The organism is Pseudomonas sp. MF08831, from assembly GCF_059862645.1.
The window spans coordinates 1-56,055 of sequence record NZ_JCBCUX010000002.1 but is presented as its reverse complement, the minus strand read 5'-3'; the positions used below and the strand labels follow the sequence as shown (position 1 = coordinate 56,055).

Sequence of the window (56,055 nt, the reverse complement as noted above, 5' to 3'; positions counted from 1 at the left end):
AGAAACTCGCCGCGCAAAACCTCAAGGTGCGCCTGGTGCGTGAGCGCCGCGACTACTACTGGAACTACTCGGAAAGCGACGGCTGGAGTTACCACTTCAACGAGAAATTCCTCAACCTCGACGAGCAGACCCTGAATATCAAGGCTGGCGACACCGCCAAGGTCAGCTTCCAGGTCGAGTGGGGCCCGTACCGTGTCGAGGTCGAAGACCCGCAAACCGGGCTGGTCAGCAGCCTGCGTTTCTGGGCCGGTTACCAGGCCCAGGACAACACCGAAGGCGGTGCCGTGCGCCCCGACCAAGTCAAATTGGCGTTGGATAAACCGGCGTATGGCGATGGCGATACCGCCAATGTCACCGTCACGCCACCGGCAGCCGGTAAAGGCTACCTGCTGGTGGAATCCAGTGAAGGGCCGCTGTGGTGGCAGGAAATCGATGTGCCGGCCGAAGGCAAAAGCTTCGCCGTGAAGCTCGACCCCAAATGGTCGCGCCATGACCTGTACGTCAGCGCGCTGGTGATTCGTCCGGGTGAGCGCAAAGCCAATATCACGCCTAAACGGGCCGTGGGTTTGCTGCACCTGCCACTGGATCGCACCCAGCGCAAACTCGGCCTGACCCTCACCGCGCCGGAAAAAATGCGCCCCAAACAACCGCTGACGGTGAAGATCGCCGCCAGGAACGCTGACGGCAGCGTGCCCAAGCAGGTGCATGTGCTGCTGGCGGCCGTGGACGTGGGCATCCTCAATATCACCGAATACCCGACACCGGACCCATACTCCAGCCTGTTTGGTCGCAAGGCCTATGGCGTGGACCAGTTCGATATCTACGGCCAGTTGATCGAGGCCGGCCAGGGCCGTTTGGCCAGCCTGGCCTTCGGCGGTGATGCGGCGCTGGCCAAGGGCGGCAAACGCCCGGACACCAGCGTGACCATTGTGGCGTTGCAGAGCGCGCCCGTGACGTTGAATGAACAGGGCGAGGGCGAAGTCAGCGTCAATATCCCCGACTTCAATGGCCAATTGCGCCTGATGGCCCAAGCCTGGAGCGATGACCGTTATGGCATGGCCGAAGGCAAGACGGTGATTGCCGCGCCGCTGATTGCCGAGCTGTCGGCGCCGCGCTTTCTCGCCGGTGGTGACCAGACCACGTTAGCGCTGGACCTGTCCAACCTGTCGGGCACAGCGCAGAAACTCGATGTGCAATTGAGCACTGAAGGGCAACTGGAGCTGGTCAACAGCGGCGCGCAGTCCGTTGAACTCAAGCAAGGCCAGCGCACCACCTTGCGCATCCCGGTCAAAGCCTGGGGCGGGTTAGGGCAGGGCAAGGTCAAGGTCACCGTAAATGGCCTCGACCTGCCGGGCGAAAACCTGCCGCCGTTCAGCCGTGAGTGGACCCTGGGTGTGCGCCCGGCCTACCCGGCGCTGCTCAAGCATTACCGCGCAGTGCTCAAGGATCAGCCGTGGAGCTTGCCGGTCGGCAGCCTGGACCTGTTCGATGCCTCGGGGCGCGAAGCGCTGTTGAGCCTGTCGAGCCGGCCGCCGCTGAACCTCGGCGCGCAGATCAGTGCACTCAAGGCTTACCCTTATGGCTGCCTCGAGCAGACCGCCAGCGGCCTGTATCCGTCGCTGTATGCCGACGCCGCCCTGCTCAAGCGCCTGGGCGTCAAGGGCGAGTCGGACAGCGAACGCAAACGCAAGATCGAGCTCGGCATCGAGCGCCTGCTGGGCATGCAGCGCTACAACGGCAGCTTTGGTTTGTGGGGCGCCGACGGCGAAGAGGAGTATTGGCTGACTGCTTATGTCACCGACTTCCTGCTGCGCGCCCGCGACCAGGGCTTTGCCGTGCCGCCTGAAGCACTGAAGAAAGCCAGCGAACGCCTGCTGCGCTACGTGCAGGAACGTAACCTGATCGAAGTGGATTACAGCGACAACGCCGACCACACCCGCTTTGCCGTGCAGGCCTATGCCGGCATGGTGCTGGCGCGCAGTCAGCAAGCGCCATTGGGCGCGTTGCGCAGTATCTTTGAGCGCCGCAGCGAGGCGCGCTCCGGGTTGCCGTTGGTGCAGTTGTCCATTGCCCTGCAAAAAATGGGCGATCAGCCACGTGCCGATCAAGCCTTGCTTGCCGGCCTGGCGGCGCAACGCAATGCCAACGAGTGGCTGGCCGACTACGGCAGCCCGCTGCGTGATCAGGCGATGATCCTGGCATTGCTTGAAGAAAACGACTTGGCCAAGGGCAAGCGCGAGGAGCGTTTGTTTACGCTCTCGGACCAGTTGGCCGCCAGCCCTTATCTCTCGACCCAGGAGCGTAATTCACTGTTCCTGGCCGGGCGCCTCGGGTTTTCCCAGCCGGAGTCGAACTGGCAGGTGTCGCTGACCGGCAGTGGCGGTGTGCAAACGTTGAACAACCAACAATCGACGCTGGCGTTGGATGGCAAGCAGCTGTCCAGCGACCTGACCCTGAGCAATCAGGGCGAGGCGCCGGTTTACCAGCAACTGACGATCTCGGGTTACCCCCAAGTGCCACCGGCACCGGGCGGCGACAACCTGAATATCCGCCGCGAATACCTGGGCATGAATGGCCAGCCGTTGAACCTGCATAACGTCAACAGCGGTGACCTGGTGCTGGTGCATGTGGCGGTCAGCGCCAAGCAGCGTGTACCGGACGCGTTGGTGGTTGATCTGTTGCCGGCTGGCCTGGAGCTGGAGAACCAGAACCTGGCACAAAGTGCAGCCAGCCTGGAAAACGCCAGCAGCCAGGTGAAAGAGTGGCGCGAGTCGATGCAGAACGCGTCGCTCAAGCACCAGGAGTTCCGCGATGACCGCTATGTGGCGGCGATGAACCTGGAGGGTTATGGCGCCACCACGCACTTGTTGTACCTGGCGCGTGCGGTGACGCCGGGGACTTATCGCGTGCCGCCGCCGCAGGTGGAGTCGATGTATCGGCCGAACTGGCAGGCAGTGGGGGAGACGCCGGCGGATCTGGTGATCAAGGGGCGCTGATACCTGGCGGTAGGCACTGGGTTTAAATGTGAGAGCTGGCTTGCCTGCGATGGCGGCGGGTCAGCCAGCACATTTTGGTGGCTGATAGATCGCTATCGCAGGCAAGCCAGCTCCTACAGGGGAGTGGGGGGTTGTGAGGTTAGTGGACGACCCAGCTGAGTAGCCAGAGGCCGAGCATTAGCCAGATGACGCCCAGGATGATCGAGGCGCGCATGAAGGCGCGAACGGCCGAATACAGGAAGAGCAGGCCGATGATCAGGGTGATGATGCTGATGATCGAGGTGTCCATGCCCAGTGCGCGGGACATGCCATCGACGAAGTCGCCACCGGCATGGGTGAGCATATTGAACAGCCCACTGAAGAATTCGACGATGTAGTGGATGATCAGGCCAATCGTGTTACCCAACCATCCGAAAAAGTCTGCTTGCATAGGTGTGTCTCGATGAATAAGTGGACGAAATTGCCAGCACTGGGCCTTTGGTCGCGAAGGGTCGCGGCTAGTTCCGTGAAGCATAGAGGTTTGCGGGGTTGAATTTGCGATTTGTTGTGGGCGGGGTGGGGCCGTTGTGAGTGAGGTGACTGATAGACCGTCATCGCAGGCAGGCCAGCTCCCACATTTACTGCGCGTGGGCGTGGGTTTGGTGTTGTTGGTGATTGCGCTGTTGTGGCTGGCGGATCGTATGTGGCCGCTGCCTTTGCCCAAGGATGATTTGGCGCGCGTGGTGCTGGCCGAGGATGGCACGCCGTTGTGGCGCTTTGCCGACGCCAATGGCGTGTGGCGGTATCCGGTGCAGACCCGTGAGGTGTCGCCGTACTACCTGGACGCGCTGCTCACCTACGAAGATCGCTGGTTTTACGAGCACCCCGGCGTGAACCCGCTGGCGCTGCTGCGGGCGACGTGGCAGAACCTGACCGGCGCGCGCGTGGTGTCGGGCGGCAGCACCTTGTCGATGCAGGTGGCGAGGTTGCTCGACCCGCATTCGCGCACTTTCCACGGCAAGCTGCGTCAGCTGTGGCGCACTGCGCAGTTGGAATGGCATTTGTCCAAGGACGAGATCCTTAATCTGTACCTGAACCGCGCGCCCTTTGGCGGGACGTTGCAGGGCGTGGCGGCGGCCAGTTGGGCGTATTTGGGCAAGTCCCCGGCGCAGTTGACCCATGCCGAAGCCGCGTTGCTCGCCGTATTGCCCCAGGCGCCGAGCCGTCTGCGCCCGGATCGCCACCCGCAACGTGCCCAGCAGGCCCGCGACAAAGTGCTGCGCCGCCTTGCCGAATTCCAGGTGTGGCCGCAGTCGGCCGTTGATGAAGCCCTGCAAGAGCCGCTGCTGCTCGCCCCTCGGCTCGAACCCAGCCTTGCGCCGTTGCTGGCCCGCCGCCTCAACCGTCCGGACAGCCCGCCGCTGATCCGTACCACCCTGGACGCCACGCTGCAACGCCGCCTCGAAGACCTGCTGCTGGGCTGGCGCGCGCGGCTGCCGGAACACACCTCCGCCGCCATCCTGGTGGTGGAGGAAGAAACCATGGCCGTGCGCGCCTACCTCGGCTCGGTGGATATCAATGACGCCAAGCGCTTTGGTCATGTCGACATGATCAGCGCACTGCGCTCGCCCGGCTCGACCTTGAAACCCTTTCTGTATGGCATGGCGCTGGACGAGGGGTTGATCCACTCCGAGTCGCTGCTGCAGGACGTGCCCCGGCGTTATGGCGATTACCGGCCAGGCAACTTCTCCATGGGTTTCAGCGGCGCAGTGCCGGCGAGTACCGCGCTGTCCAGTTCATTGAATTTGCCGGCGGTGCAGTTGCTGGAGGCCTACGGGCCGAAACGGTTTGCTGCGCAGATGCGCATCGGCGGCGTGCCGCTGGCATTGCCGGCGTTGGCCGAGCCGAACCTGGCGCTGATTCTGGGCGGGGCGGGCAGCCGTCTGGAGGACTTGGTCAGCGGTTACAGCGCCTTTGCCCGCGACGGCAGGAGTGCTGCTATCCGATTACAGCCGGACGATACGCTTAAAGAACGCCCTTTACTGTCGCCAGGGTCCGCCTGGATTGTGCGGCGCATCCTCAGCGGCCAGGCGCGGCCCGACCGTGACCCGCGTGCCGAGCTGATGCAGCGCCCGGTGCTGGCCTGGAAAACCGGCACCAGCTATGGCTTTCGCGATGCCTGGGCGCTGGGTGTGGGGCCGCGCTACCTGATCGGCGTGTGGATTGGCCGGCCCGACGGCACGCCCGTACCGGGGCAGTTCGGGCTGGCGTCGGCGGCGCCGTTGATGTTGCAGGTGCATGATGTGCTGACCAACCGCGACAGCCAGCGCGGGATCAGCGCGCCCGTCAGGCCGGTGCCTGCCAATGTTGGCGTGGCCGCGATCTGTTGGCCGCTGGGCCAGCCCATGAGCCGCAGCGACCCCAATTGCCGCCGTCAGCGCTTTGCCTGGACGCTGGACAACACCACGCCGCCGACCTTGCAGGCCTTGGATCAGCCGTTGAGCGTGGGATTGATGGAAAGCGTGTGGGTCAATGCCAAAGGCTTGCGGGTGGACGCGCATTGCCCTGGCGCAGTGGCCAAAAATATCGCCTTGTGGCCGGCACCGCTGGAGCCCTGGCTGCCCAGGGCGGAGCGCCGCGAGGCGCGCATCCCGGCTGCCGACCCCGATTGCCCGCCGCCAGCGCTGGCCGCCTCGTCGCCGCTGTCCATCGTCGGCGTACGCGAAGGCGACCAACTGCGCCTGCCCGCCGCCAGCCAGCAGGCCCTGCACTTGAAAATCTCTGCCCTGGGCGGCAGTGGCCGGCGCTGGTGGTTCCTCAACGGCGCGCCGCTGGGCGACAGCGCCAATCAGGACAGCATCAACGCCAGCTTCGAACAGCTGGGCCGCTACCAGCTCAGCGTCCTCGACGAAGCCGGCCAAACCGCCCGCCTCGAATTCAGCGTCGTCGATTAGCCACCCGCCCACCCCAGCCCACCCACTCCATTGTGGCGAGCGGGCTTGCCCCGCGTTGGGCTGCGCAGCAGCCCCAGAAGACTCATGTCTCGCGTCGTCAGATTTCAGGGCCGCTTCGCGCCCCAACGCGGGGCAAGCCCGCTCGCCACAACAAGCCCGCAAACACCTATCAAATGCAGGCGCAGCCTTATCCGCGATAGCGCTCCCAGCAACCCCGCCCAAGTTTGATCTACACCCGATTCAATGCAGGCGCAGCCTTACCCGCGATGGCGCCCTCAGCAACCCCTCCCAAGTTTGATCTGCACCCGATTCAAATGTGGGAGCGGGCTTGCCCGCGATGGCGCCCTCAGCCCCCCCCCAAGTTTGATCTACACCCGATTCAACTGTGGGAGCTGGCTTGCCTGCGATGGCGCCCTCAAACACACCACCGGGATTCACTTGCCTTCATCCCTGATCCCCCCGAAGCTATACACCTTCAGGAGCCCCCGCATGAACCTCGAACACCTCACCGAACGCCTGCACCGCATCCGCGATAACAACGACTGGAAGCAGTTCCACAGCCCGAAAAACCTGGCCATGGCCGCCAGTGTGGAAATGGCCGAGCTGGTGGAAATCTTCCAATGGCTGAGCGAAGACCAATCGCGCCAGCTACCCGCCGACAAACTGGCCCACGCCGGGCAGGAAGTCGGCGATATCGTGTTGTACCTGCTGTTGCTGTGCAGCGAGTTGGGCCTGGACATGAACGAGGTGGTGCGCGCCAAGCTGGCCGACAGCGAACGGCGGTTTGCCCATGAGTGATCGTCATTTCGACCAGCTGGCCACGCGCTTTGCCGAGAAAATCTACGGCGGTGCCAAAGGCGCAATTCGCCTGGCGGTGCTCCAGGCCGACCTGATCGAAGCGCTGCCGGACCGTCCATTGCGGGTGTTGGATATCGGCGCAGGCCTGGGGCATATGTCGCTGTGGCTGGCCGAGCGCGGCCACCAAGTGACCCTGGCCGAGCCCGCCGAGCCGATGCTCGAAGGCGCGCGCCAACGCTTCGCCGACGCCGGCCAGAGCGCAACCTTTATCCATGCGCCCTGGCAAGAACTGCTCGGCCAACTCACCCAGCCCTACGATTTGGTGCTATGCCACGCTGTGTTGGAATGGCTGGCCGAACCCCATGCGATCCTGCCGGTGCTGCACCAGCTCACCGTGCCGGGCGGCTGGCTGTCGCTGGCGTTCTACAACCGCGATGCGCTGATTTACCGCAACCTGCTCAAAGGTCACTTTCGCAAAATGCGCAAGAACGACATGGCCGGCGAGAAGCAGAGCCTCACCCCGCAGCAGCCGCTCGACCCGCGGGAGTTGGCGGCGCAACTCGAGGGGCTTTGGCAGGTCGAAAGCCAAAGTGGCGTGCGGGTGTTCCACGACTACATGCCGGTGGAATTCCAGGCCCGCGCCGATGTGCAGGATTTGTTGGAGATGGAACTCGCTCACCGTCGTCACCCAAGCTTTGCCGGACTTGGGCGTTATTTGCACTGGATTTGCCGTCCGGTTTAAGCGGCCCAGTCTGCGGAGGTCGAAATGCGTCGTCTCTGTTTGATCCTGTTGTCGGTGGGCTTGAGCGCCTGCTCCAGCCCCAATCCCTACGTGGCCGCTTCCGCGCCGATGCCCCCGGCACCGGCCCAGGCGGCCAACACCTTTGATGCCAGCGCCTACCCGGCGCCGGTGCGCGACTATGGCGCCTACCGCAGCTGGGGCTGGCTCAACGGCCAACTGCCGGCGGGCACAGCCTGGGCCGACTCGGCGCAGATTGCCGAGGCGGTCAGTGGCGCGCTCGACCAGCGAGGCCTGCGACCCTTGCATGACAACCGTGCGCCCGACCTGCTGGTGAGCGCCGATGTGCGTCTGGAAAAACGGCTGCGCCAGGTCCAGGACGACTATGGCTACGGCTACGGCGGCTATAACCGCTATGGCAATGGCTACGGCATGTACAACACCGTGCCGGTGGTGCGCACGTATGAAGTGACGGTCGCCGTGGCGCGCATCAGCCTGTTCGATGCCCGCACACGCCAGCCGGTGTGGAGCACCAGCGCCGAAACCGCCAGCCAGGGCAGCCTGAGCCAACGGGCCGATGCCTTGCGCGAAGCGATGCAGAAGGCAATGAGCGCCTATCCACCCAGTTAGCAGCTATTCTCATCTCAGGCTGAATTGTCTTTTGGAGATAAACCATGTTTCGTCGCATTGCTGCACTTGCTGTTGTCGTGTTGCTGGGCGGTTGCCAGTCCAACCAGGTCAACCACGACTTTGACGCCAGCCGCGACTTCGGCGCCTACCGCAACTGGGCCTGGAAAGACCCGGCGCTGCAATATCGCCCGGATGATCCGCGGATCAAGAGCGACCTCACCGAGCAGCGCATCCGCCAGGCCGTGGGCGAACAACTTGACCAACGCGGCCTGCGTCCCGCCGCAGCCGGCACCAAGGCTGACCTGAACGTGCAGGCTTACTTGATCGTCGAAGACCGCCAGCAACAAGTCACCACCAACTACGGCGGCGCGTGGGGTGGTCCATGGAATGGCTATTGGGGCGCGCCGATGTACAACGAAACGCGCAACATCACCTACAAAGTCGCAACCATCCAGATCGACTTGCTGGACGGCAAGGACGGCAAGCTGGTGTGGCGCGGCAGTGACGAGCAGATGATGGCCAGCAGCCCAAATCCACAGGACCGCAACAACGCCATCCGCACCACCGTCAGCAAAATCCTCTCCAACTACCCGCCGCACTAAACCTTTCCCCAATTCCCTGTGGGAGGGGGCTTGCCCCCGATAGCGCAGTGTCAGTCAATAATGCTGTGACCGACCCACCGCCATCGCGGGCAAGCCCGCTCCCACATTGGATCTCCTGCAGCCTTGAGTCAGCGCATCCCTCAGCCCTTGTCTACACTCAAAGACACCCCAGGAGAGTAAGCGCTCGGCGACTCGCCGGCACAGGAGTGCTCGATGTCTCCCCGATTTCATTGCAAGCAGCGCGGCGCCATTGGCTTGATGGCCGCCGGCGTATTGGCGGTGGTGTTGGCGTTTACCTTGCTGGTGATCGACAGCGGCCGTTTGTACCTGGAAAAGCGCAAGTTGCAAGGCGTGGCGGACACGGCAGCGCTGGAAGCTGTCAGCCGCAATGGCACCTGCCTGGCAGGGTTGAGTGCGGCGGCCTACGCCGGGCAAAGCGTGGCGCGCAATTATTTCGTGGTGGGCAACGGCAACACCCTGGTGACCAGCTGTGGCTCCGTCACCACTGGCGCCTCGGGCCAGCGCACGTTCAGCGCAAACCCCGCGCTGTCGTCAGCCATTCAGGTAGTGGCCAGCAAAACCGTCACGACCAGCGTGGCCGGCGGCGTGTGGGCGCTGTTTTCCGGCAACCCGGTCAGCCTCAACACGGTCCTGTCAGCCACGGCGGTGGCGGCCAAGCCCACGCCATCCTTGGCCCAACTGACCATCAACAGCACGTTGGCCAGCGTCAACACCGCCAGCGCAAGCCTGTTGAACCCCTTGTTCAGCGGCTTGCTCGGCGGCAACCTCAACCTGACACTCGCCGGCTGGAATGGCTTGCTCAATACCAATATCAGCCTGCTCAGTTACCTCGACCAACTGGCGATCAACCTGGGCGTGACCGCAGGTAACTACACCCAACTGCTCAACACCAATGTCACCGCCTCGCAGTTGATCCAGGCCGCAATCACGGTGCTCACCGCCAACGGCGCGACGGCGGATGTACTGACGGCCCTGGGCAGCTTGAAAATCGCCGCCATCAACCAGGCCCCGCTGACCCTCGGGCAGATCCTGCAGTTGCAGACGGGCACTACCGCCGCCGCGCTGAATGCCAACCTGCAGGTGTTCCAGCTGATTCAGGGCGTGGTGCAGCTGTCCAACAGCCAGAGTGCGGCTGCCGCGACCTTACCCGTCAGCCTGCTGGGGCTGGCCAATATCACCACGCAGGTCAAAGTGATCGAGCCGCCGCAACTCTCGGCGATTGGCGACCCGGCGTTGGCCGCGGCCAACCCCCAGGGGCCGAATGCGATTTATGTGCGCACTGCCCAGGTGCGCACCGAGGTGACGGTCAGCCTGCCGGTGCTGAGTAGTTTGTCGGGGCTCACCACGGCTGTGAATAACCTGGTGGGGCCGCTGACGCCGGTGATCAACAGCCTGTTGAGCCTGAACCTGGTGAGCACGATCAACTCGGCGCTGTGTTTGCTGGGGGCCGGCTGCCAACAACTGGACCTGCTGGCGTTGCCGGGCAACCTGCCGCTCAATATCGTGCTGGATGCCGGCGGCGCCAGCAGCTATGTCACCGCCTACAGTTGCCCGACGGGCAGCGCTGGCACCAAGAGCCTGACGGCCTACACCACCACCTCGCTGGCGTCGCTGAATGTGGGCGCTGTCACCAATGCGTTTTCCAGCACCTTGCCGATGACCGTGGCGCCTTTGGCGCTGATCGATATCGGCACCAAGACCTGCCATGAAATCCTCGGAATCGGCACTTGCGGTACGCGTGTACCGTTCGCCGGCGGTGGCGTCGCGATCAAGGTGCTAAGCCCGATTGCGGCGAGCAATCAGACCCTGGTGTTCTCCAGTACTGCGCCGTTCGCCACGCCACCTAACGTGGGCCTCACCCCGACCTATCAGGCTGCCGCGCCGGCAACCAATGTGGTCAGCAGCCTGTCGACCACGCTTAATGGCGTAGGCATTACGGCGTACCAGCCGGTCGGCAGTAACCCGTTGGGCGCGCTGGCGGCAAGCGTCGTGTCGCTGCTCGGCGGCGTCAGCGCCATCGTCACCCCGGTGGTGGACAGCCTGCTGGGGCCGCTGCTCAACCCGATCCTCAACAACCTGTTGAACATGTTGGGCATCAGCCTGACGAATGTGAACGTGGGCGCCAACCTGACCTGCGGCCAGACCGGCGAGGCCTACCTGGTGATCTAAACGTCGGTGGCCCTGGGCAGTTCCACACAAAACCGCGCGCCGTGTTCGCCATTGCTGACGCTGAGGCGTCCGCCCATGTTTTCAACGATGCCGTAGCTCACCGACAGGCCCAACCCGGTGCCCACGCCAATCGGCTTGGTGGTGAAGAACGGTTCGAAGATCCGCTCGAGCAAGCGCGGGTCAATGCCCCCGCCGTTGTCCTCGACCCAGATGCGCACGTGGCGGCTATCGTGTTCGGTGTGCACGGCAATCCACGGGCGCAGCTCAGGGTTTTTTTCGCGCTGGCCCAGCAGGGCATCGCGGGCGTTGACCATCAGGTTGATCAGCACCTGTTCAAGCTGGTCGACGTAACCTTTGACCTGCACGGGAACGTCCGCCTGGGTCAGGCGAACTTCCACGCCTTTGCCGCGCAGGCCTTCGCTGAGCAGCGACAGGGTGCCCTCAACTGCCTGGGCCGGGTCGAACGGTTGCTGCTCGACCTCCGAGCGGCGGCCAAACACGCGCATATGGTCCACCACCCGGGCTGCGCGTTGAACCTGGGCGTCGATGCGCTGGAGTTTTTCGGTGAGGTAATCGACCTGCACGTCGCCATTGCCCAGGCGCTTGAGCACATTGACGACGGCCATGCGCATCACGTTCAGCGGCTGGTTGATCTCATGGGCCAGGCCGGTTGCCATTTCGCCGAGGGTGGCCATTTTTGCGCTTTGCGTCAGTTGCTGCTGCGAGCGACGCACTTCGGTGTTGTCGCGGCCCACGGCCTGCACCTCGACCAGGGCACCGTGCTCATCGAACACGCCGCGGTCCGACCAGACCCACCAGGCGTGTTCGCGCCCGGGCAGTTGCAGGCTGATTTCGGCGGTGCTGACTGGAAACTCCGGGGTCAACTGCCCGATACGCTGCACAAACGCCTCGCGCTGTTCGGCTGAGAGCCAGTTGCCCAGGTTCAGCCCGCGCAACTGTGCGGGCCGGCATTCGAGGTAGTTGGCCAATGGCGTGTTGCCGAAGGTCAGGGTCAGGTCCGGGCGGTAGCGGCAGATCATCGCCGGGGAGTCTTCCACCAGAATTCGGTAACGCTCCTCGCTGTCCTTGACCTGTTGCGCGGCCAAGGTCGCGTCGGTGACGTCCAGCCACAGGCCAATTGCTTCCACCGGCAGGCCCAGGTCGTCGCGCAGCAATTTGGCTTCGTCGAGCAGCCAGTGGTAATCGCCGTGTGTGTCCTGCACACGGTAACGACTGCGCACGCTGCCTTCGCGCAGCAGTTGGCGCGTGCGCTGAAAGTACAGGTCGCGGTCGTCGGGATGCACCCATTGCACCAGGCTGTCGTGGCTGCACTCGGCCAGGGTGCGGCCCAGCAACGGCAGCAGGCTGTCACTGAAAAACACCGGCAGCAGAGCGCCGTTCACGTAGCGCTGCACGTAGATCACCGCCGGTGAGCTGGCAATCAGGTTATCCAGGCGAGCATGGGCGGCATCGGCTTGCACCTGCTGGTTCTTGATGTCGCTGATGTCGAGCATGAACCCGACCCAGCGGCGTTGCTCACCCACGCCCAGCACTTGGCCCTGCACGCGATACCAGGTGGGCGGTTGGGCGCTGTCGCCACGGTTGAGGCGTACGCTGGCGAGCAACGGCTTGCCCAGGGTCTGCAGGTCGCGCAGGCGGCTGTGCAGTTCCTCCCGGTCGGCGGGGTGGATGAACGCCAGCCAGGTGTCGAGGGCTTGCCGGGTTTGGGCTTGCTCTGAGCCGATATTGCGCATCAATTGCGGCGCGAGTTGGATTTCTGAACTGGCCGGCAGCAACTCGAACCAGCCGGTGCCCAGCAGGCCTTGCAGGGCTTCCAGGCGCTCCAATTGTTGGTGGTGGCGTTGCTCGCGCAGGCGGCCGAGCAACGGCGCGGCGAGGGCGGCGGCGAGGTTCAGCCAATCGCGGTCGCGCATGTGCGGCTGGCCGTTGTACGCGCCGCACATTAACCACGCGGCCACGCCCTGGCCATCGCGATACGGCACCAGAAACCCGTCGGCATTGCTGAATACGCTGTGCAACCGCGGGTGTTCTCCGCGTCCATAAGGTGCCTGCAAACTCAGCGGGGCAGTGCCGTTGAGGCTGTCCAGGCAGGTGCCGAGGCGCTGCCCGTCGTGCCAGAACAGGGGCGCATCGTGGTTGGCGTACTGGCTGTAGATCACCCAGTCCTGGTCCTCTTGATCGAGCAGCGCGAGGGCCACGCACGGGATGCGCCAACGTTGCGCCACGCTGGCCAGCTGTTCGTTGAACACGTCGGGCAGCCGGCTGAGGCTGCACACACTCAGGTGTTCACTCACAAGGCTGGCCAATTGCTGATTCTGTTCGCGCTGCTCTGCCAGGTGCCGGCCATTGAGCAAATCGCCGATGTCCACGGCATGCAGCAGCCAGCCGTTATCCTGGGCTTCAATCGTGCCTCGCGTTTGCAGGACTTGCCCGGCGACGCCGCGAAAATCCAGGTCGAGGCTGTGGCGCTGCCAATCGGCAGGAACGCCTTCTACCACCCTCGCGCTGTGGGCACACAACAGGTCCAGGAGGGGCGGTGAACCTGTGTACTGCGCCAGATGTGGACGCAGTGCACCGCTGATTTCGAGCACGCGGCCGTGCGCGTCCAACCACAGGTGCAGCCCGGCGGCATGCGGCGCAGGCGTGTCCAGGGCCAGCGCGCTGCTTCGGCCGAGCAGGCGCCCGAAGAATTTGTCCCCCGAGGTCAAAACTGCAGGCTCGAGGTGGCCTGCAGCGTCGTCGGCAGCTGCGGTACCGTGCCGATGCCGGGCAGGACAATAAACGGCATTACCGCCTGCAGGTTGGCTGTGGGGTAGTTGATCTTCACTAACAACAAGCCGCTGTTGAAGGTGGTGGTAACTTGCGTGGCGGCGTCGAATTTGTAGGCGGGCGGGATCCACAGCAAACGGTTGGCGACTGCGGTTTTGGCGGTGTTTTGCACGGCGGCGGCGTAGCCCTGCATGTTGGGGTCCAGCGCCACGCTCAGCCGCACGGCTTCTGCCGTCGCCTGGTTGAACGACTGCAACAACAGCAGCGGCAGGCTATAGCTGACCATGCCGTAGAACACGGCAAAAAAAATCACGAACACAGCAATGAATTCGATTGCTGCCGCGCCTTTTTGCTTATCCGGGAGGCTTGTTTTCATCACCGCGTCTACCCTGACGGCTACTACTTGATATCAGCATAGAATCAATCGGCAAAAAGGGATGTTTTTTACGTGATCCATGGCGCAGTGGTGATGGTGTGGTTGGTGCTGTGTGCAGCGCAGGATGTTCGGCAGCGGTTACTCGCCAATCGTCTGACGCTGGGCGTTGCCTTGTTGGCGATGATCTATCTGTTCTGGACGGGTACCACGTGGCTGGGGGCGTCGACCGGGCAGGGGCTGTTGGCGTTTTTTCTGGCGCTGCTGCTGACCTTGCCTGGCTACGCCGTCGGTCGTCTGGGCGCGGGGGACGTAAAGCTGCTTGCAGCATTGGCGTTGGTGTCGGATGCGAAGTACTTGCTGTGGTCGTTTGTAGGGGCGGCAGTCGCCAACTTAGTCTGGCTGATCGTTGCGCCAACGCTTTGGCCGCATATGAATCAACATCTTAAAAAGCACATGGGCTATCTGGCGCCCGGTGTGTCAAAAAAGCAGCCATTCGCCCCGTTTTTACTGGTGGGTTTTAGTGTTGCGTGGTTTTGGATCCATTAGTCGTCAGGGGGGATTAACGCTATGTACATAGTCAGAAAGTACGTCTACGTTTAATGAGTAGATATACGGGAATATGTGTCGTAAAGGGATGGTCAATCTTTTGGCTTGAAATGCATGGAGTAGCGCGTGAACAAGCTTACCTCTGCGGTAAAAGTGCTCGTTGTCGATGATCAGCCGCTGATCGTGGAAGAGCTCTGTGAATTTCTTGAAAGCAGCGGTTACCGCTGCGTCCCATGTGAATCCAGCCAACAGGCCCTGAAGCGTTTCAGCGAAGATGCCGACATCGGCCTGGTGCTGTGCGACCTGCATATGCCGGAGATGGATGGCATCGAGTTGGTGCAGGCCCTGCAAAAAATCGCCGGTAAGCAGCGCGCGTTCGAAGCCATTATGTTGACCGGTCGTGCCGACAAGCAGGATGTGATCAAGGCCCTGCGCGCAGGCATCGCGGACTACTACCAGAAACCGATCAACCTGCACGAGTTGCTCGAAGGCTTGCAGCGCCAGGAAGCCGCGCTGCAAGAGCGCAAAAAGGACCTGCAGCTGGGTAACTTGAACCAGAAACTGCAGTTTCTTTCCGAGTCCATCAACGACCTGTATCAGGACCTCGATAAAGTGCGCAGCAGCCGGCCTGGGGGGGAAAGCGACGAGGTGTCGGCCGAGGACGCCGGGCCGCTGGAAATCCCGGCGATCTTCAACCAGTTGTCGCCACGCCAATTGGATGTCGCACGGCTGGTGGGGAAGGGGCAGACCAACTATCAGATTGCCTGCGAATTGGGCATCACTGAAAACACGGTGAAGCTGTACGTGTCCCAAGTACTGCGCCTGACGCACATGCACAACCGCACGCAATTGGCATTGGCGTTATCGCCAAATAATTCAGCGCTGCGCCAGCGAGTGACGGCGCACTGATCTGCCCGTTTAAACTCGGTCAAAATGTGGGAGCGGGCTTGCCCGCGATGGCGGTGGATCAGTCACGGCTGTATTAGCTGAAACACCGTCATCGCGGGAAAGTCCGCTCCCACCTGTTGATGGAGACCTGGCAGGTTTTTTCTCAATTACTCCCTTGAGTTTTGCCCCCCACCTTCTGATCGAAATATTCCGGAATCGGATACTTGTAGCTGTCCAGTAAACGCTGGTGCGCCTTGTCACGTTCGGCCGCAGAGGCCTTCTGGGGCGTTTGCGACGCCGCGCTGCCCGTGACCTGCAGCGTCAGCCATTGCTCGGTCAAGGCCTGCTGCGGCGACGACGGGCCGGGCTCGATGGCCATGGCGCTGAAGGGCAACACGAGCATGGCCAGGCTGGCGAGATAAGGTGTTTTCATCATCAATTCCTCGGGGGGCTTGCGGCATCACTGACGGCGGCGACTTGATCCTTGGCTTTGGCGACGGGCGTGCCTGAGCCTTTGAGTTTCTCGGCGCGGGCCTGGGCCTCAGTGACTTGCTCGGGGCTCAGGCCCATCTGGCTGACCAGTTGCGCGGCCTGCTTCCAGTTGTCCTGATAAATCAACAGCGTCACCAGGTTGACCGCCGCCAGCGGGTCGCTTTGCTTGAGTTCCATGGCGGTCATGAATTCAAAGCGTGCGTCTTCCAGGCGCAGTTGGTTGAGGTACACCACGCCCAGGTCATTGCGGATTTTCTCGTCGGTAGGCGCCAGCCGGGCGGCGCGTTGCAAGTGGGCCATTGCTTGCCCGTTATCGCCCTTGGCCGAAGCGATCTGCCCCAGGCCGTGTTCGCCTTCGGCGGCCATGCAGGTGCCGATCAGGCTGCGGTACAACGGCTCGGCTTCGCTGCGCCCGAGCAGGCGATAGGCCTTGGCCTGGCGCAGGCGCACCTGGGGCAGATTGGCCGGCAAGCTTTGCAGGTTGGCGAGGCTGGCGTGCAGCTTGCCGTCGCCGGCCATTTCATCGGCCAGGTTCAGCGACAGCTCCTGATCGGAACTGGGCTTGGGGCAACTGCCGGTGCCGGTAAACGCGCCCCACGGGGTTTGGCCATTGGTGGCGCAGCCACTCAGCAGCAACAGGCTCAAACCGGCTATCAAGGCTTTCATCGGGCGCTCCTCATAAGTTACTCAAGGCCCGGGTGATGCCAATAAAGGCGGGCCCCCCGAGCACGATCAGCAAGGCGGGAAACAAAAACACCATCATTACCACGGACATTTTTGCCGACATCTTCGAGACGAATTCCTGGATCCGCGTGAGGCGTCGGTCGTCGAGCAATTGCTTGAGCGACAGCAGCGATTTCATCGCGCCGCCGCCTTGCTGAACCAGTTGCTGGAGGATGGTGCAGGTGTCGGTGAATTCATCCACGGCCAGCAGCCGAGCGGTCTTGCCCAGTTCCTCGCTCAGCTCAAGGCCCGAGTCGACCCGTGTGAGGATCAAGCGCAACTCATGGGTCAGCGCCGGCAACAGACGTTGCGCTTCAATGCTCAGCACGCGCAGCGCTTGTTCAACCGCCATGCCGGATTCGAAAAGGATGCGCAGCAGCGGAATGAAGGTCGATACCTCGCGGGAGATGCGTTGCTGGCGCGCCTTGGCGGCCCTGGCCAGAATGCGCTTGGGCAACAGATAACCGATGCCGAGCGCCAGCAACGGCGCCAGCCACGGCGAGCCGGTCGCGGGGTACATCACCTCCTGGACCACCAGGGTAATGATCAACAGCAGCAACGGCGTACCGACCTGGAAGGCGGCGAACATCGAGCGCTGGTTGGCTTTGCGCCAACCGACACGGTTGAGCAGGATCTGGGTTTCGTTGTCCAGGCTCACCGAGCGTTGCGCGAGCGGGCTGCTACCCAGCTGGCGCATCAGCGTGCCGAACGTGTGTTCGCGCGCCATCTGGCCCTGCAAACGTTGGGCAACCAGGCGCTGGCCGCGCCGGTGTTTTATCAGGTTGGCCAGCACCAACCCGAGGGCGGCGATGAACAGTACAGCGCTGATCAGCAGTGCAATCGCCATCTCATACGCTCCGCAACATGCGCCACAAGGTAAAGCAGCCCAACAACTGCATCACCAGCGCCACGAACAACAGAATGCGCCCGGTGCCGTCGTTCCACATGGTCATCAGGTACGCGGGATTCACCGCCAGGAAGTAGCCGATCATCGAGATCGGCAGGGCCGTGAGCACATAGGCCGTGACGCGCGTTTCGCCGGTCAACGCGCGCAGCTGGCGGGCAGCTTGCTCACGTTCGCGGATCATCTTGATCAGGTTTTCCAACAGCTCGCTGGCGTTGCCGCCATAGCGGTGGTTGACCTTCAAACCCAGCGCGAACAGGCGAAACTCATCGCGCTCGTAGAATTCGGCAAAGTCGTGGGCCGATTCCGGCAGGCTCACGCCCAGTTGCACGTTGCGCCGGATACGGCCCATGGCTTGTTGCAGCGGGTCTTCGGTAATCTCGATGCCGCCCAGCACCGCGTCGGCCAGGGTTCGCCCGGCCTTGAGGCTGCGCACGGTGTGGTCGAGCAATTGCGGCAGTTGTTCGATCATGCGCTTGATCCGCCGTTGATAGCGCCAGGCGATGTACAGGCGCAGTAACAGCAGCGGCAACACCAACATCACCAACAGACCGATCCAGCCGGCAACCAGCAGGCCCAGGACTGCGCCCAGCGCCCAGATCGCCAGCCACAGGCCGAGGTTGTCACTGGGTTTGCCCAGGCCTGCGCGCAGGAACATGCGCTCCACGCCGCTCCACTGGCTGTTCTCTTCGACGAGCTGCGGCTGGCCTTCGGCGAGGCGGCCGAGCACGCGTTCGGTCTGGGCGCGGCGCAAACCGATCTGGAAGGAGCGAATCGACAGGCCGATCAGAATCAGGCAGATGAGCAGCAGGATGGCCCCGGTCATGCTTGCGTCCTCTTCAAGGCAGTAACGGTTCGCGGCGCAGTTTTTCACCGGCCGGGTTGACCGCCTCGCGCAGGAAGCCGAAGCCGGTGCGCCGGTCATGGCGGAACAGGGTGTTGGTCACGTACACGTCTTCACGGATGCCCACCACCTCGACCACTTCGCTGACGCAACGGCGGCCGTCCGGCAGGCGGGTCAGTTGAATCACCACGTCCAGCGCCGCACAGATCATTTGTCGCAGGGTTTTCTCCGCCACCACACGGCCGGTCAAGCCCACCAGGGTTTCCAGGCGCAGCAACGCGTCTGCCGCGTTGTTGGCGTGCACGGTACTCATGGAACCGTCGTGGCCGGTGTTCATGGCGGTCAGTACATCAAGCACTTCCACGCCGCGAATCTCACCCAGAATGATGCGGTCGGGGCGCATCCGCAGGGCGTTGCGGATCAGGTCGCTGGCTTTCACCTCACCATGGCCCTCGGCGTTCGGCGGGCGGGTTTCCAGGCGCACGACGTGAGGGTGACCCAGTTGCAGTTCGGCCACATCTTCGATGGTGACGAGCCGCTCATGCGGGTTGATCAGCTGACTGAGAATATTCAGCAGCGTGGTTTTACCGGTGCCGGTGCCGCCGCTGATGAGGATGTTGCAGCGCTTGCCCACCGCTTCCTGGAAGAAGTCGAAGATATTCTGGTCGATGGTCTGCATGGCCACCAGGTCGCTGCTCTTGAGCATGTCCTTGCGAAATTTCCGAATCGACAGGCACGGCCCGTCCAGGGCAATCGGCGGGATGATCGCGTTGACCCGGCTGCCATCGGGCAAGCGCGCATCCACCATGGGCGAGGACTCGTCCAGACGCCGGCCCAGAGGCGCGAGGATGCGCTGCATGACGCGCTCCACGTGGTGCGAGTCGATAAAGCGCAGGTCACTTTGATGCAGCAAACCGTCACGCTCGATAAACACCCGGTGGGGGCCGTTGACCAGGATTTCCGTCACCGACGGGTCGCGCAGCAGCACTTCCAGTGGGCCGAAACCGGTCAGTTCATCGACGATTTCTTCGGCCAGGCGCTCCATTTCATAGCGCGAGATCGCCAGGTGCATGCGGTTGATGTATTCGGCCACTTTGTCGATGACAAATTGCGCCAGCAGCGGGCGTGAGCCTTCCAGCAGATTCTTGCCCGACTCTTCGATGGCATCGATGATGTACCGATGCAGCACCAACTTGAGCCCATCGTGGTCGGTGTTGCCACCGATGCCGCGAGCGGGGGCGCCGAAGAGTTTTTCGCCGTTCATTTGCCGGTGCCCAGCAGGCGGTCAAGCCAGTTATGAGATTGTTTTTTCATGCCTTCGGAGCGTTTTGCCAGGCGTTCGCCCAGGGTTTTCAGGCCAAGGGTCAGCGGTTCTCGCGGGGCCAGGGCGAATAAGGTCTGGCCCTGGTTTTTCGCATTCAGGCGTACTTCCGGGCTCAATGGCAACACGGCGATTACCTCCAGCCCGAAGCTCTTTCCCAGCGCCTCGGAATCGGGCGCGCAGCTTTTGATATAGCGATCGACCAGCAGCTTGGCGTGCTCCAGTTTCATGCCTTTTTCGCGCCACTGGTTGAGTATCGCGAGGTTGCGACGGCAGTCGAGTACGCTTTGATCGGTGCACCACAGCAGCTTGTCGCAGTGGCTGACAAAGGTGCGCAGCGCTTCACTGTCCTGCTGGCCGGCGAGGTTGACCACGATGTGCTGGAAGTGCTGGCGCAGGGCGCTGAGCAGCATGTACAGCTCGGCAGCGCTGGTCTGCTCCAGGGGCTCATCGTTGGGGGCGTAGGCGAGGATGCGCAGGCCGTCCTCGGCAGAGGTGAAGGCGCTGTTGATCAAGGTCGCGTCCAGCCGCCGCAGGTGGCGCAGGGCATCGCCAAAATTGAACGAGCTTTCCAGCCCCAGCAGCGCCAGGCTGTCACCGCGTGGCAGGCCCAGGTCCAGCAGCAGGGTTTGCTGGCCGCTCTTTTGTACAACCAGCGCCAAGTGACCTGCGAGCAGGGCGCCGTCGGCATTGCTTTGAGTGCCGTACAGCACCGTGAGGCCGCCCAGTTGGGCGTTGGTGGTCACGGGCGGCAGGCGTTTACTCAGGCGGCGCACCAGCCCGGCCACCTCGCTGGAGCGTGAACCATAGGCGACAAAATCCCGCGCCCCGGCGCGCATCGCATTGAGCACCAACTGGTTGTCCATGCCGTCACCGAGGGCGACGATGGCCAGCATCGGCTTGGCTTCCAGCGCGCCTTCGATCAGCGCGCTCTGGGCCACCACATGCTCGCGGTCGAGGCCGACAAACACCAGGTTGGCGAAGGTCACATCGACCAGCGCCAGTAACTCGTCCAGCGTACCGCTGCCGGCACTGACCACTTGACCAAGCGGTGCCAGCGCGCCCTGCAGCCACTCAAGATCAGTGGTGTTGCGGGTGATTGCCAGAAAGGTCTGGCTCAGGCTATCGCTCATTGTGACAACCCATTGTTGCGGTCGAAATTACCGTTTTCCAGGAAGTACAGGCGGTACCAGTTCGGGTCGTAGTTACGCAGGTTCTCGCCAGGCAACGACGGCAGTTGAGCGTTGGCGGCCAGCGGCTGAACCAGGTGCGGCGTGACGATCATCAGCAGCTCTTTGTCCTGGCGGTTGACCGAGGAATCGCGAAAGAACGCGCCCAGGATCGGGATGTCGCCCAGGCCCGGAAACTTGCTGATGTTGGTGGTGTTGTTGCTGCTGATCAGGCCGCTGATCACGAAGCTTTCGCCATCGGCCAGGGACACGCTGGTGTCGGTGCGGCGGATGGTCAGCGCCGGTACCTGGATGTTTTGAATGACCACGGCGTTGGTGTAGTCCAGCTCGCTGACTTCCGGCGCCACCTTGAGGGAAATCCGGTTGCGGTCGATGACGGTGGGGGTCAGGGTCAGGCGAATGCCGAACTCTTTGTACTCGATCGAGATGGTGTCACTGCCACTGCTGGGCACCGGGATCGGGATCTCGCCCCCGGCGAGGAAGGTCGCGCTTTGCCCGCTCATGGCCACCAGGCTTGGGCGTGCCAGGGTGTAGGCAAAACCGCTGCTTTCCAGGGCGTTGATCATCGCCGAGACACGCCCGCCGCCAAAGCCGATGTTGAACTGGTCAGCGCTCACCGGCAGCTTGAAGGTGCTGGGCGTGGGAAATAACAGGTTGGGGCTGCCGAGGAAGAAGTTCTTGCCCATGCCCAGGATCTTGGTGCTGGCTTCCTTGAGTTTGGTGCGGCTGACCTCGACAAAGCGGATGTCGGTCTGCACCTGGCTGGGCAGCGAGGGGTCATCCGCGGGTGCCAGTGACAGACTGGTCAGCGCCGCTGTGGCCTTACCTTTGACGAACACCATGCTCTGGCGCGGCGTGTTGGAGCAGGCGGTCCAGACCATCAGGCTGGTGGTGCCGGAGGCGATGCCGGTCAGCAGGAAACCGCGATCGCCGTTGAGGTGCACGTCGGCGATTTTCGGATCGCCGATGGCCAGGCGCGTGATCGCCACCGGTGATTGCAGCTCCTGTTGCAGGCCTTCGCCCACCGAAAGGGCTGCGGGTAATTGGCCCAAGCTACTGCAGTTGCCGGTGGCGGCCACGGCCCCGCCCACCGACAGGTTCGACAGCAGCAGGGCACAGGCAATTTTCAGCGTGAACACCGGTGCGAAACGTCGGCTCATGCACAGCATCCTTGTTCAATCAGGCGTTTGTTGGGTTGCTTGGTTGCCGCGAATCACCTCCACACCGGTGCGGTGCGGAGCGCTCTGGGCGACTTTTTTCGGGGCTTGGGCAAAGGCCAGTTGCGTGAACTGATAGAGGTCGCGGTTGGCGCTTTGCAGCTTGCCCGGTGCGTCGCTTTCGCCGGCCCAGTACTGGCTCAGCAAGCGTTCGTCGGCACTGCGCACGGCCAGGCGCAACGTGCCGGCCTGGGAGGCGAGCATCAGCCGGCTCAACAGTTGCTCGGGCACCGCCAGCACAACCGTGCGCGAGGGCGCGCGGCGTTGGGCTTTTTCTTCGGCGGTCATCGCAGGCGGGGAGGCGGGAGTGCCGTCGTTGGTCAGGCCCATTTGGTCGCCGACGCTGAGCAAGCGCATGGCGGGGACGACCACTTGGGCAGACTGTTCAAGGTTGGCGGTGTCCTGGCGCAGATAGAGCAACACGTCCACGTAGTCGCCGGGACTCAACTGGCCGGCTGCGCCGATCACTTCATCCACGGCCACCGCCAGGGCGCGTTCGTCGGGGCGGATCATGCGCGCCAAAGGCCCGCCAGGCGTGAAGCTTTCTTCGTTGAGCCAGGTGCCGGCCTGCAACGCGCGCCAGGGCGTGCGGCCAATGGCCTGGTCGACACTGGTCATGCTGCCAGCTGGCACCGTGCGCAGTTTTTCTACACTGAGGTCGGCGGCATTCAGGGCGACAAAGGGGGGGACATCGTGGGCCAGCACGACCACCGGCTGGCGGGTCTGGTCTTCCACCACGGCGACGGCCTTTTCGACCGGCGCGGTCTGGGGCGGCGGTGGCGGCGCCGGGGCAGGTTCACGACTGAGCACCAATCCCCAATAACCGGCAAACAGTGCGCCGACCAAAAGCACGCCAGCCAGTATCATACTCAGACGTGTGTTCACGACGGCTCTCCTTTTCCTGTTGCACCACAGCCCGTCTATCCGAACAGGCCAATCACGCAACCGGCTGCTATGAACAGCTGACTAACTATTTCGCTATTTGAAGGTAGTTCAGCTAGGACGAAATGCCATTACTGACAGAAAGATTTCTTCGTGGGGCCGGGTTCAGCCTTTGAAATCACGGATTTAAGGCGTCAGCAAAGCACCCACTACTTTGTGATTAATCCGTTCTTACAGTTGTGAGTGTGGGGTTTGTTGACAATGCTCAGATGGCACATCGCAATTACTGTGCAGGACACCGTGATAGGGCGCCTGGTCGCCAAAGGAGCAGTACAATGATCCTTGATCTGTTGATTAAACTTCACGTTCAACTCCAGCTGCTTTTTCATCGCAAGGAAGGCGCCACGGCGATTGAATACCTTATTCTCGTGGCAATTGTAGCGTTGGTGATACTGGCAGCCGGTACTACGCTAGGACCGAAGATCACGTTGTTCTTTGGCAAAATCCAGACCGCGATTACCACAACGTAAACAATGACTGTGCAATCCCTTGCTATGGCGTTCAGTCGCCAGAGGAGAAGTACGATGGTACTTGATCTGTTGATGAAACTGCATGTTCAGCTTCAGTTGCTCTTGCACAATAAAGAGGGAGCGACGGCGATTGAATACCTCATCCTCGTGGCCATTGTGGCGCTGGTTGTACTCGCCGCAGGCACGACACTGGGGCCTCAGATCACGATCTTCTTCGGTAAAATTCAGAGCGCCATTACCACGACGTAAGTTGCAGGCAGCATCCTGTGAGTACGCTCGTTATTGATTGGCAATGCTAGGTAGTACCCATGAATGCTGCATCCGCACCTTTTCGCCAACAAATCCTGTTGGTGGACGACGAAGAAGATGCCCTCGTAGAACTGGCGGAGTCGCTGGAGAACGAGGGCTTCGTTTGTTTTACCGCCACCTCCGTCACCTACGCGCTGCAGGAGCTGACCCTGAACCCCGACATCGCGCTGGTCATCACTGACCTGCGCATGCCTGAGGAAAGTGGCATCTCCTTGATAAAGCGCCTGCGCGAACACACCGATCGCCAACACTTGCCGGTGATCGTGATGTCCGGTCATGCCGAGATGGATGACGTGAGCGACATGCTGCGCTTGCAGGTGCTGGACCTGTTTCGCAAACCCATCTATCTGGTGCGGTTGATCGATACCCTCAACAGCCTGTTTCCGCTGATCAAACACAAACTGTAGGCGCGGGCTTTCTGCGGCGAGAGGCGTGTCCGTGGCGAGCGGGCTTGCCTGTGGCGAGCGGGCTTGCCCCGCGTTGCGCTGCGAAGCGGCGCCTAAACCTGCCAACGCGGTTTTGAAGGGGAAAATGCGGCGACTAGGTCAGGGCCGCTTCGCGACCCAACGCAGGGCAAGCCCGCTCGCCACGGACAAACCCGCTGACCAAAGACAAAGCCAATGGCTACAGACCAACCCACTGGCTAAGGACAAACCACTGGCTACAGACCAACCCCCTGGCCAAAGACAAGTCCATTGGCCAGGAACACGGCTGTTACCGCAAACACTCAAAGTTGATAGCTGAAACTCAGCGTATACCGTGGCCGCCGGTTGAAGCTGTCCAGGGCGATGTCCGACATCGGCTTGGCGGCTTCAAGGGCGATGTTGTAGTACTTGTTGTCGCCAAAGCGCAGTCCCACAGCCGCCGATGACATGTCGTTTCCTTTGACCGGCAGCTCGTTGAACCAGGTTTTGGCGCGGTCGAGAACCACGTAGGGTTGCAGAACCTTCACCCAGTCGCCGGCACGGTTGAAGCTGTAGTTGACCTCATAGGCCACGCCCCAACCCTTGTCACCCGAGGCTTGGTCGTCGGGATATCCGCGGCCGAAATTCTGCCCGCCGAAGGTGGCGCGTTCACTGTCGGGCAAGGTGTCGTCGCTCCAGTAGAACGCCCCCGACAGCACGCCTTGCCAGTTATCGAAAAACTTGTCGCTTTGCACGCCGGACAGGCGCAGGCGGAAGAAGTCCAGGTCAGGCTTGGTGACTTCCAGGTCGCTGCGGGTCGTGGCCCCCAGACCGTTGATGCCTTGGTACAGGCCGGCGCTGAGGATGCGTAATTGGCGAGTGTCGGCTTTGCGCCAGTCGGCCTCGAACGCCAGCGCGCGCAGGTTGGTTTCGATGTCGAAACGGTTGGGGTAGCCCACCAGTTGATAGCGCGTGGTCTGGTCAACGGCATACAGGCGTGTGCCCAGGGTCAAGGATTCGGTGGGTGAGGCAATCAGCGGATGGCTGAGGCCAATGGTGTAGCGATCGATCGCCTGATGCGGCTTGAGTTCGAAGCCGCCGTCCAGCTGTATGTTGCTTTTGGGGTCGGCGCGGTAGCGCTCGGCGCCCACTACCAACTGGCTGCCCTCGGCGTTGATGAACTGGCTGTAGCCCACGCGGTAGTAGTGTTCTTTATCGTCGCCCGGCGGGAACAGGCCGCTGACGTTGAGCTGTTCGCCCATGGACGTCTGGGCATTGCTGGTGGCGGTGAGCAAGGCTTGGGTGCCGCCACGGTTTTCGTCGACCAGGCTCATGCTGGTTGTAAACGGCTTGCGTGTGGCTTCGATGTTCATGTGCGTGGCGCCATCCGTGGTGCCCGGCGGTGGCACTTGCGCTTGCAGGGTTACGCCGGGGATACGGCCCATCAGGGTGGTATAGCGCTCGAACGTCTTGCGCGTGAGAGGGCGTTCAGCCAGTAGTTTTTCTGCGAGTTTATCGACGTAGGCCGACACCGAGCCGATGTCGCCGCTTTGCTGATAATCCTTGATGTAGCCCTCCACCAGTACCACGCGCACCAGGCCGTTTTCGAAGGACTGCTGCGGCAGGAACGCGTAGGACAACAGGTAGCCGTCGTCCTGATAGCGGCGGGTGATGCTGCGGGTGGCTTCGATCAGTTGCGCCAGGTTGGTCTCATGGCCAATCAGCGATGCGTAGGCCTTGGCCGTGTCCGCCAGCGGGTAGACCGTACCGCCCTCGATCTGCAGCTTGCGGATGGTGACTTTGGTGTCCATCTGCAAGGGCTGGTTCTGGGTCGCAGGCGCCTGCGGCACCTGGGTCTGTGGTGTGACCGGTCGATAGGCATCGGCGGGAAGGTTAGGCACCGGCAGGGTGCGAATGGTGTCGTTGCTGTTAAGAAAGCTGGGAAGGGTCTCGGCCTGGACGTAGGCACTGAGGGTAAGCAATAACAACGGCGTCAACACGCGCATAGGACACTCCATGGTCAAACTGCAGCAGCGTTTCGGGCCCGCCGGTTCTTGGACGCGGTGCGGGAGGGCGCGGCAGTCGTTAACGCCAGCCCATAAAAAAGACGAGAGACTTATAAGGGTCTCTCGTCTCAACCAAGCGTAGGCGCTGTAGGGGAGGCCGTCTAATCGGCCAGGTGCAATTCTATTTTTTGCCGGTCAGGCCGTTCAGCAAACCTCCCAGACCGCCGCTTGTGCCTGTGCTTGCACTGCCACTGGCCGAAGTGCTGGCGCCAGCGCCTACAGTCAGCCCACCGAGCAGACCGCCACCACTGCCACTTGCGCCACTGGTGCCACCGGTGACTAAGCCGCCCACTGCGCCTACGGTGTTGCCGACGGCCGTTACGGTGGTGCCTACAGCGTTAGTGATCGGGTTGGCATTGGCAGCGGTCAGGTTGGTGCCGATACCGCTGACTGCGCCGCCGACTTGAGTCACCAGGCCGTTGACGGGAGCGCCGACACCTGTGGTGGTGCCGATGTTCTGCGTCAAGGTGCTAACCCCGGTCGTCACAGGATTGAGTGCCGCACCAACGTTAGTGGCCAGGCCAGCCACCGGCGCTGTAGCGGCGGTGTTGGCGACGCCGGTGCCGCCCAGCACAGTGCCGAGCGAGGCGACCGTGTTGCCCACTGCGCCACCGGTTACACCCGCTGCACTCACAGTGCCGTTGGTGTTGCCGGCATTCAGACCATTACCCACGTTGGCCACCAGGCCACCCACCAGCTCCGGCAAGCCAGGCGCCGCAGCGCCACTGGCTGGGGCGACATAACCACCCGACTTGTCGAGCACGCCACCGACGCCGGTCAGCGCACCGCCGACGATCGTGGTGACCGGGTTGCCGGTGCCGCCGGCGCTGGCAACCTGGCCGCCTAGGCCGGTGACAGTGGCGCCAACTTTATCCAGCACACCATTGACCGGATTGCCCAGGCCCGTTGCCTTGCCGAGGTTGCCGGTGGTGTTTTCAACCAGGGACACCACAGGCACCAGTACTTTGCCGCCAACGGTGTTAGTCAGCGAACCCAATGGGCCCGTGGTACTGGACGTGCTGAGGGTGTCGCCGAGCATCGTGACCGCTTGACCGACGTTATTCACCAACCCCCCCGCCGCAGTGCCGACACCACCGGTCAGGCCGCCGACAACAGGGATGCCACCCAGCGTGGTGCCCAGGGATTTGCCAGCGCCTGAAACACCGGTGCCCAGGTCGGCAACGCCGTTGGCCACACCGGCAACTGTTTTGCCCAGGGAGTTGCTGTCAGTGCCCAATGAGCCCAGACCGGTCGTCACACCGCTGCCGATGCTGGTCACCGCATTACCGGCGGAGGTCACCAGGCCGCCAGCGGTGACGCCGACGATAGGTACGCCGTTCAAGGTCGAGCCAATTTCACCGACCGCTGTACCGACATTGCCCACAGTGGTGCCCAGGGTGCCCGCAATCTGGCCGGTTACCAGTGGGGTTGTAATCGAGCCGGTTCCACCGCCAGTACCACCGCCAGTGCCGCCACCAGTGCCACCGCCAGTGCCACCGCCAGTGCCACCGCCAGTTCCGCCGCCGGTGCCGCCACCAGTGCCACCGCCAGTTCCGCCGCCGGTGCCGCCACCAGTGCCACCGCCAGTGCCACCGCCAGTTCCGCCGCCGGTGCCGCCACCAGTGCCACCGCCGGTGCCGCCACCAGTACCACCACCAGTACCGCCATCTGTGCCACCGCCGGTACCTCCGCCGGTTCCGCCGCCGGTGCCGCCACCGGTACCTCCATCCGTACCGCCGCCAGTGCCAGTTCCGCCGCCAGTGCCGCCACCGGAGCCACCGCCTGTACCGCCTCCGGTACCTGTGCCGGTTCCGGCGCCTGCGTCAGGCGACGACGCGGCGACGCTGCTGTGATGTCCACCGCCACCGCTGCTGCAGCCACCGAGGCTCATCGCCATGATCAGGGCCAGCGCGGTACTTGCTTTCCATAGCACTACTTGAGTTTGAGTTTTCATGATTGAGTTCCCTTGCACCTGTACAACCTTGGTTGTTTTCAAACGCTCGTTACTTCTAGGGATAGCGATACGTTTGTCCGTGGTGTTATCACAGACCCGGGCACTCTTTATCGCAACGCTCAACTTGGTATTAACGATTTATATACGGGTCGCCCGTCAGTGCTTAGCGACTAATGCCAAAGGTATAGAGAAGGGAGGTATATCTGTTTTAAATCAAAGGCTTGAATAAAAAAAGCGGACCTTTAAAGGTCCGCTATAACTTAAGCTATATATATACAATTAATCAGCGTTATTCACGCAATCGGTTGCCACTTTCCTACCATGTGTTCAATGTTGCCGGCGCCCGTTAACAGCAACTCGCCACTGGAACCTGGCGCACTGGCGAGCAACGTTACTTTACTGGGCAGGCGGACCGGCTTTCTGAACTCGACCACGATTTCAATATTGGCCGCAGGCAGGTGTTCACCCAGTGCCGCGAGGGTGCGTGCCGTATTCCAAAGTCCATGCGCGATCGCCTGGGGGAAGCCGAATACCTTGGCGGTTAGGGCGCTCAAGTGAATCGGGTTGTAGTCGCCCGACACCCGGGCATAGCGGCGGCCGATATCGGCGGGAGCTTTCCAGCGAGTCAGTTCGGTGACCTGCGTGGGGCTGGGCAAAGCGTCACTTACCGACTCGCCTTCGAGCTTCACGCCCCGGCAGAGCATCTGGCTTTCGGCTTCCCACAGCAGGCCAAGGGCGTCCTCGACGGTGGTGACCACTTCAAAGGTTGCACCCTTGGCGTGCGGCTTGAGATTTTGCGCATGCACGGCCACCGTCAGCTCGCTGACCGCGCCCAATGGGCGATGGATGCGAATACGGTTGCTCAGGTGAATCAACCCCAGCAAAGGGAACGGGAAGTTTTTTGCGGTGAGCAATTGCATCTGCAAACCGAACGCCAGGATGTGCGGGTAAGTGGCCGGCAGAATGGGGCTGTCAGCAAAGCCGCAGACCTTGCGATAGGCCGCCACGGCCTTGGGATTGACGCTTACCCGGCAGCGCAATCCCTGTTCGGGCAAGGTGCTGCCGGTGATCTTGCGCTTGAGCGCTGCACGCCAGTACAGCGGCGGTAGAAACGGAGTCGTGCCTAAGGTCTGCCAATCCATATTTACGCTCCCAGCAGGCTTTGCCCACACACCCGCAACGCTTGGCCGCTGACCGCTCCGGAACCCGGTTGGCCGAGCCAGGCCACTGCCTCGGCCACGTCCTGCGGCAAGCCGCCCTGGCCCAGTGAACTCATGCGCCGCCCGGCCTCGCGCAGGGCGAAGGGAATGTGCGCGGTCATCTGGGTTTCGATGAAGCCAGGCGCCACGGCATTGATGCTGATCCCGCGTTCGCTCAACAAGGGTGCCCAGGCCTGCGCCAGGCCGATCAGCCCGGCCTTGCTCGCGGCGTAGTTGGTTTGCCCGCGATTGCCGGCGATGCCGCTGATGGACGCCAGCAGCACCACGCGCCCGTTGTCGTGCAGGGTGCCGCTGTCGAGCAGGGCCTTGGTCAGCACCTGCGGCGCGTTGAGGTTGACCGCCAGCACCGCGTCCCAGTATTCCGGGGTCATATTGGCCAGGGTTTTGTCGCGGGTGATGCCGGCGTTGTGCACCACGATGTCGATGCCGTCCGGCAGGTGTTCGATCAATTGCGTTGCCGCGTCTTCGGCGCAAATATCCAGCACCACGGTGCGGGCGCCCAGGCGTGCAGCGAGGGCGTCGAGATCGGCCTTGGCCTGCGGCACATCAAGCACGATCACCTCGGCGCCGTCGCGCGCCAGGGTTTCGGCGATCGAGGCGCCAATCCCACGCGCCGCGCCGGTGACCAGCGCCTTGCGCCCGGCCAACGGGCGAGTCCAATCCTCGACCGGCGTGGCACAGGCTTGCAGGCGGATCACCTGGCCAGAGATGTAGGCGCTTTTAGGCGACAGGAAAAACCGCAACGCGCCTTCCAGCTGGTCCTCGGCACCTTCGCCCACATACAACAATTGCAACACGCCGCCGCTGCGCAGCTCCTTGGCCAGCGAGCGACTGAAACCCTCCAGGGCACGCTGTGCACTGGCTGCAAAAGGATCGCTGAGGCTTTCCGGCGCTCGGCCAAGAATCACCAGGTGCGCGCTGTGGTCGAGATTCTTCAGCAGCGGCTGAAAAAATTCCCGCAGTTGCTTGAGCTGATCGGTGTGCTGCAGGTCGCTGGCGTCGAACACCACGGCCTTGAGCTTGGGGCCGTGTCCGGGGATCCAGGCAGGTGCGGTCAGCGGTGCGGCACCGTAACTGTAAATAGCGTCCGTGAGTTTATTGGCAAACGGCAGCACGTTGGCCGCCAGTGCGCCGCCGCCCAGCAGCAGCGCGCCTTCCACCGGGCGCAGGCGCCCGGCCTGCCAGCGTTCCAGGCGTACCGGTGACGGCAGGCCAATGGCGGCGACCACGCGATGGCCGAGGCTTGAGTTGGCGAAGTCGATATAACGGTCAGACATGGAACGCTCTCCGAAGGCTGGGGTTCAAAGGGTTGACCACCCCGGTGCGGTAGTCGTTCGATCAGCCTAGGCTAGGCTGGATGATTCCACCCACAACCTTCAGGGAGCTTTCCATGACTCAATTGCGCCGTGTAGCGATCATTGGCGGTAATCGCATCCCCTTCGCCCGATCCAACGGCCCGTATGCCACGGCGAGTAACCAGGCGATGTTGACCGCAGCCCTGGAAGGCCTGATCGAACGCTACAACCTGCACGGCCTGCGCATTGGCGAAGTGGCCGCGGGTGCGGTGCTCAAGCATTCCCGCGACTTCAACCTCACGCGCGAATGCGTGCTGGGTTCGCGCCTCTCGCCGCAAACCCCGGCCTACGATATTCAACAGGCCTGCGGCACCGGGCTTGAGGCGGCGTTGCTGGTGGCCAACAAGATCGCCCTGGGGCAGATAGAGTGCGGGATCGCCGGTGGCGTCGACACCACGTCCGACGCGCCGATCGGTGTCAATGAAGGCCTGCGCAAGATCCTGCTGCAGGCCAACCGCAGCAAGTCCATGACGGACAAATTAAAAGTCTTGTTACAACTTCGTCCCCATCACCTCAAACCGGAACTGCCGCGCAACGGCGAACCGCGCACGGGGCTGTCGATGGGTCAACACTGCGAGTTGATGGCGCAGACCTGGCAGATTCCCCGCGCCGAACAAGACCAGTTGGCGCTTGAAAGCCATCAGAAAATGGCCGCGTCCTACGCCGAAGGCTGGCACAACGATTTGCTCACGCCCTTTCTCGGCCTGACCCGCGACAACAACCTGCGCCCGGACCTGACCCTGGAAAAACTCGCCAGCCTCAAACCGGTGTTCGAGCGCAGCGAGAAGGGCACGCTCACGGCCGGCAATTCCACGCCGCTGACCGATGGCGCCTCGTTGGTGCTGCTGGGCAGTGAAGCCTGGGCCAAGGAGCGCGGCTTGCCGATCCTGGCGTACCTGCGCGATGGCGAAGCGGCGGCCGTGGATTTCGTCAACGGCGCCGAAGGCCTACTGATGGCGCCGGTGTACGCCGTGCCCCGTTTGCTGGCTCGCAATGGCCTGACGCTGCAGGACTTTGATTACTACGAGATTCACGAAGCGTTCGCTGCCCAAGTGTTGTGCACGCTCAAAGCCTGGGAAGACCCTGAATACTGCAAAACCCGTCTTGGGCTGGACGCGCCGCTGGGCGCCATCGACCGCAGCCGGCTCAACGTCAAGGGCAGTTCATTGGCTGCCGGGCATCCGTTTGCGGCCACCGGCGGGCGCATTGTCGCCAACCTGGCCAAGCTGCTGGACGCGGCGGGCAAGGGCCGTGGGCTGATTTCGATCTGCGCCGCGGGCGGGCAGGGCGTGACGGCGATTATCGAGCGCTGAGTTGCGCAGAAAAATTGGCATATTGGATGCATTCTTGAGTGCCAAAGGTCGCTAGCCTCTCCCCGAGGCGAGCCGATTGCCGTATAACGAGTGCCATACGCGTGTTTGGTAATAAAGGACCCACAATAAAAGCTGATGAAGACTCCTAAACGCATTGAACCCCTGATCGAAGACGGTCTGGTCGACGAAGTGCTGCGCCCACTCATGAGTGGTAAAGAAGCAGCTGTTTATGTGGTGCGCTGCGGCAACGAATTGCGTTGCGCCAAGGTTTACAAGGAGGCGAACAAACGAAGTTTTCGTCAGGCGTCCGAATACCAGGAAGGCCGTAAGGTCCGTAACAGCCGCCAGGCCCGGGCCATGGCCAAAGGCTCCAAGTTCGGCAAGAAAGAAACCGAAGATGCCTGGCAGAACGCCGAAGTGGCGGCGCTGTTCCGCCTCGCCGGTGCGGGCGTTCGCGTGCCCAAGCCGTACGACTTCCTTGAAGGCGTGCTGTTGATGGAACTGGTGGCCGACGAGTACGGCGATGCGGCGCCACGTCTGAATGACGTGACGCTGGAGCCGGACCAGGCGCGTGAATACCACGCCTTCCTGATTTCCCAGATCGTGCTGATGCTGTGTACCGGTCTGGTGCACGGTGACCTGTCCGAGTTCAACGTGCTGCTCACGCCGACCGGCCCGGTGATCATCGACCTGCCTCAGGCGGTGGATGCGGCGGGCAACAACCACGCGTTCAACATGCTGGAGCGGGATGTGGGCAACATGGCTTCCTACTTCGGGCGCTTTGCCCCGGAGTTGAAGAAGACCAAGTACGCCAAGGAAATGTGGGCGTTGTACGAAGCCGGCACCTTGCACCCGGCCAGCGCGTTAACCGGCGAGTTCGACGAGCCGGAAGAGTTGGCGGACGTGGGCGGTGTTATTCGCGAGATTGAAGCGGCGCGGTTGGACGAAGAGCGCAAGCAAGCGATTCGCGCGGCGGATGATGCGCCACCGACCAAGACCGCGGAAGAACCGCCGCCGCCCTGGATGCAGTGATCTAACAACGGGCCTTCGGCCTGGGGAAGAGCTGACGTGGGAGCGGGCTTGCTCGCGAATGCGATGGATCAGTCAAATGATGTATGACTGACACTACGCATTCGCGAGCAAACCCGCTCCCACATTTAGTTCTGAGGTGCCTGATCAGCATTGATCAGGCGCAACAGCTGCCAGACGCCAACTCCTTGAGAATCGGGCAATCGGGCCGATGATCGCCCTGGCAGTGCTCCACCAGGTCCTGCAATGTGTCGCGCAGTTGCCCCAGCTCCAGAATCTTCTGGTTCAACGCCTCGATGTGCTCGCGCGCCAAGGCTTTTACATCGGCGCTGGCGCGCTGGCGGTCTTGCCACAAGGTCAGCAGCTTGCCGACTTCCTCCAGCGAAAACCCCAGATCCCGCGAGCGTTTGATAAACGCCAGTGTGTGCAAGTCGTCGCTGCCGTACACGCGGTAACCGCTGTCGGTGCGGTGGGCGGCTTTAAGCAGGCCGATGGATTCGTAGTAACGAATCATCTTTGCGCTCAGCCCGCTCTGACGGGCGGCTTGGCCGATGTTCATGGGCGTTGATCCTCCAAATCCTTGGGCTTCCAGGTTTTCAACAGTAACGCATTGCTCACCACACTGACGCTGGACAGGGCCATGGCCGCGCCCGCCAGCACCGGGTTGAGCAAGCCGAATGCCGCCAGTGGGATGCCGATCAAGTTATACACAAAGGCCCAGAACAGGTTCTGGCGGATTTTTGCATAGGTCTTGCGGCTGATCTCCAGCGCGGCCGGCACCAGGCGCGGGTCGCCGCGCATCAAGGTGATGCCCGCCGCGTGCATCGCCACGTCGGTGCCGCCTCCCATGGCGATGCCGATATCGGCAGCTGCCAGGGCCGGAGCGTCGTTGATGCCGTCGCCGACCATCGCCACTGGGCCGGTCTTTTTCAGCTGCGCGACGATGGCGGCTTTGTCGGCCGGAAGTACTTCGGCGTGTACATCGTCGATGCCCAGTGCCTCGGCCACCACACGGGCGCTGCCGCGGTTGTCGCCGGTGAGCAAGTGGCAGCTGATGTGCCGGGCCCTGAGTTGTTCCACGGCCTCCAGTGCGCCGGGCTTGAGCGTATCGCCAAAGGCGAACAGGCCCAGCACGCGCGGTTGCGCGCCTCGTTCGATCAACCAGGACAACGTGCGCCCTTGGGCTTCCCACGCGCTGGCGGACGCCGCGAGGTCACCCGCGCTCAAGCCGTTTTCTTCCAGCATCCGGCGATTGCCCAACGCCAGTTGTCGGCCGTCGAGGGTGCCCGCAATACCGCGCCCGCTCAGCGCTTGGCTGGCCGTCACATCTGGCACGTTCAAGCCTTGTGCGTTGCAGGCATCCAGCACGGCTTTGGCCAGCGGGTGCTCGCTGCCACGCTGCAGTGCGCCGGCGCGTTGCAGCAGCAGCGACTCATTGCCATCCACCGCTGCCAAATGCGCAATTTTCGGCGCGCCGGAGGTGAGGGTGCCGGTCTTGTCAAAGACCACGGCGCTGACTGCATGGGCGCGTTCCAGAGCTTCGGCGTCTTTGATCAGGATGCCATGGCGCGCAGCGACGCCGGTGCCGGCCATGATCGCGGTGGGCGTGGCCAGGCCCAACGCACACGGGCACGCAATCACCAGCACCGCCACGGCATTGATGATCGCGGTTTCCAGCGGCGCACCGTAGAGCCACCAGCCCACCAGGGTGATCAGCGCCAGTACCAGCACGGCGGGCACAAACACCTGGCTGACCTTATCTACCAGTTTCTGGATCGGTGCCTTCGCCGCCTGGGCGTCTTCCACCAGACGAATGATGCGTGCCAGCACGCTTTCGGCGCCCAGCGCCTGGGTACGCACCAGCAACCGACCTTCACCGTTGATGGCGCCGCCGGTGACCTTATCGCCGGGCTGTTTCGGCACCGGCAGGCTCTCGCCGCTGATCAAGGCCTCGTCGGCATGGCTTTGGCCTTCCATCACTTCACCGTCCACCGGGAAGCGCTCGCCGGGTTTGACCAGCACCCGGTCGCCGAGCTTCAACGCGCTGATGGCGACGTCTTCTTCGCGGCCGTCCAGCACTCGAATTGCCCGCTCCGGGCGCAAGGCTTCGAGGGCGCGGATGGCGCTGGCGGTCTGGCGCTTGGCGCGGCTTTCCAGGTATTTACCGAGCAGCACCAACGCGATCACTACGGCCGAGGCTTCAAAGTACAGGTGTGGCATGTTGCCAGCGGGCGTGGTGAGCCATTCATAAATGCTCAGGCCATAACCGGCGCTGGTGCCGATGGCGACCAGCAGGTCCATGTTGCCGGCGCCAGCGCGCACGGCTTTCCATGCGGCGCTGTAGAAGCGCGCACCCAAGATGAATTGCACCGGCGTAGCCAGGGCGAACTGCACCCAGGCGGGCAGCATCCAGTGCAGGCCGAAGGGCTGCACCAGCATCGGCAGCACCAGCGGCAGGGCCAGCACGATCGCCAACAGCAGCGACCAACGCTCGCGATGCAGGCGTTGGGCTTGATTGGCGTCGGTGGTGGTTTCGCTTTGTGGCAGGTTGGCGGTGTAGCCGGCCTTGTCGACGGCGGCGATCAGTACGCCGGGGTCCATTTGGCCCAGCACTTGGACGTGGGCGCGTTCGTTGGCCAGGTTGACGCTGACACGTTGCACTCCCGGCACCTTGCCCAGCGCGCGCTCGACACGGCCGGCACAGCTGGCACAGGTCATGCCGCTGATGGGCAGCTCAAACGTGGTCGATCCATTCATGGGGCAGTCCTCCAGAAGACGATGCCCCTAGGATCAACCTTGACCTGTGGGGAAGGTCAAGGGGCTATTTGCCTCAGGCGGTTGGCTGGCGGGCGATGACGACCGTGAATCAGGCGTGCACACAAGGACCTGAGGCCGGCAAGGCAGGTGTTCAGTATTCGAGGGCGGCGGGTTTCAGGTACATGCCGTCCGGGCCTTGGGCAATACGCAACTTGCGCACATCACCGGCCTTCAGCGTGATGTTCTGCGCGGGCGGCGCGAGCATGCCCGGCAAGCAGCCGGGGGCTTGGCCCGGCAGCAGTTTCAAGCGCAGTGACACGTTGCCCGCCGGCAAGTTGAACGACGTGGCCTGTTCCTGGAACAGGCGCCCGGCCAACTGGTCCTGGATATACAGGCCGATCTCGCAGCTGGTCGGCACTTCCAGACGCTCGCGGGAGATGATCAGCACCGCATAGTCTTCATCGGCGAAGGCCATGGGCGCAGCGGCAGACAAGCTCAACAGGCCGATAAGGGCCAAAAACGACCAGCGCATGGCGAATGCTCCGTGGTTCAAATCCAAGAGGGATGAAGCTTGGCCGAGGCGGCGGCTGAATACCAGCCCGGCGGATGTTTTTGAAACTTGACCTTGCCATCGTGGCAAGGTCGAGACTGGCGCCCACCTCATCAAAGGAGTCATGTCATGCAAGTATTCAACGTGGAAGGAATGACCTGCGGCCATTGCGTTCGGGCGGTGACCCAGGCGGTGCAGAGCAAGGACCCTGCGGCGAGCGTCAACGTCAACCTGGCGGCGAAGGAAGTCGGTGTTGAAAGTCGCTTGTCTGCCGAGCAGGTTATCGAGCTGATCACCGAAGAAGGCTACAGCGCCAAGCTCGCGTGAGTTTTCTGATAGTTAGCGAGCTAACGTAATGTTCATGGCACCCAAGCGCGGCTAGACTGTCGGGCTGCCGACTCACTTGGGTGTCTGATGAACCTCCGCATAATCCTGATCCTGGGCGCCTTGAGCGCCTTCGCGCCGTTGGCGATCGACTTTTACTTGCCGGGCTTTCCGGCAATGGCCACGGCGTTCGCCACCGACGAAAAACATATCCAGCTGACGTTGGCGGTGTATTTCGGCGGTCTGGCCATCGGCCAATTGATCTACGGGCCGCTGGCCGACCGCTTTGGCCGGCGCGTGCCGCTGCTCAGTGGCGTAACGCTGTTTACCGTCGCCTCCTTTGCCTGCGCGTATGCGCCGTCGCTGGACTGGCTGATCGGCGCGCGCTTCGTGCAAGCCCTCGGCGGGTGTGCGGGCATGGTGATTTCCCGTGCGGTGGTCAGCGACAAATGTGATGCCGTGGGCTCAGCCAAGGTTTATTCGCAACTGATGCTGGTCACCGGCCTGGCGCCGATCCTCGCACCGTTGGCGGGTGGCGTGATGGTCGGGTTGTGGGGCTGGCAGTCGATTTTCCTGGCGCTGTCGATATTCAGCGTGATGGCAGCCATCGCCGTGGCAGTCGGCTTGCCGGAAACCTTCCCGGCCCATCAGCCGCGCCAGCCACTGTCCGGTTCGCTGCGCCGCTACGGCGCGCTGTTGTCGGACCGCGTGTACCTGGGCTACGCCCTGACCGGCGGCATCTCGATTGCCGGGATGTTTGCCTACATTGCCGGCTCACCCTTTGTGTTCATCAAGCTCTACGGCGTGCCTGCCGAACATTACGGTTGGCTGTTCGGCTCCAACGCGGCCGGCTTTATCCTGGTGGCGCAGCTCAATGCGCGGTTGCTGGCCAAGCGTGGCCCGGCGTTTTTGTTGTCGCGCACGGTGTGGGTGTATGTGGCGGCGGCGCTGTCGCTGTTGGGCATTGCCGCCTTGCGCACCGACGCGTTGTGGCCGTTGCTGGTGCCGCTGTTTATTTGCATCGCCAGCCTTGGCTGCATTTTGCCCAACACCTCGGCCTGCGCCATGAGCGGGCAGGGCGCACGGGCCGGCAGCGCCTCGGCGCTGCTGGGCTGCATTCAGTTTGGTGTGGCGGCGGGCGCGGCGTCGCTGGTCGGCGTGTTGCACGACGGCACGGCAATGCCGATGGCGATGGTCATCAGCTTGTGCGGTGTACTGGCCGTAACGATTGCGATGTCGACCCAGCGCCTGCAACGGGCAAGGGCCGTGCAAGCGCAGGTCTGAGGTGCGGATCAGCCAGCGGCGGAGCGTTGCTGGCTGAGGGGAATGCGGTGCGGCGCCTGGATGCGCGCTTGCAGGGTGTCGGCGAAGGCACGGGCCTCGGCCTCAGTGCGGAAGGTGAACGCGTCGCCGTCGAGGCTGACCTGCCATTTGTTGCCTGGGGATTTTGCTAACGCTCTTATCAGGATCTTCATTGCTGACTTCCTCACGTAAAAGAATCGTGGCAAAGGCGGCCAATATAAACCCGAACGCGCTTACAAATATGACAAAGGTCAACTCTCTGACTAGCGGCGTCGTCCATTACTCAGAGGAATAAAGGACGACACTGTCAGACCGTTTTAAAACCCTTCCAACACGATCTTGCCCTTGGCCTTACCGCTTTCGAGCAGCGCGTGCGCCCGGCGCAGGTTCTCGGCATTGATCACACCAAAGTGCTCGCCCACCGTGGTTTTCAAGGTGCCGGCGTCGATCAGTTGAGCCACGCGGTTGAGCAGGTTGTGCTGTTCGATCATGTCCGGCGTCTCGAACATCGAGCGCGTGTACATGAACTCCCAATGCAGCGACAGGCTCTTGCGCTTGAGCTTGCTCACATCCAGCGACTTCGGATCGTCGATCAACGCCAGCTTGCCTTGTGGCTCCAGGGCTTCCACCAACTGGTCGAGGTGATGATCGGTCTGGGTCAGGCTGGCGACGTGGGTCACCTGTGGGTGGCCGGCGTTTTTCAGCGCTTCGCTCAGCGGTTGGCTGTGATCGATCACCAGGTCGGCGCCAAGTGCCTTGGCCCATTCCTGGGTTTGCGGACGCGACGCGGTGCCGATGACTTTCAGTGCGGTGAGCTGGCTGGCCAGTTGGGTCAGAATCGAACCCACACCCCCGGCGGCGCCGACGATCAGCAGGCTCTGGCCTTCATCTTCCTTGCCTTCACGCACTTGCAGGCGTTCGAACAGCAACTCCCAGGCCGTGATGGCGGTCAGCGGCAGCGCGGCGGCGTCGGCAAACCCCAGGCTCTTGGGCATATGACCGACGATGCGCTCATCCACGGTGTGCAGTTCGCTGTTGCCGCCCGGGCGGACCAGTGAGCCGGCGTAGAACACCTTGTCTCCGGCTTTGAACAGGGTCACTTCACTGCCAACGGCCTTGACCACACCCGCCACGTCCCAGCCCAGCACCTTGGCGGCACCGTTTTCCGGGGCGACGTTCTGGCGCACCTTGGTGTCCACCGGGTTGACCGAGATGGCTTTGACTTCCACCAGCAGGTCGCGCGGGCCGGCGACTGGCTCCGGCAGCTCGATGTCTTGCAGGGAGTTTGGATCGGTGATGGGCAGTGCAGCGTAGTAGGCGATGGCTTTCATGGGGACTCCGGAAAAGGGCAGTGATCAGGCAAGAAATTTCAGGCGCTTGAGTTCGAAGTGTTCGATCACATCAGCGGCCTTGGCGCGGAAGTTCTGGATGTGTGCGCTCTGGTCGTGGTCGGCCAGCGCTGCGTCATCGCTCCAGCGTTCGAGCATGTAGAAGGTCTCGGGATGTTGCAGGTCCTGGTGCAGGTCGTATTGCTCGCAACCGGCTTCCAGGCGGGTCGGTTCCAGCAGACCGCGCAGCAGGGTCTCCAGGGTTGCCCCTTGGCCGGGTTTGGCGATCAGCGTGGCGATGACGTTAAAGGCAGTGGACATATTCAACTCCTGGCACGTGGTGAACGGGATGGGCAGATGATTGGCTATTTCCCGTGAAGATAAAACCCGCTAAAACAGCAGTCTGTTTCAATAGAATTTTGATAATCGGCGGTAATGCATGCTGCGTTTTGATGATTTGCAGTTGTTTGTGCGCGCGGCAGACCTGGGCAGTCTGTCGGCTGCCGCGCGGGTCATGGACCTGTCGCCCGCCGTGGCCAGCGCGGCGCTCAAGCGCATCGAAGAGCAATTGGGCACGCGGTTGCTGGCGCGCTCTACCCGCAGCCTGCGGTTGACCGCCGAAGGTGAAGGCTTTCTGGAATATGCCCGCGCAGCCTTGAGTTCGCTGGACGAAGGGCGGCGCTTGTTGGCCAGCGGCCAGGACCATGTCAGCGGTGTGCTGCAGCTGTCGGCGCCGTCGGATTTCGGGCGCAATCAACTGTTGCCCTGGCTCGATGAATTCCAGCGCGAGTACCCGCAACTCACCGTGCGCCTGCTGTTGGGCGACCGGATCGCCGACCTGTTCCGCCAGCCGGTGGATATCGCCCTGCGTTACGGCGAGCCTGAAGACTCCAGCCTGATCGCGCTGCCCATCGCCCCGGACAACAGGCGTGTGCTGTGTGCCGCGCCCAGCTACCTCGCACGGCATGGCGAGCCGCGGCATCTGGAGCAATTGGCGCAACACAATTGCCTGCTGTACATGCTCGGCAGCCGCGTACACGACCACTGGGGTTTTCACGATGGCAAGCGTGAAGTCAGCCTGACGGTGAGCGGCGACCGCTTCAGTGATGACGCCGATGTGGTGCGGCGCTGGGCAGTGGCGGGTGTCGGTATCGCCTACAAGTCCTGGCTGGATGTGAGCAGCGACGTGCTGGCCGGGCGTCTGCGCGTGATCCTGCCGGAGCTGCGCGGTGAGCGCACGCCGCTCAACCTGCTGTGCGCGCATCGTGCGCAATTGAGCAAGCCCATCAACCTGTTGCGGGAAATGCTCGTGGCCCGCTGTGCGACATTGACTGCGCAATGGCCGGAGCGATTGAGCACCGCGCAATAGCCTCCATCAAAGCAAGAAATTTCACTCAGATCCTGTCCCTATCCGCGCTGTCAGACGCCGCGGAACGAGCGGTTTGCGCCCCTATACTTCGGTTCCAACCGCAGCAGACAAATGGTTTAACAAGGAGTGAATACATGGAAGAAGCACCCTGCATCAGTCACATCGCCAGCTTGCTCGGCGAGCCCAAGCGCACCGCCATGCTTTGGGCCTTGATGGACGGGTCGGCGAAATCGTCAGAGGAACTGGCGATGCTGGCCGGGCTGTCGTCGGCTTCGGCGATCGCGCATTTGTCGCGCCTGACTGGAAGCGGTTTGCTGCGGGTTGAAGCCCAGCGTGGCAAGCGCGTGTTTCGTGTCGCCGCCGTTGACGTCAGCGTTGCCATCGACGCGTTGGCCAGTACCACCATGGCCAGCGCCGTGCGCAGTGCGCCGCAGGGTGTGCCGCCGGCGCTGGTGGCGCCCGCGTCGTTGCGCCGAGCCCGGTTATGCCATGGCCACCTGGGCGGGGAACTGGGCGCAGCGCTTTACCAGCGCATGTTTCAGGCGGGATGGATCGACCGTCATGAACAACGTACTGAGGTCACCGTCACAGGCGCGCAGCGCCTGGCAGGCCTGGGCATTTTCACCCACGCGTTGGCCTCGCCCCTGGCGTGCGACTGCTTTGACTGGAGTCAGCAGCAACCGCACTTGGGGGGCGCTTTGGGGGCGGGGCTGTTGCAGCTGTTTTTGCAGTCGGGCTGGGTCAGCGTGGTCAACGAGTCCCACGCCCTGCAGTTCTCGGACGTCGGGCTTGGGGAAATCAACCGCCTCGCCGCGCCCCAGGAAGGCAATGGTCGCTCAGAGTTTCAGTCAGGTCGCATCCAGCAATAACCAGGCAAAACGATACCGCACACTCGCTTTGGGGATTTTTCATACAGGGGGTGCGGCATGGGCATGCAAGGCTATAGCGCAGCAGAACGGCTGGAACGGTTGCCCATCAGCGGCTATCACCGAATCATCTTCATCATCATCGCGCTGGCGTTTTTCTTCGACTCCATGGACCTGGCGATGATGACTTTCCTGTTGGGGTCGATCAAAACCGAGTTCGGCCTCAGTACGGCCCAGGCCGGGTTGCTGGCCAGTTCGAGTTTTTTTGGCATGGTGGTCGGTGCATCTTTATCCGGAATGTTGGCGGACCGGTTTGGACGCAAGCCAGTGTTCCAATGGAGCATCGTGTTGTGGGGCGTTGCCAGCTACCTGTGTTCCACGGCGCAGACGGTGGAGACGCTGACGCTGTTTCGCGTGTTGCTGGGGATCGGCATGGGCATGGAGTTTCCGATTGCGCAGTCGATGCTTTCGGAGTTGATTCCTGCCAAGGGGCGCGGGCGCTACATCGCCCTGATGGATGGCTTCTGGCCGTTGGGTTTTGTGGCGGCGGGTGTGCTGTCTTACTTCCTGCTGCCAGTGATTGGTTGGCGTGACATCTTCTTGGTGTTGGCAGTACCGGCGGTGTTTGTGTTGGCGATCCGGTTTTTTATCCCGGAGTCGCCGCGCTGGCTTGAGCAGGCCGGACGGCACGCGGCGGCGGATAAGGTGTTGCAGCGTATCGAGCAAAAAGTGCGCGTTTCGCTGGGGCGCGCCGACTTGCCTGCGCCAATTGCGCTGCCACGGGTTGAGAGCGTGCCGGGGACGTTTTTCTCGGCGTTTGAGCAGCTATGGTCGCCGCAGTATCGGCAACGCACGATGATGATCTGGAGTGTGTGGTTCTTTGCATTGCTCGGCTTCTACGGGCTCACCTCCTGGTTGAGCGCGTTGTTGCAGCAATCGGGGTTTGCGGTCACTCAGTCGGTGTACTACACGGTGATCATTTCCCTGGGCGGGATTCCCGGGTTTCTGATGGCCGCCTGGCTGGTGGAGCGCTGGGGGCGCAAGCCGGTCTGCGTTGTGACCTTGCTGGGCGGTGGCGTGATGGCGTTTGTGTACGGGCAAAGCGCTGTGTTTGGCGGCAACGTGGGGCTGCTGATTACGTCGGGGCTGTTGATGCAGTTCTTTCTGTTTGGCATGTGGGCGGTGCTGTACACCTACACGCCTGAGCTGTATCCCACGTCGGCGCGGGCAACCGGTTCCGGGTTCGCTTCGGCGATTGGTCGCGTGGGCTCGTTGCTCGGGCCGTTGGTAACGGGGCTGGTGTTTCCGATAACGGGGCAGGGCGGGGTGTTTGCCTTAGGCGCGCTGTGTTTTGCCGTAGCGGCGCTGGTGGTGTGGGTATTTGGGCGGGAGACGAAGGGCAAGACGCTGGAAGAACTGACCGAAGTCTGAGGAACAGCACACCACCACTGTGGGCGCGGGCGTGCTCGCGAAAGCGGTGTTTCAGTCGACACAGGTATTGACTGATACATCGCCTTCGCGGGCAAGCCCGGCTCCCACATTGATTTTGTCGTGTCAGCCGTTGTTGCTTAAGGCTTCACGAGCCGCGCATCCAGGCTGTTCTGCGCCAGGCGTTTGGCCTGGTCCTGGGTCATGCCCAGCGAGGTGTACAGCGCGTGGAAGTTCTCGGTGACGTAACCGCCGAAGTACGCCGGGTCATCCGAGTTCACCGTGACTTTCACGCCACGCTCGAGCATGTCGAGGATGTTGTGCTGGGCCATGTCGTCGAACACGCACAGCTTGGTGTTGGACAGCGGGCACACGGTCAGCGGGATCTGCTCGTCGATGATCCGCTGCATCAAGCGCTCGTCTTCGATGGCGCGCACGCCATGGTCGATACGCTGGATTTTCAGCAGGTCGATGGCTTCCCAGATGTACTCGGGCGGGCCTTCTTCGCCGGCGTGGGCCACGGTGAGGAAGCCTTCGTGGCGGGCACGATCGAACACGCGCTGGAACTTGCTCGGCGGGTGGCCCATTTCCGAGCTGTCCAGGCCTACAGCCACAAACGCGTCACGGAACGGCAGCGCCTGGTCGAGGGTTTTCTCGGCTTCGGCTTCGCTCAAGTGGCGCAGGAAACTCAAGATCAAACCGCTGGTGATGCCCAGTTGCTGCTCGCCATCTTTGAGCGCAGCGGCGATGCCGTTGAGCACGACTTCGAACGGCACGCCACGGTCGGTGTGGGTTTGCGGGTCGAAGAAGGGTTCGGTGTGGATCACGTTCTGTTCTTTGCAGCGCAGCAGGTAGGCCCAGGTCAGGTCGTAGAAATCCTGGGAGGTGCGCAGCACATCGGCGCCCTGGTAATACAGGTCGAGAAACTCTTGCAGATTGTTGAAGGCGTAGGCCTTGCGCAGGGTTTCGACGTCGTTCCAAGGCAGTGCAATCTTGTTGCGTTCGGCCAGTGCGAACAGCAACTCAGGCTCCAGCGAGCCTTCCAGGTGCAGGTGCAATTCAGCCTTGGGCAGGGCGTTGAGCCAATCGTACATTTTCTAAATTCTCATCAGGTGCAATGGCGGCATTCTACAGGCCATGGCCGAAATAATCGGCAAAACCTGACCAGCAGGAGAGTATTGGTTTTATTCGTGCAAGGGCCACGTGAACTAAGGTGTAACGAAACGTTAGCGGCGTGGTGCAGTCTGTACCCCATCAATGACTGATTTGCTGCATGAAAAGGCCCGGAATGCTCACATCCCTCAAGCAAGAAAAATACATGGTGCTGGCGCTGATTGCCGCCATCGTCGCCTACCCGTTGGAGCACTGGATGCTGCACAGCGGGCAGATGGTGGCGTTGCTCAGCGGCGTGGCGTTGATCGTCTTCATCGTCGTGGCCTCGATGCGCGTTGCCCACCACGCCGAGCAACTGGCGGAAAAGGTCGGTGACCCTTACGGCACCATGATCCTGACCCTGGCCGCGGTGCTGGTGGAAGTGGTGATCCTGGCGATCATGATGAGCAACGAGCCATCGCCCACCTTGGTACGCGACACGATTTATTCGGCAGTGATGCTCGATATCAACGGCATCCTCGGCCTGGCTGCGCTGATGGGCGGCATCAAACATGGCGAACAGTCCTACAACGATGACTCGGCACGCAGCTACAGCGTGATGATCCTCACCGCCATGGGCGTGTCGATGGTGGTGCCGGAATTCATCCCCCAGGCCGACTGGAAAATTTACTCGGCGTTCACCATCGGCGCGATGGTGCTGCTTTACACCCTGTTTTTGCGCATGCAGGTGGGGCCGCACAGTTACTTCTTCAGCTACAGCTACCCGGAAAAACGCCGCAAGAAACAGCCGGAAGAACTGCAGGAACCGCCAATCAGCCTGGCCTTCTCCATTGGCACATTGGTGTTTGGCGTGGTTGTGATCGGCGCACTGGCCGAGGTGATGTCCAAGACCCTCGACCTGGGCCTGGAAGGCACGGGCGCGCCGCCGGTGGTCACGGCGATTGTGGTGGCGGCTATTTCGGCGGCGCCGGAAATTCTGACGGCCTTGCGCGCAGCCTTGGCTAACCGCATGCAGTCGGTGGTGAACATCGCACTCGGTGCATCGTTGTCGACGGTGATTTTGACGGTGCCGGTGATGGAGGCCATGGCGCTCTACACCGGCCAGCCGTTCCAGATGGCGATGACGCCGGTGCAAACCGTGATGGTGTTGATCACGCTGGTTGTCAGTGCGATCAACCTCAACGATGGCGAGACGAATGCCATCGAAGGGATGACCCATTTCGTGTTGTTTGCGACGTTTATCATGCTGTCGCTGTTGGGGTTGTAGAAACCGCAGAACTCAATGTGGGAGCTGGGTTTTGTGGGAGCTGGCGTGCCTGCGATGCAGACACCCAGGTTTTTCAGTTGCACCGAGATGATGCTATCGCAGGCAAGCCAGCTCCCACATTTTGATATGCCTGGCTTAGGTTCCGGCGATCAGCTGTTTCGCCGCCTGTGTGTGATCGGCAATCAAACCTTTCAAATCCAGGCCTTCAACCTGCCCGTCAATCACCCGCCATTTGCCCCCGATCATCACCCGATCCGCCCGGTCGGCGCCGCACAGCAGCAGCGCCGAAATCGGATCGTGACTGCCGGAAAAACGCAGCTCATCAAGCTTGAACAGTGCCAGGTCAGCCTGTTTGCCCACGGCCAGTTCACCGATATCCGTACGCCCCAGTAATTGCGCCGAGCCTTTGGTCGCCCAGCCCAGCACGCCTTCGGGGGTGATCTTTTCCGCGCCGTAACGCAGCCGCTGGATGTACAAGGCCTGGCGGGTTTCGAGGATCATGTTCGAGGCATCGTTGGACGCGGAGCCGTCCACGCCAAGGCCAATCGGCGCACCGGCGGCGAGCAGGTCCAGGGTTGGGCAGATGCCGGAGGCCAGGCGCATGTTCGAGCTTGGGCAATGGCAGATACCGGTACCGGCGGCGCCCAGGCGCGCGATTTCATCCGGGTTGAAGTGAATGCCATGGGCCAGCCAGGTGCGTGGGCCGAGCCAGCCGACGCTGTCGAGATAATCCACAGTGCGCAGGCCGAAGCGCTGCAGGCAGAAGTCTTCTTCGTCGAGGGTTTCCGCAAGGTGCGTGTGCAGGCGCACATCGAGGCTGTTGGCCAGTTCGGCGCTGGCTTGCATGATTTGCGGGGTGACCGAAAACGGCGAGCAGGGCGCCAGGGCAATCTGGATTTGCGCGCCGTCGCCGCGCTCATGGTATTCGCGGATCAGGCGTTGGCTATCGTCGAGGATCACTTGGCCTTGTTGCACGGTTTGCTGCGGCGGCAGGCCGCCGTCGGCTTCGCCCAGGCTCATGGAACCGCGGGTGAGCATGGCGCGCATGCCCAGTTCGCGCACGCTTTGCACTTGCACGTCGATGGCATTTTCCAGGCCGTCAGGGAACAGGTAGTGGTGATCGGCCGCGGTGGTGCAGCCTGAGAGCAGCAATTCCGCCAAGGCGACTTTGGACGCCAGGGCGAGCTTTTCCGGGGTCAGCCGGGCCCACACCGGGTAGAGGGTTTTGAGCCACGGGAACAACGGCTGGTTGACCACCGGTGCCCAGGCGCGGGTCAGGGTCTGGTAGAAGTGATGATGGGTGTTGATCAGCCCCGGCAGGATCACATGTTCGCGCGCGTCAAACACCTGTGCGCAGGGCACGGCAGGCTCTTGTCCCCAGCCCAGCAGTTCGGTGATCACACCGTCTTGCAGCACCAGGCCGCCACGGGCATCGAGGCCATTGGCAGTGAAAATCGCGAGGGGGTTTTTTAACCAGATACGGGTCGCAGGCATTGGCCGGCTCCTCTGAATGATGGGTTCAGGTTTGCCAGCTCAGTGTTGCCCTGTCTGCTGATCCAGGGTCGCCGGTTAAGGCGAGGTCGATAGATTACGTGGAGTTCCGGATCCGGTCCAGCTGCAGGCGCGAGGTGCTCTTGAGTCACCAATGCCGTTCAGTTAAGCAGTCCCCTGTGGGAGCGGGCTGGCCCGCGATAGCGGTGTGCCAGTCAACATTAATGTTGGCTGGGCCGACGTCTTCGCGGGCAAGCCCGTTCCCGCATGTAGAACCGGGGTATTACCAGGCGATAGTGTCGCCTTTGTAGTCCACGAAGTGATGGCCGCCCTTGCCCGTGTAGGCATTTACCTGATCGATCAGGCCGCGCACGCTGGTGTCGACATCAATGAGCGCGTTTTCACCGCCCATATCCGTCTTCACCCAGCCCGGGTGCAGCGACAGCACGGTGAGCTTGTGGTCGCCGAGTTGGGTGATAAAGCTGTTGGTCATGGAGTTGAGTGCAGCCTTGCTGGCCTTGTACAGCGCCAGGTCCGCACCGTCGGGAATGGTCACGCTGCCGAGCACCGAGCTCATGAAGGCCAGCACACCGCTGTCTTTGCGAATCTGCCCGACAAAACGCTGGGCCAGGTTGATCGGCGCCACGGCGTTGGTGAAGAACAGCTGGCCGACTTCCGCCAGGGTGGCGTGGCCAGGCTCTTGATTGGCGGGGCCTTTGACGCCGGCGTTGACGAACAGCAGGTCGAAGGTGCGGTCCTTGAGGCGCTGGCTCAGAGCGATCACGGCTTGCTGATCGTCTATGTCCAGCTTCTCGACGTGTACCGGGCCTGCGGCTTTGAGCGCATCGGCCTTGTTCGGGTCGCGCACGGTGGCGGTCACATCCCAGCCGTCCTGAAGCAATTGTTTGACCAGGCCAAGGCCCAGCCCGCGCGAGGCGCCGATGATCAGTGCGGTTTTTGGCGTAGACATGAAAGGCATCCTTTGGAATGGAGGTTCACGGATTCAGTGGACAACGTTGCCCGAGCCTTTGCTGCAACTCCTGGCGCAGGTGGCCGAGTTCGCTGATACGGGTTTCGATCAGGTTGAGCTTGTCTTGCAGCAATTGTGTGACAGCGCTGTCAGGGTCGGGCGCCTGCCAGAGGGCGGCGACGCTGCTGCCGATCTCGCCCAGGCTGAAGCCCAGGCGTTGCGCGGTTTTGATGTAGAGCACCAGTTGCACCATGTCCGGCGGGTAGTCGCGGTAACCATTGGCGCTGCGTTGTGCTGCGATCAACCCACGCTGCTCGTAGAAACGCAGTGTGTCGCGGCTGACCTGGCTGGCCTGGGCTAGTTCGCCAATACGCATGGGGCGGGCTCGAAAGGGCTTGACCCTGGAGCATACTCCAGGCTTTAGCCTGCTGGCTTCTTAATTCAAGGAGCTTGCCGATATGTGGACCGCTGCCCAATACCGAACACTGGTGCGCGCCAGCGCCTGGTATGACTTGATCGTGACCGCGGCGTTTGTCACACCGTGGAGCTTTGTGTTTGTGCACAGCGTATTGCAGGGTTTGAACCTGCCGGGGACGTTGCCGGCGTTTGCACCGGCGCATGTACTGATGGCCAATTTGCTCGGCTCGATTGTGTGCGTGTGGGCAGTGCTGCGAATTCGCGACCCGCAGCGCCAGTTTGGCCTCTATGACGCGGCCGGCCGCGCACTGTTCGCGACCTGGCAGCTCTACGCGCTGATGCAGGGCGCGACGGCGGTGCTGTGGGTAACGTTGCTGTTTGAGGGGGCGTGGGGCATCGCGCAAATTGTCCCCGTGAAGACTGATCAAAAAATGACCGGCGCCCGTAAGCCCTTATGACAGAAGGGTTACAGGCGGGTGTGCTCAGGTTATCCACAGGCAGGTGCACAGTAGATGTGGGCAGTTTCAGCGCTCCAGCAGGATGCGCCCACGGCTCAGGTCGGCGAGTTGGGTTTGCAGCGTGTCGATAGCCGCCTCGCCCAGTGCCAGTTGCAGCTCCACACCATTGGCGGTGAAGGTTTCCTCCACCACCAGCCCACCCAGTTCGGCGACACGCAGTTTCACCAGGTTCAGCTCCGAAAAGCCGCAGGCGCAGCTCAGTGGCACGCGGCTGATCAGCTCGATGCGCTCGGCATTTTGCAGGCATTTGTTCGCGCCGCCGCCATAGGCACGGGCGAGGCCACCGGTGCCCAGCTGAATGCCGCCGTACCAGCGAATCACCAGCACGGCGACCTGATCAAAGCCTTGGGCTTCGATGGCGGCCAGAATCGGCCGCCCCGCGGTACCGCCGGGCTCGCCATCGTCGTTGCTGCGGTACTGATCGGCGAGTTTCCAGGCCCAGCAGTTGTGCGTGGCGTTGAGGTCGCTGTGTTGCTCGAAAAACGCTTGGGCGTCTTGCGCGCTGGTGATCGGCGCCGCGAGGGTAATAAAGCGGCTTTTGCGTATTTCTTCACGAAATTCGCAAAGGCCGGTAAGCGTGAAAGGCATAAGTCGCTTCGTTTATAGGGCGGGCTTGATGCCACAGCCTTTGAGAATGATGTGGATCAGGTTGCTGCCGGCGTCTTCCATGTCTTGTTTGGTCAGCTTGGTGCGCCCGGTGACGCGGCAGATCTGGGTGGCAAAGTCGGCATAGTGCTGGGTGCTGCCCCACAGCAGGAAGATTAGGTGCACGGGGTCGATGGGGTCCATCTTGCCGGCGTCGATCCAGGCCTGGAACACGGCGGCGCGACCGCTGAACCAGGCGCGGTAATCCTGGCTGAAATATTCGGTGAGGCATTCGCCGCCACTGATGATTTCCATGGCGAAGATCCGCGAGGCCTGTGGGTGACGCCGGGAAAACTCCATCTTGGTGCGGATGTAGCGAGTGAGCGCCACGGCCGGGTCGTCCTCGGCGGTCAGCGCGTTGAAGGTGCTGTCCCACAGTTCGAGGATATTGCTGAGCACCGCGATGTACAGGCCGAGCTTGTTGGTGAAGTAGTAATGCAGGTTGGCCTTGGGCAGCCCGGCACTCGAGGCAATGGTGTTCATGCTGGTGCCTTTGTAGCCATGGCGCGCGAACTCGTCTTCAGCAGCCTGCAGAATCGCTTGTTCGTTCTTTTGCCGAATGCGGCTGGCGGGTTTACCGGCGTGGTTGCTGTGGGCAGGAACTTCGAGGCTCATGGAGGTTTCCGTGCTGATCGATAGAGACGACGTGTGCACAGATAACCCACCCTCAAGCCTCAGACAAGTCCCGATGCAATAAAACCGTCAAAGCGGTTCCAGCGTGTCGCTTTCCGGCGCGTGGTTTGCGGCAGCGCAGGTCGTTTTGGTTTCCGGTAACAACAGGCACAACACGATGGCGGTCAGGCCGCCGCTGGTGATGGCTGAGTCGAACAGGTTTTGCACCAGGGACGGCATCAAGTGCAACAGGTCCGGTTGGGCGGCAATGCCCAGGCCGACGCCGAACGAGGTGGCGATGATCAGCATGCTGCGCCGGTCCAGTGGCGCCTGCGCAAGGATGCGCACCCCGGCAGCGGCCACGCTGCCGAACATCACCAGGGTGGCGCCGCCCAATACCGGCTTGGGAATTTGCTGCAGCACGGCACCAATCAACGGAAACAAGCCGAGACAGAACAGCAGCACGCCGATGTACAAGCCGACGTAACGGCTGGCGACGCCGGTGAGTTGGATCACACCATTGTTCTGCGCAAAGGTGGTGTTGGGAAAGGCGCTGAAGGTAGCGGCGATCATGCAACTCACACCATCGCCCAAGACGCCGCCTTTGAGTCGGCTTATATAAGAAGGGCCGCTGATGGGTTGGCGCGCAATCATGCAATTGGCGGTGAGGTCACCGACGGTCTCGATGCTGCTGATCAGATAAATCAGCGCGATGGGCAAAAAAGCGCTCCAGTCGAAGTTGAAACCAAAGCGAAAGGGCATTGGCACGCTGATCAAGGGCAAGTCGGGCAGGGCCTGAGGTACCAGTTTGCCGCTGAACCAGGCGGCCAGGCTGCCGAGGGCCAAGCCGATGATGATCGCCGAAAGGCGAACCCACGGGGTGTTGGAGCGGTTGAGCAAAATGATCGTCAGCACCACGAACACGCCCAACGCCAGGTTCACCGGAGCGCCGAAGTCGGGCGCGTTAAAACCGCCGCCGAGGTCGGTGATGCCCACTTTGATCAGGCTGATGCCGATCAGCGTGATCACAATCCCGGTGACCAGGGGCGTGATCACTCGGCGCAGTTGGCCGATAAAGCGGCTCAACACGATCTGTACCGCCGCGCCGAAAAAGCACACGCCGAAGATCATCGCCATGATGTCTTCCGGGCTGCCACCGCGTTGCTTGACCAGAAAGCCTGCCGACAACACCGCGCCGAGAAACGCAAAGCTGGTGCCTTGCAGGCAGATCATCCCGGCACCGATGCCAAAGGGTCTGCGTGCCTGAATGAAGGTGCCGACGCCGGAGACCATCAACGCCATGCTGATCAAGTAGGGCAAATGGGCGGTGAGGCCCAGCGTGGAGCCAATAATCAAGGGCGGCGTGATAATGCCGACGAAGGCCGCCAGCACGTGTTGCGCGGCGGCCAGTATTGCCGGGATGGGTTTCGGGCGGTCGTTGAGGCCGTAGATCAGGTCGCTGGGGCTGGAGGTTTCTGGTGGCATGGCGGGCAAACTCAGGGCGGACGGTTCAAGGTCCTTGTGCCTTGCAAAAAGCTGTCCAGTTGCTCAGCTTTTTGCGAAAGGCCCGAGCTAGCGCGTTGCCGCCAGACTCTCGAGAAAGCTTTCCAGCACCAAATGAGGGCGACGGCCCTTGCGCGTGACCGATGCGAGGCTCAAATCGTAAAAACGTGTAGTCGGTTTCAGCGCGCGCAGTCGGCCTTGTTGCACCCACAGGCTGGCGTAGTGGTCAGGCAGGTAACCAATGTAGCGGCCCGTGAGGATCAGGAACGCCATGCCTTCGCGGTCCGAGGCGCTGGCGGTGCAGTTGAGTGCTTGGTAATGGGCCTGGATCTCGGCGGGCAAGCGGAAGGTGGGGGCGATGGCGTCCTGGCTGTCGAGGCGGGCGTCGTCCAGTTGTTTGTTGTCGGCATAGAACAGCGGGTGGCCAACCGCGCAATAGAGCAGCGAACGTTCGCTGTAGAGCGGCTGGTATTCCAGGCCCGACAGCGCGCTGGCCTGGGGGACAACGCCGACATGCAGGCGGCCGTCGAGTACGCCTTGCTCGACTTCATTGGGGGCGATCATGCGGATTTGTATCTGCACGTCCGGGCCACGTTCCTTCAACTGTGCCAACGCGTGAGTGATGCGCATGTGGGGCAGGGTGACGAGGTTGTCGGTGAGGCCGATGATCAGCTCGCCGCGCAAATGCTGGTGCAGGCCGTTGACCTCAGTGCGAAAGCTTTCCAGGGCACTTAATAGCTGCAGGGCCGATTGGTAGACCTCGCGGCCTTCTTCGGTGAGCGAGAAACCGGCACGCCCGCGTTGGCACAGGCGCAATCCCAGGCGCTGTTCGAGGTCGCTCATCTGCTGGCTGATGGCCGAGCGGCCAATGCCGAGCACGGTTTCTGCTGCCGAGAAGCCGCCGCACTCCACCACGCTGCGAAAGATGCGCAACAGGCGGATATCGAAGTCACTGACTTGGGCCAGAGGGTCGGGTCGGCGGCTGCTCATAGTTTAGTGAAGGCCTGACTGAAGGTTAGAAGAGTTGGATTTCACCGACTTTATCCCCGTGGCAATTTAGCTGCAAGAACGCTTTTCAATCCCGACGCTGCCTTTTGCCCTGCGAGGTTTTGCTGATGAACATGCCCGAAAACGCCCCGACGTCCCTGGCCAGCCAATTGAAGTTGGATGCGCACTGGATGCCCTACACCGCCAACCGTAACTTCCAGCGTGACCCGCGCCTGATCGTGGCCGCCGAAGGCAGCTGGTTGACCGATGACAAGGGCCGCAAGGTGTACGACTCGTTGTCGGGCCTGTGGACCTGCGGCGCCGGGCACACCCGCAAGGAAATCCAGGAAGCGGTCGCCAAGCAACTGGGCACCCTGGACTACTCCCCGGGCTTCCAGTACGGCCATCCGCTGTCGTTCCAGCTGGCAGAAAAGATCACCGACCTGACGCCGGGCAATCTGAATCACGTGTTTTTCACGGACTCCGGCTCCGAGTGCGCCGATACCGCGGTGAAGATGGTGCGCGCCTACTGGCGGCTGAAGGGGCAGGCGACCAAGACCAAAATGATTGGCCGCGCCCGTGGCTATCATGGTGTCAACATTGCCGGCACCAGCCTGGGCGGCGTCAACGGTAACCGGAAGCTGTTTGGTCAGGGCTTGATGGATGTGGATCACCTGCCTCACACCTTGCTGGCGAGCAATGCGTTTTCTCGTGGGATGCCGGAGCAGGGCGGTATTGCTTTGGCCGATGAGCTGCTCAAGTTGATCGAGCTGCACGACGCGTCGAACATTGCCGCCGTGTTTGTTGAGCCGATGGCCGGCTCCGCTGGCGTGCTGGTGCCGCCACAGGGTTACCTCAAGCGCCTGCGTGAGATCTGCGATCAGCACAACATCCTGTTGGTGTTCGACGAAGTGATCACCGGTTTCGGCCGTACCGGCTCGATGTTCGGCGCCGACAGCTTCGGCGTGACCCCGGACCTGATGTGCATCGCCAAGCAAGTCACCAACGGCGCGATCCCGATGGGCGCGGTGATTGCCAGCAGCGAGATCTATCAGACCTTCATGAACCAGGCGACGCCGGAGTACGCCGTGGAATTCCCCCACGGCTATACCTACTCGGCGCACCCAGTGGCGTGCGCGGCTGGCCTGGCGGCATTGGACTTGCTGCAGAAGGAAAACCTGGTGCAGAGCGTGGCCGAAGTCGCACCACACTTTGAGAATGCGCTGCACGGTTTGAAGGGCAGCAAGAACGTGATCGACATTCGTAACTACGGCCTGGCCGGCGCGATCCAGATTGCTCCGCGTGACGGTGATGCCATTGTGCGTCCATTCGAGGCCGGCATGGCCTTGTGGAAAGCCGGCTTCTACGTGCGCTTTGGCGGCGACACCCTGCAGTTCGGGCCAACCTTCAACAGCAAGCCGCAGGACCTGGATCGCCTGTTTGACGCGGTCGGCGAAGTGCTGAACAAGATCGACTGATTTCTCCTTCTATATAGAACACCTTTTCAGGAGCCCTGCATGAGCCTTATCCAGCATTTGATCAACGGTGAGTTGGTCAATGACAGCGGCCGGAGTGCCGACGTATATAACCCGTCTACCGGCCAGGTGATTCACCAAGTGCCGCTGGCCAGTCGTGAAACCATTCAACAGGCGATCGACTCGGCCAAGGCCGCGTTCCCGGCCTGGCGCAATACCCCGCCGGCCAAACGTGCCCAGGTGATGTTTCGTTTCAAGCAATTGCTGGAGCAGAACGAAGCACGCATCTCTCAGTTGATCAGCGAAGAGCATGGCAAGACGCTGGAGGACGCGGCGGGTGAATTGAAGCGCGGGATCGAGAACGTCGAGTACGCGTGCTCGGCGCCGGAGATTCTCAAGGGCGAGTACAGCCGTAACGTGGGGCCGAACATTGATGCCTGGTCGGATTTCCAGCCGTTGGGCGTGGTGGCTGGTATTACGCCGTTCAACTTCCCGGCGATGGTGCCGTTGTGGATGTACCCGCTGGCCATTGTCTGCGGCAACTGTTTCATCCTGAAGCCGTCGGAGCGTGATCCAAGTTCTACGCTGCTGATCGCGCAGTTGCTGCAGGAAGCCGGCCTGCCTAAGGGTGTGTTGAGCGTGGTGCACGGTGACAAGGGCGCGGTGGATGCGCTGATCGAAGCGCCGGAAGTCAAGGCGCTGAGCTTTGTGGGCTCGACGCCCATTGCCGAATACATTTATTCCGAAGCGACCAAGCGCGGCAAACGTGTGCAAGCGCTGGGCGGGGCGAAGAACCATGCGGTGCTGATGCCGGATGCAGACCTGGATAACGCCGTGAGTGCCTTGATGGGCGCGGCGTATGGTTCGTGCGGGGAGCGTTGCATGGCGATCTCGGTGGCGGTGTGCGTGGGTGATCAGGTGGCGGATGCGTTGATCGCCAAGCTGGTGCCGCAGGTCAAAGCGCTGAAGATTGGTGCGGGCACGTCCTGCGGCCTGGATATGGGGCCGTTGGTGACGGGCCAGGCGCGCGACAAGGTCAGCGGCTATATAGAAGATGGCGTGTCGGCGGGTGCCAAGCTGGTGGTCGACGGCCGTGGTTTAAGTGTTGCCGGGCATGAGGAAGGTTTCTTCCTGGGCGGCAGCCTGTTTGATCATGTGACCCCTGAGATGCGCATCTATAAAGAAGAGATCTTCGGGCCGGTGCTGTGTGTCGTTCGGGTGGATAGCCTGGAAGCGGCGATGCAGCTGATCAATGATCACGAATACGGTAATGGCACTTGCATCTTTACCCGTGACGGTGAGGCGGCGCGCCTGTTCTGTGACGAGATCGAAGTGGGCATGGTCGGGGTGAACGTCCCGCTGCCGGTGCCAGTGGCTTATCACAGCTTCGGCGGCTGGAAGCGCTCGCTGTTTGGCGACTTGCATGCCTATGGGCCGGATGGGGTGCGTTTCTATACCCGTCGCAAGGCGATCACCCAGCGCTGGCCGCAACGGGCCAGCCATGAAGCGTCGCAATTTGCCTTTCCTAGCTTGTAAGGTGGGCTGAAAGCCGGCCCCTTGGGGCCGGCTTTCGCGTTTCTGCGGGTTTTTTGACCGATATGACAGAAATGTGAAAAAAGGTGTTGACGGCAGATTCTGGAAGTCTATAATTCGCCCCACTTCCGGCGCAGTCGAAACGGAAAACTCCTTGGTAAACAAAGAGTTACGCAGAATTCGACAGCGAGTTGCTTCAGTTCATCGAAGCCCAGAAGGAGTTGGTAGAGCAGTGTTGTTTGGCTCTATTAACGTTTCGATCTTCTCGGTCGAAAGCGGAGAAAAAGAGGTGTTGACAGCAGCGTGTAACGCTGTAGAATTCGCCTCCCGCTAACGAGAGATCGGAAGCGCAAGTGGTT

52 protein-coding genes (1 of these 52 only partly in view) are annotated in these 56,055 nt (G+C 62.1%); 23 read left to right on the top strand and 29 right to left on the bottom strand.

Annotated features, from left to right (window positions below; all coding sequences use genetic code 11):
* Nucleotides 1–2,996 carry the 3' portion of an alpha-2-macroglobulin family protein gene (locus tag AC19YS_RS03695; RefSeq protein ID WP_500600967.1) on the top strand. Its footprint begins 1,906 nt before the window's first position, so 2,996 of the gene's 4,902 nt are visible here — the last part of the coding sequence; the start codon falls outside the window, past its left edge; the stop codon is at nt 2,994–2,996.
* 139 nt (nt 2,997–3,135) lie between these two features.
* Here the strand turns inward: AC19YS_RS03695 and AC19YS_RS03690 are convergent, their stop codons facing one another.
* A complete protein-coding gene (locus AC19YS_RS03690) occupies nt 3,136–3,426 on the bottom strand; it encodes a hypothetical protein (RefSeq protein ID WP_119737790.1) in 291 nt (96 codons plus the stop codon).
* 211 nt (nt 3,427–3,637) lie between these two features.
* On the opposite strand from AC19YS_RS03690, the gene pbpC reads away from it, so the two are divergent.
* The 6 genes from pbpC to AC19YS_RS03660 all read left to right on the top strand — a co-directional run bounded on the left by pbpC (nt 3,638) and on the right by AC19YS_RS03660 (nt 10,888).
* Nucleotides 3,638–5,929, top strand: a complete 2,292-nt coding sequence (pbpC, locus tag AC19YS_RS03685; RefSeq protein ID WP_500601214.1) for a peptidoglycan glycosyltransferase PbpC — start codon at nt 3,638–3,640, stop codon at nt 5,927–5,929.
* Between the two features lie 489 nt (nt 5,930–6,418).
* The gene (locus AC19YS_RS03680; protein WP_500600966.1) at nt 6,419–6,727 is read left to right on the top strand and encodes a MazG-like family protein; all 309 of its coding nucleotides are present in this window, start codon (nt 6,419–6,421) and stop codon (nt 6,725–6,727) included.
* Nucleotides 6,720–7,469 (top strand): methyltransferase, encoded by a 750-nt coding sequence (locus AC19YS_RS03675; protein ID WP_124416327.1) that lies wholly within the window; start codon nt 6,720–6,722, stop codon nt 7,467–7,469. The genes AC19YS_RS03680 and AC19YS_RS03675 overlap by 8 nt, the downstream gene beginning before the upstream one ends.
* A 24-nt stretch (nt 7,470–7,493) precedes the next feature.
* Complete coding sequence (locus AC19YS_RS03670; RefSeq protein WP_106577710.1) at nt 7,494–8,096, top strand: DUF4136 domain-containing protein; 603 nt, start codon at nt 7,494–7,496, stop codon at nt 8,094–8,096.
* A 44-nt stretch (nt 8,097–8,140) separates the two neighbouring features.
* A complete protein-coding gene (locus AC19YS_RS03665) occupies nt 8,141–8,698 on the top strand; it encodes a DUF4136 domain-containing protein (RefSeq protein ID WP_119737784.1) in 558 nt (185 codons plus the stop codon).
* A 213-nt stretch (nt 8,699–8,911) separates the two neighbouring features.
* Complete coding sequence (locus AC19YS_RS03660) at nt 8,912–10,888, top strand: pilus assembly protein TadG-related protein (protein ID WP_500600963.1); 1,977 nt, start codon at nt 8,912–8,914, stop codon at nt 10,886–10,888.
* Here AC19YS_RS03660 and AC19YS_RS03655 read toward each other — a convergent pair.
* A complete protein-coding gene (locus tag AC19YS_RS03655; RefSeq protein ID WP_500600961.1) occupies nt 10,885–13,617 on the bottom strand; it encodes a PAS domain-containing sensor histidine kinase in 2,733 nt (910 codons plus the stop codon). The genes AC19YS_RS03660 and AC19YS_RS03655 overlap by 4 nt on opposite strands.
* A complete protein-coding gene (locus AC19YS_RS03650; protein WP_106577714.1) occupies nt 13,614–14,054 on the bottom strand; it encodes a TadE/TadG family type IV pilus assembly protein in 441 nt (146 codons plus the stop codon). The genes AC19YS_RS03655 and AC19YS_RS03650 overlap by 4 nt, the downstream gene beginning before the upstream one ends.
* Nucleotides 14,055–14,126: 72 nt before the next feature.
* Between AC19YS_RS03650 and AC19YS_RS03645 the strand changes: the two genes are divergently transcribed.
* On the top strand, nt 14,127–14,600 hold the full coding sequence (locus AC19YS_RS03645) for a prepilin peptidase (RefSeq protein ID WP_119737778.1): 474 nt from the start codon (nt 14,127–14,129) through the stop codon (nt 14,598–14,600).
* Nucleotides 14,601–14,726: 126 nt separating this feature from the next.
* Nucleotides 14,727–15,509, top strand: coding sequence for a response regulator transcription factor (locus tag AC19YS_RS03640; RefSeq protein WP_500600959.1), 783 nt, complete (start codon nt 14,727–14,729; stop codon nt 15,507–15,509).
* A gap of 142 nt (nt 15,510–15,651) precedes the next feature.
* Here AC19YS_RS03640 and AC19YS_RS03635 read toward each other — a convergent pair whose 3' ends face one another.
* Genes AC19YS_RS03635 through cpaB form a run of 8 tightly spaced genes read right to left on the bottom strand, consistent with a single transcriptional unit; the run spans nt 15,652 to nt 23,064 of the window.
* Nucleotides 15,652–15,921, bottom strand: coding sequence for a DUF3613 domain-containing protein (locus tag AC19YS_RS03635; RefSeq protein WP_119737773.1), 270 nt, complete (start codon nt 15,919–15,921; stop codon nt 15,652–15,654).
* A 2-nt stretch (nt 15,922–15,923) separates the two neighbouring features.
* Nucleotides 15,924–16,646: a tetratricopeptide repeat protein gene (locus AC19YS_RS03630; protein ID WP_119737771.1), complete on the bottom strand. Its 723-nt coding sequence runs from the start codon at nt 16,644–16,646 to the stop codon at nt 15,924–15,926.
* 10 nt (nt 16,647–16,656) lie between these two features.
* Entirely contained in the window at nt 16,657–17,550 is an 894-nt protein-coding gene (locus AC19YS_RS03625) for a type II secretion system F family protein (RefSeq protein WP_106577719.1), read from the bottom strand.
* A 1-nt stretch (nt 17,551) separates the two neighbouring features.
* A complete protein-coding gene (locus AC19YS_RS03620; RefSeq protein ID WP_106577720.1) occupies nt 17,552–18,433 on the bottom strand; it encodes a type II secretion system F family protein in 882 nt (293 codons plus the stop codon).
* Between the two features lie 13 nt (nt 18,434–18,446).
* Entirely contained in the window at nt 18,447–19,715 is a 1,269-nt protein-coding gene (locus tag AC19YS_RS03615; protein ID WP_106577721.1) for a TadA family conjugal transfer-associated ATPase, read from the bottom strand.
* Nucleotides 19,712–20,905, bottom strand: coding sequence for a CpaE/TadZ family protein (locus AC19YS_RS03610; protein ID WP_200624070.1), 1,194 nt, complete (start codon nt 20,903–20,905; stop codon nt 19,712–19,714). The genes AC19YS_RS03615 and AC19YS_RS03610 overlap by 4 nt, the downstream gene beginning before the upstream one ends.
* On the bottom strand, nt 20,902–22,122 hold the full coding sequence (locus tag AC19YS_RS03605) for a type II and III secretion system protein family protein (protein WP_106577723.1): 1,221 nt from the start codon (nt 22,120–22,122) through the stop codon (nt 20,902–20,904). The genes AC19YS_RS03610 and AC19YS_RS03605 overlap by 4 nt, the downstream gene beginning before the upstream one ends.
* Nucleotides 22,123–22,137: 15 nt before the next feature.
* Entirely contained in the window at nt 22,138–23,064 is a 927-nt protein-coding gene (cpaB, locus tag AC19YS_RS03600) for a Flp pilus assembly protein CpaB (protein WP_106577724.1), read from the bottom strand.
* Nucleotides 23,065–23,396: 332 nt separating this feature from the next.
* Here cpaB and AC19YS_RS03595 point away from each other — a divergent pair, with 332 nt between their 5' ends.
* Genes AC19YS_RS03595 through AC19YS_RS03585 form a run of 3 tightly spaced genes read left to right on the top strand, consistent with a single transcriptional unit; the run spans nt 23,397 to nt 24,307 of the window.
* Complete coding sequence (locus tag AC19YS_RS03595; protein WP_106577725.1) at nt 23,397–23,591, top strand: Flp family type IVb pilin; 195 nt, start codon at nt 23,397–23,399, stop codon at nt 23,589–23,591.
* 54 nt (nt 23,592–23,645) lie between these two features.
* Entirely contained in the window at nt 23,646–23,840 is a 195-nt protein-coding gene (locus AC19YS_RS03590) for a Flp family type IVb pilin (RefSeq protein WP_106577726.1), read from the top strand.
* Between the two features lie 59 nt (nt 23,841–23,899).
* Nucleotides 23,900–24,307 (top strand): response regulator, encoded by a 408-nt coding sequence (locus AC19YS_RS03585; RefSeq protein WP_200624071.1) that lies wholly within the window; start codon nt 23,900–23,902, stop codon nt 24,305–24,307.
* A gap of 320 nt (nt 24,308–24,627) precedes the next feature.
* Here the strand turns inward: AC19YS_RS03585 and AC19YS_RS03580 are convergent, their stop codons facing one another.
* The 4 genes from AC19YS_RS03580 to AC19YS_RS03565 form a co-directional block, all read right to left on the bottom strand.
* Complete coding sequence (locus AC19YS_RS03580) at nt 24,628–26,310, bottom strand: ShlB/FhaC/HecB family hemolysin secretion/activation protein (RefSeq protein ID WP_200625626.1); 1,683 nt, start codon at nt 26,308–26,310, stop codon at nt 24,628–24,630.
* Nucleotides 26,311–26,491: 181 nt separating this feature from the next.
* Nucleotides 26,492–28,324, bottom strand: a complete 1,833-nt coding sequence (locus AC19YS_RS03575) for a collagen-like triple helix repeat-containing protein (RefSeq protein WP_500600955.1) — start codon at nt 28,322–28,324, stop codon at nt 26,492–26,494.
* A gap of 293 nt (nt 28,325–28,617) precedes the next feature.
* Nucleotides 28,618–29,466, bottom strand: coding sequence for a MaoC family dehydratase (locus AC19YS_RS03570; RefSeq protein ID WP_500600953.1), 849 nt, complete (start codon nt 29,464–29,466; stop codon nt 28,618–28,620).
* Nucleotides 29,467–29,468: 2 nt separating this feature from the next.
* On the bottom strand, nt 29,469–30,821 hold the full coding sequence (locus tag AC19YS_RS03565; RefSeq protein ID WP_500600951.1) for a 3-oxoacyl-ACP reductase: 1,353 nt from the start codon (nt 30,819–30,821) through the stop codon (nt 29,469–29,471).
* Between the two features lie 113 nt (nt 30,822–30,934).
* On the opposite strand from AC19YS_RS03565, the gene AC19YS_RS03560 reads away from it, so the two are divergent.
* A complete protein-coding gene (locus AC19YS_RS03560; RefSeq protein ID WP_500600949.1) occupies nt 30,935–32,212 on the top strand; it encodes an acetyl-CoA C-acetyltransferase in 1,278 nt (425 codons plus the stop codon).
* A gap of 135 nt (nt 32,213–32,347) precedes the next feature.
* On the top strand, nt 32,348–33,244 hold the full coding sequence (locus AC19YS_RS03555) for a PA4780 family RIO1-like protein kinase (RefSeq protein WP_106577732.1): 897 nt from the start codon (nt 32,348–32,350) through the stop codon (nt 33,242–33,244).
* Between the two features lie 154 nt (nt 33,245–33,398).
* Here the strand turns inward: AC19YS_RS03555 and cueR are convergent, their stop codons facing one another.
* From cueR to AC19YS_RS03540, 3 genes are all read right to left on the bottom strand, one after another.
* A complete protein-coding gene (cueR, locus tag AC19YS_RS03550) occupies nt 33,399–33,800 on the bottom strand; it encodes a Cu(I)-responsive transcriptional regulator (RefSeq protein WP_106577733.1) in 402 nt (133 codons plus the stop codon).
* Entirely contained in the window at nt 33,797–35,998 is a 2,202-nt protein-coding gene (locus AC19YS_RS03545) for a heavy metal translocating P-type ATPase (RefSeq protein ID WP_500600947.1), read from the bottom strand. The genes cueR and AC19YS_RS03545 overlap by 4 nt, the downstream gene beginning before the upstream one ends.
* A 151-nt stretch (nt 35,999–36,149) precedes the next feature.
* Nucleotides 36,150–36,530, bottom strand: a complete 381-nt coding sequence (locus AC19YS_RS03540; protein WP_106577735.1) for a hypothetical protein — start codon at nt 36,528–36,530, stop codon at nt 36,150–36,152.
* Between the two features lie 147 nt (nt 36,531–36,677).
* On the opposite strand from AC19YS_RS03540, the gene AC19YS_RS03535 reads away from it, so the two are divergent.
* Nucleotides 36,678–36,875: a heavy-metal-associated domain-containing protein gene (locus AC19YS_RS03535; RefSeq protein WP_106577736.1), complete on the top strand. Its 198-nt coding sequence runs from the start codon at nt 36,678–36,680 to the stop codon at nt 36,873–36,875.
* An 87-nt stretch (nt 36,876–36,962) separates the two neighbouring features.
* The gene (locus tag AC19YS_RS03530; protein WP_106577737.1) at nt 36,963–38,156 is read left to right on the top strand and encodes a multidrug effflux MFS transporter; all 1,194 of its coding nucleotides are present in this window, start codon (nt 36,963–36,965) and stop codon (nt 38,154–38,156) included.
* An 8-nt stretch (nt 38,157–38,164) separates the two neighbouring features.
* Here the strand turns inward: AC19YS_RS03530 and AC19YS_RS03525 are convergent, their stop codons facing one another.
* The 3 genes from AC19YS_RS03525 to AC19YS_RS03515 all read right to left on the bottom strand — a co-directional run bounded on the left by AC19YS_RS03525 (nt 38,165) and on the right by AC19YS_RS03515 (nt 39,823).
* Entirely contained in the window at nt 38,165–38,347 is a 183-nt protein-coding gene (locus tag AC19YS_RS03525) for a hypothetical protein (protein ID WP_106577738.1), read from the bottom strand.
* A 144-nt stretch (nt 38,348–38,491) separates the two neighbouring features.
* Nucleotides 38,492–39,505 (bottom strand): zinc-binding alcohol dehydrogenase family protein, encoded by a 1,014-nt coding sequence (locus AC19YS_RS03520; RefSeq protein ID WP_124416342.1) that lies wholly within the window; start codon nt 39,503–39,505, stop codon nt 38,492–38,494.
* A gap of 24 nt (nt 39,506–39,529) precedes the next feature.
* Complete coding sequence (locus tag AC19YS_RS03515; RefSeq protein ID WP_119737745.1) at nt 39,530–39,823, bottom strand: putative quinol monooxygenase; 294 nt, start codon at nt 39,821–39,823, stop codon at nt 39,530–39,532.
* Nucleotides 39,824–39,941: 118 nt separating this feature from the next.
* On the opposite strand from AC19YS_RS03515, the gene vimR reads away from it, so the two are divergent.
* From vimR to AC19YS_RS03500, 3 genes are all read left to right on the top strand, one after another.
* Nucleotides 39,942–40,871 carry a transcription regulator VimR gene (gene vimR / locus AC19YS_RS03510; protein WP_124416343.1) on the top strand — a complete coding sequence of 310 codons (930 nt, stop codon included), beginning with the start codon at nt 39,942–39,944 and terminating at the stop codon, nt 40,869–40,871.
* A 134-nt stretch (nt 40,872–41,005) separates the two neighbouring features.
* Nucleotides 41,006–41,740: an ArsR/SmtB family transcription factor gene (locus AC19YS_RS03505; RefSeq protein WP_500600945.1), complete on the top strand. Its 735-nt coding sequence runs from the start codon at nt 41,006–41,008 to the stop codon at nt 41,738–41,740.
* Between the two features lie 57 nt (nt 41,741–41,797).
* Nucleotides 41,798–43,168 (top strand): MFS transporter, encoded by a 1,371-nt coding sequence (locus AC19YS_RS03500; protein WP_106577743.1) that lies wholly within the window; start codon nt 41,798–41,800, stop codon nt 43,166–43,168.
* A gap of 137 nt (nt 43,169–43,305) precedes the next feature.
* Here AC19YS_RS03500 and AC19YS_RS03495 read toward each other — a convergent pair whose 3' ends face one another.
* Nucleotides 43,306–44,259, bottom strand: coding sequence for an adenosine deaminase (locus AC19YS_RS03495; RefSeq protein ID WP_119737737.1), 954 nt, complete (start codon nt 44,257–44,259; stop codon nt 43,306–43,308).
* 194 nt (nt 44,260–44,453) lie between these two features.
* Here AC19YS_RS03495 and AC19YS_RS03490 point away from each other — a divergent pair, with 194 nt between their 5' ends.
* On the top strand, nt 44,454–45,545 hold the full coding sequence (locus AC19YS_RS03490) for a calcium:cation antiporter (protein WP_200625633.1): 1,092 nt from the start codon (nt 44,454–44,456) through the stop codon (nt 45,543–45,545).
* 135 nt (nt 45,546–45,680) lie between these two features.
* On the opposite strand, the gene AC19YS_RS03485 is transcribed toward AC19YS_RS03490, so the two are convergent.
* From AC19YS_RS03485 to AC19YS_RS03475, 3 genes are all read right to left on the bottom strand, one after another.
* Nucleotides 45,681–47,039 (bottom strand): 8-oxoguanine deaminase, encoded by a 1,359-nt coding sequence (locus tag AC19YS_RS03485; protein WP_106577746.1) that lies wholly within the window; start codon nt 47,037–47,039, stop codon nt 45,681–45,683.
* A gap of 280 nt (nt 47,040–47,319) precedes the next feature.
* Nucleotides 47,320–48,006, bottom strand: a complete 687-nt coding sequence (locus AC19YS_RS03480; protein WP_106577747.1) for an SDR family oxidoreductase — start codon at nt 48,004–48,006, stop codon at nt 47,320–47,322.
* 25 nt (nt 48,007–48,031) lie between these two features.
* Complete coding sequence (locus AC19YS_RS03475; RefSeq protein ID WP_106577748.1) at nt 48,032–48,382, bottom strand: MerR family transcriptional regulator; 351 nt, start codon at nt 48,380–48,382, stop codon at nt 48,032–48,034.
* An 82-nt stretch (nt 48,383–48,464) separates the two neighbouring features.
* On the opposite strand from AC19YS_RS03475, the gene AC19YS_RS03470 reads away from it, so the two are divergent.
* On the top strand, nt 48,465–48,881 hold the full coding sequence (locus tag AC19YS_RS03470; RefSeq protein WP_106577749.1) for a hypothetical protein: 417 nt from the start codon (nt 48,465–48,467) through the stop codon (nt 48,879–48,881).
* Nucleotides 48,882–48,947: 66 nt separating this feature from the next.
* Here the strand turns inward: AC19YS_RS03470 and AC19YS_RS03465 are convergent, their stop codons facing one another.
* The 4 genes from AC19YS_RS03465 to AC19YS_RS03450 form a co-directional block, all read right to left on the bottom strand.
* On the bottom strand, nt 48,948–49,529 hold the full coding sequence (locus tag AC19YS_RS03465; protein ID WP_106577750.1) for an IMPACT family protein: 582 nt from the start codon (nt 49,527–49,529) through the stop codon (nt 48,948–48,950).
* A 12-nt stretch (nt 49,530–49,541) separates the two neighbouring features.
* Nucleotides 49,542–50,201, bottom strand: coding sequence for a TetR/AcrR family transcriptional regulator (locus AC19YS_RS03460; RefSeq protein WP_106577751.1), 660 nt, complete (start codon nt 50,199–50,201; stop codon nt 49,542–49,544).
* A gap of 87 nt (nt 50,202–50,288) precedes the next feature.
* A complete protein-coding gene (locus AC19YS_RS03455) occupies nt 50,289–51,683 on the bottom strand; it encodes a uracil-xanthine permease family protein (RefSeq protein ID WP_124416351.1) in 1,395 nt (464 codons plus the stop codon).
* Between the two features lie 87 nt (nt 51,684–51,770).
* On the bottom strand, nt 51,771–52,691 hold the full coding sequence (locus tag AC19YS_RS03450; protein ID WP_106577753.1) for a LysR family transcriptional regulator: 921 nt from the start codon (nt 52,689–52,691) through the stop codon (nt 51,771–51,773).
* Between the two features lie 125 nt (nt 52,692–52,816).
* On the opposite strand from AC19YS_RS03450, the gene aptA reads away from it, so the two are divergent.
* Together aptA and AC19YS_RS03440 are read left to right on the top strand one after the other, a co-directional pair.
* The gene (gene aptA / locus AC19YS_RS03445) at nt 52,817–54,166 is read left to right on the top strand and encodes an omega-aminotransferase AptA (protein WP_106577754.1); all 1,350 of its coding nucleotides are present in this window, start codon (nt 52,817–52,819) and stop codon (nt 54,164–54,166) included.
* 39 nt (nt 54,167–54,205) lie between these two features.
* Complete coding sequence (locus AC19YS_RS03440; protein ID WP_106577755.1) at nt 54,206–55,699, top strand: CoA-acylating methylmalonate-semialdehyde dehydrogenase; 1,494 nt, start codon at nt 54,206–54,208, stop codon at nt 55,697–55,699.
* Nucleotides 55,700–56,055: the final 356 nt, after the last annotated feature.

What these genes read in the sequence shown, in the direction of transcription:
- AC19YS_RS03690 (WP_119737790.1), bottom strand. Translation starts at nt 3,426, where the DNA reads ATGCAAGCAGACTTTTTCGGATGGTTGGGTAACACGATTGGCCTGATC.
- AC19YS_RS03680 (WP_500600966.1), top strand. Translation starts at nt 6,419, where the DNA reads ATGAACCTCGAACACCTCACCGAACGCCTGCACCGCATCCGCGATAAC.
- AC19YS_RS03675 (WP_124416327.1), top strand. Translation starts at nt 6,720, where the DNA reads ATGAGTGATCGTCATTTCGACCAGCTGGCCACGCGCTTTGCCGAGAAA.
- AC19YS_RS03670 (WP_106577710.1), top strand. Translation starts at nt 7,494, where the DNA reads ATGCGTCGTCTCTGTTTGATCCTGTTGTCGGTGGGCTTGAGCGCCTGC.
- AC19YS_RS03665 (WP_119737784.1), top strand. Translation starts at nt 8,141, where the DNA reads ATGTTTCGTCGCATTGCTGCACTTGCTGTTGTCGTGTTGCTGGGCGGT.
- AC19YS_RS03660 (WP_500600963.1), top strand. Translation starts at nt 8,912, where the DNA reads ATGTCTCCCCGATTTCATTGCAAGCAGCGCGGCGCCATTGGCTTGATG.
- AC19YS_RS03650 (WP_106577714.1), bottom strand. Translation starts at nt 14,054, where the DNA reads ATGAAAACAAGCCTCCCGGATAAGCAAAAAGGCGCGGCAGCAATCGAA.
- AC19YS_RS03635 (WP_119737773.1), bottom strand. Translation starts at nt 15,921, where the DNA reads ATGAAAACACCTTATCTCGCCAGCCTGGCCATGCTCGTGTTGCCCTTC.
- AC19YS_RS03630 (WP_119737771.1), bottom strand. Translation starts at nt 16,646, where the DNA reads ATGAAAGCCTTGATAGCCGGTTTGAGCCTGTTGCTGCTGAGTGGCTGC.
- AC19YS_RS03625 (WP_106577719.1), bottom strand. Translation starts at nt 17,550, where the DNA reads ATGGCGATTGCACTGCTGATCAGCGCTGTACTGTTCATCGCCGCCCTC.
- AC19YS_RS03620 (WP_106577720.1), bottom strand. Translation starts at nt 18,433, where the DNA reads ATGACCGGGGCCATCCTGCTGCTCATCTGCCTGATTCTGATCGGCCTG.
- AC19YS_RS03615 (WP_106577721.1), bottom strand. Translation starts at nt 19,715, where the DNA reads ATGAACGGCGAAAAACTCTTCGGCGCCCCCGCTCGCGGCATCGGTGGC.
- AC19YS_RS03610 (WP_200624070.1), bottom strand. Translation starts at nt 20,905, where the DNA reads ATGAGCGATAGCCTGAGCCAGACCTTTCTGGCAATCACCCGCAACACC.
- AC19YS_RS03605 (WP_106577723.1), bottom strand. Translation starts at nt 22,122, where the DNA reads ATGAGCCGACGTTTCGCACCGGTGTTCACGCTGAAAATTGCCTGTGCC.
- AC19YS_RS03595 (WP_106577725.1), top strand. Translation starts at nt 23,397, where the DNA reads ATGATCCTTGATCTGTTGATTAAACTTCACGTTCAACTCCAGCTGCTT.
- AC19YS_RS03590 (WP_106577726.1), top strand. Translation starts at nt 23,646, where the DNA reads ATGGTACTTGATCTGTTGATGAAACTGCATGTTCAGCTTCAGTTGCTC.
- AC19YS_RS03585 (WP_200624071.1), top strand. Translation starts at nt 23,900, where the DNA reads ATGAATGCTGCATCCGCACCTTTTCGCCAACAAATCCTGTTGGTGGAC.
- AC19YS_RS03580 (WP_200625626.1), bottom strand. Translation starts at nt 26,310, where the DNA reads ATGCGCGTGTTGACGCCGTTGTTATTGCTTACCCTCAGTGCCTACGTC.
- AC19YS_RS03575 (WP_500600955.1), bottom strand. Translation starts at nt 28,324, where the DNA reads ATGAAAACTCAAACTCAAGTAGTGCTATGGAAAGCAAGTACCGCGCTG.
- AC19YS_RS03570 (WP_500600953.1), bottom strand. Translation starts at nt 29,466, where the DNA reads ATGGATTGGCAGACCTTAGGCACGACTCCGTTTCTACCGCCGCTGTAC.
- AC19YS_RS03565 (WP_500600951.1), bottom strand. Translation starts at nt 30,821, where the DNA reads ATGTCTGACCGTTATATCGACTTCGCCAACTCAAGCCTCGGCCATCGC.
- AC19YS_RS03560 (WP_500600949.1), top strand. Translation starts at nt 30,935, where the DNA reads ATGACTCAATTGCGCCGTGTAGCGATCATTGGCGGTAATCGCATCCCC.
- AC19YS_RS03555 (WP_106577732.1), top strand. Translation starts at nt 32,348, where the DNA reads ATGAAGACTCCTAAACGCATTGAACCCCTGATCGAAGACGGTCTGGTC.
- cueR (WP_106577733.1), bottom strand. Translation starts at nt 33,800, where the DNA reads ATGAACATCGGCCAAGCCGCCCGTCAGAGCGGGCTGAGCGCAAAGATG.
- AC19YS_RS03545 (WP_500600947.1), bottom strand. Translation starts at nt 35,998, where the DNA reads ATGAATGGATCGACCACGTTTGAGCTGCCCATCAGCGGCATGACCTGT.
- AC19YS_RS03540 (WP_106577735.1), bottom strand. Translation starts at nt 36,530, where the DNA reads ATGCGCTGGTCGTTTTTGGCCCTTATCGGCCTGTTGAGCTTGTCTGCC.
- AC19YS_RS03535 (WP_106577736.1), top strand. Translation starts at nt 36,678, where the DNA reads ATGCAAGTATTCAACGTGGAAGGAATGACCTGCGGCCATTGCGTTCGG.
- AC19YS_RS03530 (WP_106577737.1), top strand. Translation starts at nt 36,963, where the DNA reads ATGAACCTCCGCATAATCCTGATCCTGGGCGCCTTGAGCGCCTTCGCG.
- AC19YS_RS03525 (WP_106577738.1), bottom strand. Translation starts at nt 38,347, where the DNA reads ATGAAGATCCTGATAAGAGCGTTAGCAAAATCCCCAGGCAACAAATGG.
- AC19YS_RS03520 (WP_124416342.1), bottom strand. Translation starts at nt 39,505, where the DNA reads ATGAAAGCCATCGCCTACTACGCTGCACTGCCCATCACCGATCCAAAC.
- AC19YS_RS03515 (WP_119737745.1), bottom strand. Translation starts at nt 39,823, where the DNA reads ATGTCCACTGCCTTTAACGTCATCGCCACGCTGATCGCCAAACCCGGC.
- vimR (WP_124416343.1), top strand. Translation starts at nt 39,942, where the DNA reads ATGCTGCGTTTTGATGATTTGCAGTTGTTTGTGCGCGCGGCAGACCTG.
- AC19YS_RS03505 (WP_500600945.1), top strand. Translation starts at nt 41,006, where the DNA reads ATGGAAGAAGCACCCTGCATCAGTCACATCGCCAGCTTGCTCGGCGAG.
- AC19YS_RS03500 (WP_106577743.1), top strand. Translation starts at nt 41,798, where the DNA reads ATGGGCATGCAAGGCTATAGCGCAGCAGAACGGCTGGAACGGTTGCCC.
- AC19YS_RS03495 (WP_119737737.1), bottom strand. Translation starts at nt 44,259, where the DNA reads ATGTACGATTGGCTCAACGCCCTGCCCAAGGCTGAATTGCACCTGCAC.
- AC19YS_RS03490 (WP_200625633.1), top strand. Translation starts at nt 44,454, where the DNA reads ATGCTCACATCCCTCAAGCAAGAAAAATACATGGTGCTGGCGCTGATT.
- AC19YS_RS03485 (WP_106577746.1), bottom strand. Translation starts at nt 47,039, where the DNA reads ATGCCTGCGACCCGTATCTGGTTAAAAAACCCCCTCGCGATTTTCACT.
- AC19YS_RS03480 (WP_106577747.1), bottom strand. Translation starts at nt 48,006, where the DNA reads ATGTCTACGCCAAAAACCGCACTGATCATCGGCGCCTCGCGCGGGCTG.
- AC19YS_RS03475 (WP_106577748.1), bottom strand. Translation starts at nt 48,382, where the DNA reads ATGCGTATTGGCGAACTAGCCCAGGCCAGCCAGGTCAGCCGCGACACA.
- AC19YS_RS03470 (WP_106577749.1), top strand. Translation starts at nt 48,465, where the DNA reads ATGTGGACCGCTGCCCAATACCGAACACTGGTGCGCGCCAGCGCCTGG.
- AC19YS_RS03465 (WP_106577750.1), bottom strand. Translation starts at nt 49,529, where the DNA reads ATGCCTTTCACGCTTACCGGCCTTTGCGAATTTCGTGAAGAAATACGC.
- AC19YS_RS03460 (WP_106577751.1), bottom strand. Translation starts at nt 50,201, where the DNA reads ATGAGCCTCGAAGTTCCTGCCCACAGCAACCACGCCGGTAAACCCGCC.
- AC19YS_RS03455 (WP_124416351.1), bottom strand. Translation starts at nt 51,683, where the DNA reads ATGCCACCAGAAACCTCCAGCCCCAGCGACCTGATCTACGGCCTCAAC.
- AC19YS_RS03450 (WP_106577753.1), bottom strand. Translation starts at nt 52,691, where the DNA reads ATGAGCAGCCGCCGACCCGACCCTCTGGCCCAAGTCAGTGACTTCGAT.
- aptA (WP_106577754.1), top strand. Translation starts at nt 52,817, where the DNA reads ATGAACATGCCCGAAAACGCCCCGACGTCCCTGGCCAGCCAATTGAAG.
- AC19YS_RS03440 (WP_106577755.1), top strand. Translation starts at nt 54,206, where the DNA reads ATGAGCCTTATCCAGCATTTGATCAACGGTGAGTTGGTCAATGACAGC.